48 protein-coding genes and 4 tRNA genes (1 of these 52 only partly in view) are annotated in these 56,669 nt (G+C 58.7%); 22 read left to right on the forward strand and 30 right to left on the reverse strand.

What is annotated here, in order from left to right; translation table 11 throughout:
* Both rsuA and yihA read right to left on the reverse strand, forming a co-directional pair.
* Positions 1-122, reverse strand: the 5' end (the start) of a protein-coding gene (rsuA, locus tag Q0753_RS12345; RefSeq protein ID WP_298721350.1) for a 16S rRNA pseudouridine(516) synthase RsuA. The gene continues 565 nt to the left of window position 1, outside the view; the window shows 122 of its 687 coding nt (coding positions 1-122); the start codon lies at positions 120-122; its stop codon lies beyond the left edge, outside the window.
* Complete coding sequence (gene yihA / locus Q0753_RS12350; protein ID WP_298721353.1) at positions 122-775, reverse strand: ribosome biogenesis GTP-binding protein YihA/YsxC; 654 nt, start codon at positions 773-775, stop codon at positions 122-124. Before yihA ends, rsuA begins: the two co-directional genes overlap by 1 nt.
* A gap of 143 nt (positions 776-918) precedes the next feature.
* Between yihA and Q0753_RS12355 the strand changes: the two genes are divergently transcribed.
* The 5 genes from Q0753_RS12355 to hemN are packed head-to-tail and all read left to right on the forward strand — an operon-like array spanning position 919 to position 4,672.
* Positions 919-1,536, forward strand: a complete 618-nt coding sequence (locus Q0753_RS12355) for a c-type cytochrome (RefSeq protein ID WP_298721356.1) — start codon at positions 919-921, stop codon at positions 1,534-1,536.
* A gap of 48 nt (positions 1,537-1,584) precedes the next feature.
* On the forward strand, positions 1,585-2,247 hold the full coding sequence (locus tag Q0753_RS12360; RefSeq protein ID WP_298721359.1) for a class I SAM-dependent methyltransferase: 663 nt from the start codon (positions 1,585-1,587) through the stop codon (positions 2,245-2,247).
* On the forward strand, positions 2,244-2,834 hold the full coding sequence (yihI, locus tag Q0753_RS12365; RefSeq protein ID WP_298721362.1) for a Der GTPase-activating protein YihI: 591 nt from the start codon (positions 2,244-2,246) through the stop codon (positions 2,832-2,834). The genes Q0753_RS12360 and yihI overlap by 4 nt, the downstream gene beginning before the upstream one ends.
* Positions 2,835-2,845: 11 nt before the next feature.
* Positions 2,846-3,289 carry a DUF2489 domain-containing protein gene (locus Q0753_RS12370; protein ID WP_344964264.1) on the forward strand — a complete coding sequence of 148 codons (444 nt, stop codon included), beginning with the start codon at positions 2,846-2,848 and terminating at the stop codon, positions 3,287-3,289.
* A 12-nt stretch (positions 3,290-3,301) separates the two neighbouring features.
* Positions 3,302-4,672 carry an oxygen-independent coproporphyrinogen III oxidase gene (hemN, locus tag Q0753_RS12375; RefSeq protein ID WP_298721367.1) on the forward strand — a complete coding sequence of 457 codons (1,371 nt, stop codon included), beginning with the start codon at positions 3,302-3,304 and terminating at the stop codon, positions 4,670-4,672.
* A 342-nt stretch (positions 4,673-5,014) separates the two neighbouring features.
* Here hemN and add read toward each other — a convergent pair whose 3' ends face one another.
* The 3 genes from add to glnL are packed head-to-tail and all read right to left on the reverse strand — an operon-like array spanning position 5,015 to position 8,558.
* Positions 5,015-6,019 carry an adenosine deaminase gene (gene add / locus Q0753_RS12380; RefSeq protein ID WP_298721370.1) on the reverse strand — a complete coding sequence of 335 codons (1,005 nt, stop codon included), beginning with the start codon at positions 6,017-6,019 and terminating at the stop codon, positions 5,015-5,017.
* Between the two features lie 25 nt (positions 6,020-6,044).
* Complete coding sequence (gene glnG, locus Q0753_RS12385) at positions 6,045-7,478, reverse strand: nitrogen regulation protein NR(I) (RefSeq protein WP_298721373.1); 1,434 nt, start codon at positions 7,476-7,478, stop codon at positions 6,045-6,047.
* Positions 7,479-7,487: 9 nt separating this feature from the next.
* Positions 7,488-8,558, reverse strand: coding sequence for a nitrogen regulation protein NR(II) (glnL, locus tag Q0753_RS12390; RefSeq protein ID WP_298721376.1), 1,071 nt, complete (start codon positions 8,556-8,558; stop codon positions 7,488-7,490).
* Between the two features lie 225 nt (positions 8,559-8,783).
* Here glnL and slyA point away from each other — a divergent pair, with 225 nt between their 5' ends.
* Genes slyA through Q0753_RS12405 form a run of 3 tightly spaced genes read left to right on the forward strand, consistent with a single transcriptional unit; the run spans position 8,784 to position 11,332 of the window.
* A complete protein-coding gene (gene slyA / locus Q0753_RS12395) occupies positions 8,784-9,239 on the forward strand; it encodes a transcriptional regulator SlyA (RefSeq protein ID WP_298721380.1) in 456 nt (151 codons plus the stop codon).
* A 16-nt stretch (positions 9,240-9,255) separates the two neighbouring features.
* Positions 9,256-10,305 carry an HlyD family secretion protein gene (locus Q0753_RS12400; RefSeq protein ID WP_298721383.1) on the forward strand — a complete coding sequence of 350 codons (1,050 nt, stop codon included), beginning with the start codon at positions 9,256-9,258 and terminating at the stop codon, positions 10,303-10,305.
* A 10-nt stretch (positions 10,306-10,315) separates the two neighbouring features.
* A complete protein-coding gene (locus Q0753_RS12405) occupies positions 10,316-11,332 on the forward strand; it encodes a DUF2955 domain-containing protein (RefSeq protein WP_298721386.1) in 1,017 nt (338 codons plus the stop codon).
* A 415-nt stretch (positions 11,333-11,747) separates the two neighbouring features.
* Here Q0753_RS12405 and glnA read toward each other — a convergent pair whose 3' ends face one another.
* Positions 11,748-13,157, reverse strand: a complete 1,410-nt coding sequence (gene glnA / locus Q0753_RS12410; protein WP_298721389.1) for a glutamate--ammonia ligase — start codon at positions 13,155-13,157, stop codon at positions 11,748-11,750.
* Between the two features lie 343 nt (positions 13,158-13,500).
* Between glnA and typA the strand changes: the two genes are divergently transcribed.
* From typA to Q0753_RS12435, 5 genes are all read left to right on the forward strand, one after another.
* Positions 13,501-15,327, forward strand: a complete 1,827-nt coding sequence (gene typA / locus Q0753_RS12415) for a translational GTPase TypA (RefSeq protein ID WP_298721393.1) — start codon at positions 13,501-13,503, stop codon at positions 15,325-15,327.
* A 165-nt stretch (positions 15,328-15,492) separates the two neighbouring features.
* On the forward strand, positions 15,493-16,395 hold the full coding sequence (locus tag Q0753_RS12420) for a virulence factor BrkB family protein (RefSeq protein WP_298721396.1): 903 nt from the start codon (positions 15,493-15,495) through the stop codon (positions 16,393-16,395).
* Complete coding sequence (gene pip / locus Q0753_RS12425) at positions 16,395-17,354, forward strand: prolyl aminopeptidase (RefSeq protein ID WP_298721398.1); 960 nt, start codon at positions 16,395-16,397, stop codon at positions 17,352-17,354. The genes Q0753_RS12420 and pip overlap by 1 nt, the downstream gene beginning before the upstream one ends.
* On the forward strand, positions 17,351-17,788 hold the full coding sequence (gene dtd / locus Q0753_RS12430) for a D-aminoacyl-tRNA deacylase (protein WP_298721403.1): 438 nt from the start codon (positions 17,351-17,353) through the stop codon (positions 17,786-17,788). The genes pip and dtd overlap by 4 nt, the downstream gene beginning before the upstream one ends.
* An 85-nt stretch (positions 17,789-17,873) precedes the next feature.
* Positions 17,874-18,764: a bifunctional GNAT family N-acetyltransferase/hotdog fold thioesterase gene (locus Q0753_RS12435; protein WP_298721406.1), complete on the forward strand. Its 891-nt coding sequence runs from the start codon at positions 17,874-17,876 to the stop codon at positions 18,762-18,764.
* A 17-nt stretch (positions 18,765-18,781) separates the two neighbouring features.
* Here Q0753_RS12435 and Q0753_RS12440 read toward each other — a convergent pair whose 3' ends face one another.
* The 9 genes from Q0753_RS12440 to Q0753_RS12480 form a co-directional block, all read right to left on the reverse strand.
* A complete protein-coding gene (locus Q0753_RS12440) occupies positions 18,782-20,815 on the reverse strand; it encodes an AsmA-like C-terminal region-containing protein (RefSeq protein ID WP_298721409.1) in 2,034 nt (677 codons plus the stop codon).
* 651 nt (positions 20,816-21,466) lie between these two features.
* The gene (gene recG / locus Q0753_RS12445) at positions 21,467-23,539 is read right to left on the reverse strand and encodes an ATP-dependent DNA helicase RecG (RefSeq protein ID WP_298721412.1); all 2,073 of its coding nucleotides are present in this window, start codon (positions 23,537-23,539) and stop codon (positions 21,467-21,469) included.
* Between the two features lie 96 nt (positions 23,540-23,635).
* A complete protein-coding gene (gene pssA, locus Q0753_RS12450; protein ID WP_298721415.1) occupies positions 23,636-24,985 on the reverse strand; it encodes a CDP-diacylglycerol--serine O-phosphatidyltransferase in 1,350 nt (449 codons plus the stop codon).
* Positions 24,986-25,312: 327 nt separating this feature from the next.
* Positions 25,313-27,103, reverse strand: a complete 1,791-nt coding sequence (locus Q0753_RS12455) for an aminopeptidase P family protein (protein ID WP_298721418.1) — start codon at positions 27,101-27,103, stop codon at positions 25,313-25,315.
* 242 nt (positions 27,104-27,345) lie between these two features.
* Positions 27,346-28,260, reverse strand: a complete 915-nt coding sequence (locus tag Q0753_RS12460) for a DMT family transporter (RefSeq protein WP_298721421.1) — start codon at positions 28,258-28,260, stop codon at positions 27,346-27,348.
* A 124-nt stretch (positions 28,261-28,384) separates the two neighbouring features.
* The gene (locus Q0753_RS12465) at positions 28,385-28,582 is read right to left on the reverse strand and encodes a hypothetical protein (RefSeq protein ID WP_298721426.1); all 198 of its coding nucleotides are present in this window, start codon (positions 28,580-28,582) and stop codon (positions 28,385-28,387) included.
* A 191-nt stretch (positions 28,583-28,773) separates the two neighbouring features.
* On the reverse strand, positions 28,774-31,851 hold the full coding sequence (locus Q0753_RS12470; RefSeq protein WP_298721429.1) for a multidrug efflux RND transporter permease subunit: 3,078 nt from the start codon (positions 31,849-31,851) through the stop codon (positions 28,774-28,776).
* A gap of 12 nt (positions 31,852-31,863) precedes the next feature.
* Positions 31,864-32,994, reverse strand: coding sequence for an efflux RND transporter periplasmic adaptor subunit (locus Q0753_RS12475; RefSeq protein ID WP_298721433.1), 1,131 nt, complete (start codon positions 32,992-32,994; stop codon positions 31,864-31,866).
* A gap of 28 nt (positions 32,995-33,022) precedes the next feature.
* Positions 33,023-33,589, reverse strand: coding sequence for a TetR/AcrR family transcriptional regulator (locus Q0753_RS12480; RefSeq protein WP_298721436.1), 567 nt, complete (start codon positions 33,587-33,589; stop codon positions 33,023-33,025).
* A 229-nt stretch (positions 33,590-33,818) separates the two neighbouring features.
* Between Q0753_RS12480 and Q0753_RS12485 the strand changes: the two genes are divergently transcribed.
* The 5 genes from Q0753_RS12485 (at position 33,819) to Q0753_RS12505 (ending at position 35,469) form a co-directional block, all read left to right on the forward strand.
* A tRNA-Arg gene (locus Q0753_RS12485) sits at positions 33,819-33,895 on the forward strand.
* A 28-nt stretch (positions 33,896-33,923) separates the two neighbouring features.
* Positions 33,924-33,999: transfer RNA gene (locus Q0753_RS12490), tRNA-His, on the forward strand.
* A gap of 33 nt (positions 34,000-34,032) precedes the next feature.
* Positions 34,033-34,118 (forward strand) — tRNA-Leu (locus Q0753_RS12495).
* 65 nt (positions 34,119-34,183) lie between these two features.
* Positions 34,184-34,260, forward strand: a tRNA-Pro gene (locus Q0753_RS12500).
* 390 nt (positions 34,261-34,650) lie between these two features.
* Positions 34,651-35,469, forward strand: coding sequence for an IclR family transcriptional regulator (locus Q0753_RS12505; RefSeq protein ID WP_298721439.1), 819 nt, complete (start codon positions 34,651-34,653; stop codon positions 35,467-35,469).
* A gap of 390 nt (positions 35,470-35,859) precedes the next feature.
* On the opposite strand, the gene Q0753_RS12510 is transcribed toward Q0753_RS12505, so the two are convergent.
* The 6 genes from Q0753_RS12510 to gcl form a co-directional block, all read right to left on the reverse strand.
* Entirely contained in the window at positions 35,860-37,098 is a 1,239-nt protein-coding gene (locus Q0753_RS12510) for a saccharopine dehydrogenase family protein (RefSeq protein ID WP_298721441.1), read from the reverse strand.
* A gap of 52 nt (positions 37,099-37,150) precedes the next feature.
* The gene (locus tag Q0753_RS12515) at positions 37,151-38,263 is read right to left on the reverse strand and encodes a carboxynorspermidine decarboxylase (protein WP_298721443.1); all 1,113 of its coding nucleotides are present in this window, start codon (positions 38,261-38,263) and stop codon (positions 37,151-37,153) included.
* A 202-nt stretch (positions 38,264-38,465) separates the two neighbouring features.
* Positions 38,466-39,734, reverse strand: coding sequence for a glycerate kinase (locus Q0753_RS12520; RefSeq protein WP_298721446.1), 1,269 nt, complete (start codon positions 39,732-39,734; stop codon positions 38,466-38,468).
* Between the two features lie 180 nt (positions 39,735-39,914).
* Positions 39,915-40,853 carry a 2-hydroxy-3-oxopropionate reductase gene (locus Q0753_RS12525; RefSeq protein ID WP_367179507.1) on the reverse strand — a complete coding sequence of 313 codons (939 nt, stop codon included), beginning with the start codon at positions 40,851-40,853 and terminating at the stop codon, positions 39,915-39,917.
* Between the two features lie 14 nt (positions 40,854-40,867).
* Positions 40,868-41,650 carry a hydroxypyruvate isomerase gene (gene hyi / locus Q0753_RS12530; protein ID WP_298721451.1) on the reverse strand — a complete coding sequence of 261 codons (783 nt, stop codon included), beginning with the start codon at positions 41,648-41,650 and terminating at the stop codon, positions 40,868-40,870.
* Between the two features lie 67 nt (positions 41,651-41,717).
* Positions 41,718-43,493: a glyoxylate carboligase gene (gene gcl / locus Q0753_RS12535; protein WP_298721454.1), complete on the reverse strand. Its 1,776-nt coding sequence runs from the start codon at positions 43,491-43,493 to the stop codon at positions 41,718-41,720.
* 811 nt (positions 43,494-44,304) lie between these two features.
* On the opposite strand from gcl, the gene phaP reads away from it, so the two are divergent.
* Entirely contained in the window at positions 44,305-44,955 is a 651-nt protein-coding gene (gene phaP, locus Q0753_RS12540) for a TIGR01841 family phasin (protein ID WP_298721458.1), read from the forward strand.
* Between the two features lie 49 nt (positions 44,956-45,004).
* Here phaP and phaR read toward each other — a convergent pair whose 3' ends face one another.
* The 8 genes from phaR to Q0753_RS12580 are packed head-to-tail and all read right to left on the reverse strand — an operon-like array spanning position 45,005 to position 51,931.
* Positions 45,005-45,565 carry a polyhydroxyalkanoate synthesis repressor PhaR gene (phaR, locus tag Q0753_RS12545; RefSeq protein WP_298721461.1) on the reverse strand — a complete coding sequence of 187 codons (561 nt, stop codon included), beginning with the start codon at positions 45,563-45,565 and terminating at the stop codon, positions 45,005-45,007.
* 60 nt (positions 45,566-45,625) lie between these two features.
* Positions 45,626-47,035 carry an ATP-binding protein gene (locus Q0753_RS12550; RefSeq protein ID WP_298721463.1) on the reverse strand — a complete coding sequence of 470 codons (1,410 nt, stop codon included), beginning with the start codon at positions 47,033-47,035 and terminating at the stop codon, positions 45,626-45,628.
* Entirely contained in the window at positions 47,035-47,700 is a 666-nt protein-coding gene (locus tag Q0753_RS12555; protein ID WP_298721464.1) for a response regulator, read from the reverse strand. The genes Q0753_RS12550 and Q0753_RS12555 overlap by 1 nt, the downstream gene beginning before the upstream one ends.
* Before the next feature lie 54 nt (positions 47,701-47,754).
* On the reverse strand, positions 47,755-48,366 hold the full coding sequence (locus Q0753_RS12560) for a tetratricopeptide repeat protein (RefSeq protein WP_298721467.1): 612 nt from the start codon (positions 48,364-48,366) through the stop codon (positions 47,755-47,757).
* Positions 48,363-49,172 (reverse strand): SDR family oxidoreductase, encoded by an 810-nt coding sequence (locus Q0753_RS12565; RefSeq protein ID WP_298721469.1) that lies wholly within the window; start codon positions 49,170-49,172, stop codon positions 48,363-48,365. The genes Q0753_RS12560 and Q0753_RS12565 overlap by 4 nt, the downstream gene beginning before the upstream one ends.
* Complete coding sequence (locus Q0753_RS12570) at positions 49,159-49,821, reverse strand: iron-containing redox enzyme family protein (RefSeq protein ID WP_298721472.1); 663 nt, start codon at positions 49,819-49,821, stop codon at positions 49,159-49,161. The genes Q0753_RS12565 and Q0753_RS12570 overlap by 14 nt, the downstream gene beginning before the upstream one ends.
* On the reverse strand, positions 49,818-51,275 hold the full coding sequence (locus Q0753_RS12575; protein WP_298721475.1) for an AMP-binding protein: 1,458 nt from the start codon (positions 51,273-51,275) through the stop codon (positions 49,818-49,820). The genes Q0753_RS12570 and Q0753_RS12575 overlap by 4 nt, the downstream gene beginning before the upstream one ends.
* Positions 51,272-51,931, reverse strand: coding sequence for a thermostable hemolysin (locus Q0753_RS12580; protein WP_298721477.1), 660 nt, complete (start codon positions 51,929-51,931; stop codon positions 51,272-51,274). Before Q0753_RS12580 ends, Q0753_RS12575 begins: the two co-directional genes overlap by 4 nt.
* Positions 51,932-52,104: 173 nt before the next feature.
* On the opposite strand from Q0753_RS12580, the gene Q0753_RS12585 reads away from it, so the two are divergent.
* A complete protein-coding gene (locus Q0753_RS12585; RefSeq protein WP_298721480.1) occupies positions 52,105-52,587 on the forward strand; it encodes a peptidylprolyl isomerase in 483 nt (160 codons plus the stop codon).
* Between the two features lie 580 nt (positions 52,588-53,167).
* Here the strand turns inward: Q0753_RS12585 and Q0753_RS12590 are convergent.
* Positions 53,168-53,623 (reverse strand): aminoacyl-tRNA deacylase, encoded by a 456-nt coding sequence (locus Q0753_RS12590; protein ID WP_298721484.1) that lies wholly within the window; start codon positions 53,621-53,623, stop codon positions 53,168-53,170.
* Between the two features lie 551 nt (positions 53,624-54,174).
* Here Q0753_RS12590 and Q0753_RS12595 point away from each other — a divergent pair.
* On the forward strand, positions 54,175-55,170 hold the full coding sequence (locus tag Q0753_RS12595) for a transposase (protein WP_298721487.1): 996 nt from the start codon (positions 54,175-54,177) through the stop codon (positions 55,168-55,170).
* Between the two features lie 1,047 nt (positions 55,171-56,217).
* Complete coding sequence (locus Q0753_RS12600; RefSeq protein WP_298721490.1) at positions 56,218-56,622, forward strand: hypothetical protein; 405 nt, start codon at positions 56,218-56,220, stop codon at positions 56,620-56,622.
* Positions 56,623-56,669 lie beyond the last annotated feature (47 nt).

Below are 56,669 nucleotides of genomic sequence, written 5' to 3' on the forward strand. Positions count from 1 at the left end.
ATCTGTTGGTCGCTCTTTTTGACCACGATGCCATCGACGGTCACATCACCCCGGTGCAGGGCCTTTTTGGCCACGGAGCGGGTCAGGCCGGTACTTTCGCTCAGAAAGCGATCGAGGCGCATCAGGCGTTCTCACCGTCGGCGCTTGCTGCCGCCGGCTCATCGTCCTGATCCTGCAGCAGCCATTCGCTGAGGATTTCCTTGGCTCTGTCCAGGCCCAGGCCCTTGAGCGAACTGAACGATTCGACTCGAATGTCGCCACCGAACACGGTCACGGCTTCGCGCACTCGCAGCACTTCGGACTTGCGCGGGCCCGGCTTGAGCTTGTCACACTTGGTCAGCAGTGCCAGTACCGGCAGCTTGCTTTCGCTGGCCCATTGCAGCAACTGCTGATCGATGTCCTTGAGCGGATGCCGAATGTCCATCAGCACCACCAGACCCTTGAGGCTTTCGCGGTGTTGCAGGTAGACCGACAGGGCTCGCTGCCATTTCAACTTCATTTCTTCCGGCACCTTGGCATAGCCGTAGCCGGGCAGATCGATCAGCCGCTTGCCTTCGCTCAGCTCGAACACGTTGATCAGCTGGGTACGGCCCGGGGTTTTACTGGTCCGCGCCAGACTTTTCTGCTGCGTTATGGTGTTAAGTGCGGATGATTTACCGGCGTTTGAGCGTCCGGCAAAAGCTATCTCTATGCCGCTGTCTTCCGGCATTTGATTGATATCGGGCGCGCTGGTAATAAAGCGGGCGGTGTTAAAATTTATCTGCTTGTTATTCAATATGAATTCCCCCGGGTTCTGAACCCGCTTTGCTTACTTTTTCGCAAAATCATTGTAGAATGGTGTCGTTTTTTGAATCGCATTGTAACATGCCCTCGCAGGTATGTGATCTGGAAGCTCTTACAACGAGAAGTCGGAACGTCATGAAAAAAATTATTTTCACGCTAGCCTTAACACTCGGAATGGCCGGTGTTGTCCAGGCACAGGGCGATGTCGAAGCAGGTAAAGCCAAATCTGCCACCTGCGTGGCATGCCACGGTGCCGATGGCAACAGCCCGACCGATATGTATCCCAAACTGGCCGGTCAGCATGCCTCTTACCTGGCCAAGCAACTGGCCGAGTTCAAGGCCGCCGCCACCGGTGGTGAAGGCCGTGCCAACGCCATCATGGGCGGCATGTCCATGCCGCTGAGCGAACAGGACATGGCCGATGTGGCTGCCTATTTCGCCAGCCAGGCCGTTACCCCTGTCGCCACGCCGGAAGAGGTGATCGAGCAGGGTGCCGCCCTGTATCAGGGTGGTGACATCGAGCGCGGTATTACCGCCTGTATCGCCTGTCACGGCCCCCGTGGCGAAGGCCTGGAATCGGCCAAGTTCCCGCGGCTGTCTGGTCAGTACCCTGCCTATATTGCGGCTCAGCTGAAGATGTTCCGCAGTGGCGAGCGTGCCAACGACCACAACGGCATGATGCGCGGCGTTGCTGCCAAGCTGACCGATAACGATATCGACGTACTGTCCCAGTACGTAGCGGGTCTGCGTTAATACTATCACTCCGGGGGCCCGGCGCCCCCTGCTTTCTCTGGTTTCCCCATGTCTGCCCTGCTGCACGACCTGAACTGTCCCCTTTGTGACCATATCGAGACGTCTCTGTTCTGGCAGGATGCGCGGCGGCGTTACCATTGCTGTGAGCGGTGCCGACTGATTTTTGTCGACCCCGACAATCGGCTGGATGCGGCAGCGGAGAAGGCAGAATATGATTTGCATGAGAATCGGCCCGATGACATGGGCTATCGGCGTTTTCTGGCGCGAGTGGCCGATCCGCTGATGACCCGCCTGCCGGCAGGCAGCCGAGGGCTCGATTTCGGTTGTGGCCCCGGCCCGGCGCTGGCGGCCATGCTGAGTGAAGCAGGCTTTGCCACCACCACCTATGATCCTTACTATGCACATTATCCGGACCGGTTGCAGCAGCGTTACGACTTTGTCTGCTGCACCGAGGCGATAGAACATTTTTACCGGCCGGGCAGGGAATGGCAGCAGTTGCTGACCCTGCTTCGACCGGGAGGCTGGCTGGCCATCATGACCAAGCTGGCTCGAGACCAGGCGGCCTTTGCCAACTGGCATTACAAACAGGATCCCACCCATGTCAGCTTTTTCAGCCGGGAAACCTTTCTCTGGCTGGCGGCACGGGACGGGCTCGGTATCGAATTCATCGGTGCCGATGTGATACTTCTGCAAATACCGGAGTCTGTATGACACGCATTAAAAAGACCCGTACTCCGGGTCAAATCGGAGCCCGCAAGGAAAGTCGGGAAACTGCCGAGCAGAGCAAGGATCGCAAGCGCAAGGCCAAACGCAAGGGGCTGGCACCCGGCTCCCGGCATAACACCGGCGAGTCCGGCCAGCAGCACGGCGGCAGCAAGACACCTCGGGATCCGCGTCTGGGTTCGAAAAAACCGATAGCCCTGGTGCAGGGGGAAACCACCAAGGTGGCCGATTCCTCCAAGCCTGCCAAGCCGGCCAAGGCCCCCAAACCGGCCAGGGTAACACCGGTTATCGACACCGATGTCGAGGCGCTGACGCCGGAACAGGAACTGGAGCAGCTGGAAAACAACGAGCGGCTCAATACCCTGCTGGATAAAGTGGATGCGGGCGAGAAGCTGGGCAAAAACGATGCCGGCTGGCTGGACCAGACCCTGGCTCGTCATCAGCAGTTGCTGGAAGAACTCGGCCTGCTGGAAGAAGATGAAGAAGAGCCGGCAGAAGGCGACGATCTCTGGACCCGTTTTATGGATGCGGATCTTGATCCTGCGCAATACGAAGACAAGGAAGATAAGTCATGATCTCACCCTGGTTGATTGCCGCCCTCGTGGGCGGCGTCATCATAGTGGGGCTGGCGGTTTATGCGGGTAGATTGCTGGCTCGACTGAAGCTGCAAACCCAGCGCCAGCAGCAGGCCATTACCCGGCGTAACGAGCGTATTCTGGAGAGCATTCGCACCATCGCCATGGCGGTGCGCGAAGATCAATGCAACCTGTCGGAAGGCGCCATTCGGCTGGCCAACCTGCTCAACGCCCTGCAGTTTGCACAGCCAAAGGAATTTGCCGGCGAATACCCGGGCCTCTACGATCTGTATGAACGGGTCAGAGAAATGCCGACCCACGACGCCCGCAAGCAGTACAAGCGCAACGAAATCATGCGTATGGATCTGCAACGAGCCGGTTTCGAACAGGAACTGGAAGCACAAATCAAAATTGAGGTAACGCGGCTGGCCAGCCTGGAACTGCCCGGTCGCTGACCGGGAGAGGTTATGTCAGCACAGATAGAGTGGGATCAGGCCCTGATCGAAAAGTATAACTATTCGGGGCCGCGTTATACTTCTTACCCCACGGCGCTGGAGTTCAATGACGGCTTTGGCATGGCGGAACTCGAAGCCGCCGCCGGCCGTTATCCCGGACGACCGCTGTCGCTCTATGTGCATATCCCCTTCTGCCACAAGCTGTGTTACTACTGTGGCTGCAACAAGGTCATCACCCGTCACCAGGACAAGGCCGACATCTACCTTGATTATCTGGAGCGGGAAGTTGCGCGTCTGGCACCGCTGTTTGTCGATCGCACCGTAACCCAGTTGCACTGGGGCGGCGGCACCCCCACCTTTTTGACCGAACCCCAGATCCGTCGTCTGAACGGCCTGCTGCGCCGGCACTTTCGCTTTGCCGAACAGGGCGAATTCAGCATCGAGATCGATCCGCGCCGCATCGAGCTGAGCCTGCTGGATGTGCTGAAAGAGGAAGGTTTCAACCGTATCAGCCTGGGCGTGCAGGACTTCAACAAAGACGTGCAGCGGGTGGTCAACCGGGAGCAGGATAACGACTTCATCAAGGCGCTGGTCAGCCGGGCCGCCGAGCTGGGCTTCGGCTCCACCAATCTGGATCTGATCTACGGCCTGCCGCTGCAGACCCCGGAAAGCTTTCACCATACCCTGGAACAGGTGGTGGCGATGAAGCCGGCCCGTCTGTCGGTGTTCAATTATGCTCACCTGCCGAGCCGTTTCTCTGCCCAGCGCAAGCTGAAAGATGAGGATATGCCGGCCCCGGCGAAGAAGCTGGCGATGTTGCAGGACAGCATCGCCTATCTGACCGGCCAGGGTTATCAGTTTATCGGCATGGATCACTTTGCGCTGCCGGACGACAGCCTGGCGGTGGCCCAGCGGGAAGGCGAGCTGCACCGCAATTTTCAGGGTTATACCACCCAGGGTGACTGCGATTTACTGGGGCTGGGGGTGTCGGCCATCAGCATGATTGGTGATGCCTACTCCCAGAATCACAAGGATCTGAAGCTGTATTACGGCCAGCTGGACGAATTGGGCCACGCCCAGACCGTCGGCTATGCCCTGAACGAAGACGACTGTCTGCGCCGGGATCTGATCAAGACGTTGATCTGCAACTTCGAGCTGGAATTCGCGCCGCTGGAGCGGCAGTACGGCATTGGTTTTGCCGACTATTTCGCCGAGGATCTCAAGCTGCTGCAGACCTTCATCGACGATGGTCTGGTGACCTTGAGCGACGACGCCATCAAGGTTGCGGCCAAGGGCCAGCTGCTGATCCGCAATATCTGCATGTGTTTCGACGTGCACCTGCGCCGCCAGGCGCGGATGCAACAGTTCTCGCGGGTTATTTAAGCGAAGCGCTACGACGCAATCGAAGCTGCATGTTCGTTGTCACATATCGGACAAAGGGCCCGCTCCGCCGACACGCCATGAACCCATCCGTGGGAGCTCTCTGTTTCATCCCTGAAACAGAAGGTCGGCGGAGCAGATCCCTTTGTCCTCCTTTGAGCCGCGCGTTGTCAGATGGTACTCCCAACAAACAGCTCCGGTTCATGGAGGAGGCTGCAGGGATTGCCTTAGCCGACCGTCACATGACAGGGATGTCATGTGCTGAGCGCTACATGGACGTACTTGAAGCGTGTCGGAAGAGGCAACCCTGGTGCCTCTTGTTCACAGAGCCACCGAGGGGATGGGTTACTCCCTTGCGGCGCTGGCCAGCAGCAGGGCGGCTTTTTCTTCGGCGCTGATAAAGGCCATGGCCAGGGCGTTTTCCTGACACCGGCGGGTCTGCACCGGCGTCAGGCCGGTGGCCAGCGCGGCATCGGTATATTCATGACGCAGCTCTATGCCCTGTACCGCCGGGTCGTCGGTATTCAGACAAACTGACAGGCCTTTTTCCAGAAAGCGGTGAATGGGATGGCTGCTCAGCTCGGTGACCGTGCTGGTCTGCAGGTTGGAGGTCAGACAGGTTTCGATACCGATGCGTTGCTTGGCCAGATAGTCGAGCAGGGATTCGTCCTGTACCGCTTTTACCCCGTGGCCGATGCGCTCGGCACCCAGCTCCCGAATGGCCTGCCAGACGCTGTTACTGCCCGCCGCTTCACCGGCGTGCACCGTGATATGCAGACCGGCGTCGCGCACCCGTCGAAAGTGCTCTTCGAACAGCCCGCCGGGAAACCCCAACTCGTCACCGGCCAGATCCATGGCGATGAGTTTGTCCTTGTGGGCCAGACAGGCGGCCAGCTCTCGTTCGCAGGCCTGTTGGCCGAAGGTGCGACTCATGATGCCGATCAGCTTGACCGGTACGCCGAAGTCGCGGCTGCCGGCGGCCACCCCGTCGATCACCGCTTCCACCACGCCCTCGGGGTCGAGGTGGTGGCTCATCGCCATGTAGCCGGGGCTGAAGCGCAGCTCGGCATAGTCGATGCCGGCGCGTTGCAGATCCTCGACGTTTTCATAGGCGACCCGACGGCAGGCATCGTAACTGCCCAGCACCCTGACGCCCCAGTCCAGTTTGGCGAGAAACGACATCAGATCCGGTGCATTATCCCTTACCTGCACATGAGGGCGCAGCCCCGCCAGGGTGGTGGCGGGCAGCGCCATGTCAAAGCGCTGGCCCAGTTCCAGTATGGTGGCGGGACGGATATTGCCATCCAGATGACGGTGCAGGTCGAGCAGGGGCAGACTGGGATCTATCATGGCATTTCCTCGTGGTGTGGAGCCGTTAGTCTTTATCCTCGGCCAAATGGTCTTCACCATGCAACTCTTTCAGCTTGCGGGTCAGGGTATTGCGACCCCAGCCGAGCAGACGGGCGGCGTCCTGTTTGTGACCCTGAGTATGGGTCAGGGCACAGTCGAGCAGGATGCGTTCGAAGTCGGGCAGGGCATGAGCCAGCAGATGTTGATGACCCAGGGCCAGTTCTTGCCGGGCCCAGTCCTGCAGCGCCTGACGCCAGTCTTGCGTGGCGCCGCTTTTGTCTTTCTCCCGTTCCTTTTGCATCAGCTCGGGTGGCAGATCGGAGACCAGCACCTCCTGACCCGACGCCATCACCGTCAGCCAGCGGCAGACGTTTTCCAGCTGGCGTACGTTACCGGGCCAGGGTAGTGATTGCAGGCAGGCCTGAGCGTCCGGATGCAGGCCCTTGGCCTCCACACTCAGCTCTTTGGCCGCCCGGGCCAGAAAGTGACGGGCCAGCTTGGGAATGTCTTCCCGTCGGTCTTTCAGCGCCGGCATATGGACGCGAATGACGTTGAGCCGGTGGAACAAGTCTTCGCGAAAGTCGCCATCGTCCACCTTCAGCTCCAGATCCTGATGAGTGGCGGCGATGATGCGTACGTCCACCTTGATCGGCTGATGGCCGCCGACCCGGTAAAACTGGCCGTCGGACAATACCCGCAGCAGCCGGGTCTGAATATCCAGCGGCATGTCGCCGATTTCATCGAGAAAGAGGGTGCCGCCATTGGCCTGTTCGAAGCGGCCCTGGCGAATGCTGTTGGCCCCGGTGAAGGCGCCTTTTTCATGGCCGAACAGCTCCGATTCAATCAGATCCTTGGGAATGGCCGCCATGTTCAGGGCAATAAAGGGGCTGCTGGCGCGAGGGCTGTGCTTGTGCAGCGCGTGCGCCACCAGTTCCTTGCCGGTGCCGCTCTGGCCGTTGATCAGCACCGAAATGGAAGAGCGGGCCAGACGGCCGATGGCGCGAAATACCTCCTGCATGGCCGGGGCTTCGCCGATGATTTCCGGCGCATTGACGCTTTCCTGCTCGGCGACCCGGCCCTTGGACTTGCTCTCCCGCAGGTGGGCCATGGCCCGCTGCACCAGGGTGACCGCCTCGTCGATATCGAAGGGTTTGGGCAGATATTCGAAGGCACCGTGACGATAGGCGCTGACCGCACTGTCCAGATCCGAGTGGGCGGTCATGATGATCACCGGCAGCTGGGGCACCTGTTCGTGAATGGCACCCAGCAGGGTCAGGCCATCCATGCCGCCCATGCGAATGTCGGACACCACCACGCTGGGCTGGCTGCGGGTCAGGGCCGCCAGCACGCTTTCGCCGTCGGCAAAGCTCTGGCAGTCGAAGCCGGCCTGGCTCAGGGCACGTTCCAGCACCCAGCGAATCGAGCTGTCGTCATCGACTATCCATACTTGTTCGGTCATAAGGCTCTCCTAGCGGCGTAATGGCAGATAGATAATAAATTCGGTGCGTCCGGGGCGACTTTGGGTCTCTATGCGGCCCTGGTGCTGGTGGATCAGATCCTGCGCGATAGACAGCCCCAGCCCGGTGCCGCCGTCGCGTCCGGTCACCATGGGGTAGAACAGGGTGTCGCGCAGGGGCTCGGGAATGCCGGGGCCGTCGTCGATAATGCGAATCTCCGCCGCCAGCCGGTAGCGGCGACCTTGCAGCATCACCTGAAAGGCGGTGCGGGTTCTGATCTGAATGTGCCCCTGCTCGCCCAGCGCCTCGGCGGCGTTGCGTACTATGTTGAGCAGGGCCTGCTGCAGTTGCTCCGGATCCATCTCGAAGTCGGGAATGCTGGGATCGTAATCCCGGTCCAGGCTGATGCCGGGCGGTATTTCCATCGCCACCAGCCGGCGCACCTGCTCCAGTACCGAATGCAGATTGGTGATTTGCCGCCGGCCGGGTCGTTGAGGACCCAGCAGTCGGTCCACCAGATTACGCAGCCGGTCCGCCTGGGCGATGATCAGCTGGGTAAATTCTTTCAGCTCTTCCCGGGGCAGCTCTCGCTCCAGCAGCTGGGCCGCCCCGCGCAGGCCACCCAGGGGGTTCTTTATTTCGTGGGCCAGGCCGCGCACCAGCTCCCGCGCCGCCTGTTGCTGGGTGCGCTGCTGCAGCTCCTGGCTGATTTTTTTCTGCTGATCGATCAGCCGAAGTTCGATCAACGCCCGAGTCTGTGTCCGCGGTGATGAGGAGCCGGACCAGGGCAGAGGAGTGACGCTGACTTCAACCCAGCGCGGCACGCCGTCGATCATCAGCTGCACCTCGCTGTCGGTAAAGCCCTGCTCGCGGTCGATGCAGTGCCTGATACGGGCGGTATCCAGCGAAATATCTTCGTCCGCCAGATTGAGCGGCATCGCCTGCAGCCGGCGCTTGCTCAGGGGCAGCAACTGCTCGGCGGCGGTATTGGCAAACAGCACCTGCAGCTCGGCATCCACCACCAGCACCGCCGTGAGCAGGTTATCGATAATCGCTTGTACGTCTGGCTGGGATTCCGGCACCTTGTTGTCCTCTCGTCTGCATTTGCACCACCATGGTGCATGCATTCTAACCCGAATTCGGCGCCCTTGCCGCTCGAGGGCAGGGTGGCTCTGTATGCCCCGTACTGGTGCCGCTACTGGTAGCGTAAGAATGCAAGAAACCTGCCGATTTGCCAGAACGGACCAGGGAGCTGGCTGATGCAGTCCGTGAATTTGAATAATATCGTTAGCAAGAGCATAATTAGCATGCTAACTAACTCGGAGGTGGCGATGAAAACCCTGGGAATGTCTCTGGCCTGTCTGGTTCGGCAGTGGCGCTGGCTCAACGATGAGCGGCTCAAGCCGCTGGGGCTGACCCAAAGCCGCTGGATCACCCTGACACATCTAAAATACGAAGATGGTATTCAACAGCATCAGCTGGCGCGCCGGGTCGGGGTGGAAAGTCCGTCGCTGGTACGCACCCTGGACGGGCTGGAACAGCTGGGGCTGGTGGAGCGTCGGCCCTGTGCCGATGATCGCCGTGGCAAGAGGGTGCATCTGACGCCGGCGGTGCGCCCGCTGATGGATGAGATGGACGCGGTGCTGGATCAGACCCGCCAGCAGGTACTGGCGGGCCTGAGTGAACAGGAAATCAAGGAATTCAATCGCATGGTGGAGCACATCAACCGGAACCTCAACGGTATCTGTGGTCACAAAGAATAACGCAACCGAGGTCATCATGACGCCAGAACAGAGTTTCAGCCGCTGGATAAAAGTGGCCCTGAGCGCCTTTTTTCTGCTTTTTATTTATTTCGTCATCGCCGACAACTACATGCCGATGACACCGGAAGCCCGCATTCAGCGCTATGTGGTGCCGGTCTCGGCCCGGGTGTCCGGCCAGGTCAGCCGGGTGCATGTCACCAACAATCAGCGAGTCGATCCGGGGCAGCTGCTGTTCGAACTGGACGACAGCGATTATCAACTGGCGGTCAGGCGGGCCGAGCTGGCGCAGCGTCAGGCAAAAGTGGCACAAGACAGGGCGCAGTCCGGTCTGGCGGAAGTGAAGGCCGAAACCCACCAGGCCGGGCTGCAGCTGCAGGAACAGGAGCGGGAGGCGGCGCGAATCGCCCGACTGCACCGTCAGGGTCATATGTCGCAGCAACAGCTGGAACAGGCCAACACCGGCACCAGCCTGGCGCGTGATGCCCTCGCCGTGGCCGAGGCCCGCCGGCAGGAAGTCGAGCAGGCGCTGACGGCGGCGGGTCTTGCCGTCGAGCAGGCCGAGGTGGCCCTGCGTCAGGCTCGGCTCGAGCTGGCGCGTACCCGGGTGTATGCGGAAAGTCGCGGCCGCATCGGCAACCTGCAGTTGCGCCAGGGTCAGCATGCGGCGGCCGGCCAGCCGCTGATGGCGCTGATTTCCGATCAGGCCTGGGTGAGTGCGGACTTGCGTGAAAAAAGCCTGCGCCATGTGCAGAGCGGCACCCCGGTCGATGTCATCTTCGATGCCTTGCCGGGGCAAATATTTTCCGGCCACGTTACCAGTATCGACAGCGGCGTCAGGGAAGGTCAGCAGGCGGCCGACGGGCTACTGGCCCAGCCGGTCAATTCCGATCGCTGGGTGCGGGACGCCCAGCGCCTGCGCACCCACATTGCACTGGATGACACCTGGCCGCCGCTGGCCACCGGCGCCAAGGCCACGGTGCAGCTGTATCCGGTCGACAACCCGGTGCTGAACGGCCTGGCCGCCATGCAGGCGCGGCTGGTCAGCCTGCTGCGTTACCTGTACTGAGGAGACAAGCATGGAACTGACCCCGGATCGGCTGCGCGTTTGTCTGCGTATCGCCTTTGGCAGTGCCGCCGGTATGCTGATCGCCAAGATGATGAACTGGAACTTCGGGGTTTTCTTCACCGTCTACCCCATGCTGTTACTGGGCATGGTGCCGGTGCTGAACCGCTTCGTCAGCCTGCAGTTCATCGGCTCGTCGCTGCTGACCTCGCTCGAGATCATGGTGCTGCCCGGCCTGCTGAATCATTGGCCGCCGGCCTTTACGGTGGTGGTATTCTGCCTGTTTCTGGGCCGGTTTCTGTTGATGGCCCGAGGCCCCATGCTGCTGTTTGGCGCCTCGGGTTGCGTTAGCCTCAGCATCATGCTGCACTTTTCCAGCTACCGGCAGTTCGATCTGGCCGACATGGCGATGAGCAATATCACCGCCTCGCTGTTATCGGTGGCACTGGCCTATATCGCCTATGCGCTGCTGCCCAATCGCGAGCCGCCGGTGGCGCGGGCGCTGCCCGCCAAAAGCGATAATATCATCCGTCATCAGGCGCTGCTGGGCGCCATAGTGGCGACCCTCAGTTTCACGGTGTTTCAGACGGTCGATCTGGTGGACTCGCTCTCGGCCCAGGTGGCGACGGTGCTGGTGCTGTTTCCCATGAGTTTTGTCGGGGCGGTGCAGTCGGGTCGTCAGCGTTGCATGGGCACCCTGCTCGGCTGTGCGCTGGGGTTGCTGACCCAGCTGTTTTTATACAGCTATTATCACAACCTGCTGTTGCTGACGCTGTCATTCTGGCTGTGCGCCATGGTATTTGCGCGCTGGCATGTGAAGGAAGGCATGCCGGGGGTGGGCTTTGCCGGCCTCACCACGGTGGGCATTCTGTTCGGCCAGTATGTGTCACCGGAGCATGATCTGGTGTACAGCGCCCTGTATCGGATGAGTTCGATGACCATCGCCATTCTGCTGACCCTGTGCTGTGTGTATCTGGTGCACAAGGTGCTCAACCTGTTTCCTTCTACCCGACATGAGATTCTGGGGTAATCTTGCGTGAGGGGTGAGGAGTGAGGAGTGAGGAGTGAGGAGTACGTCAGAGGCCAGGAGGGCAAAGGGCCCGCTCCGCCGACTCGCCGTAAATCCCTCCCTGGAGGCTCAGCCGCGCCATCCATGGCGGTCAGATGGTCGGCTGAGCAGATCCCTTTGTCCTCCTGGTTGTATCGGAGTCTCCTGTTGCAGCTCCCACAGGCAATTCCGGAGTGTCGATCTTTTGTAGGCGCCAATTTATTCGGCGCAAACCCGCAGGCGAGTAGAAACCTGCAAGCCTAACGCAGATCCCATGCTCGCAATGGTTTGTCTTTGCTCCTCACCCCTAACCCCTCACAATTTATATACAAAAAAAGGCCCGGTTTCCCGGGCCTTTCAATTTCCAGCTTATAGCTGACAGCTTACCGCTTAAAGCTTAAACGGAATAGTACAGGTCGTATTCCAGCGGGTGCGTCGCCATGTTGATGGTTTCGGTTTCAACACGCTTGTACTTGATGTAGGCGTCGATGAACTCGTCGCTGAATACACCACCGCGGGTCAGGAACTCGCGATCCTGGTTCAGGTTGTCCAGTGCGTTGTCCAGAGACACGGCGACAGTCGGGATCTCGGCGGCTTCTTCGGCCGGCAGATCGTACAAGTCCTTGTCCATGGCATCGCCCGGGTGGATCTTGTTCTGAATACCGTCCAGGCCGGCCATCAGCAGCGCGGCGAAGCACAGGTACGGGTTGGCAGCCGGATCCGGGAAGCGGGTCTCGATACGACGAGCCTTGGGCGAGCCAACCAGCGGGATACGGATAGAGGCAGAACGGTTACGAGCCGAGTAGGCCAGCATGACCGGCGCTTCAAAGCCGGGTACCAGACGCTTGTAGGAGTTGGTGGCCGGGTTGGTGATGGCGTTCAGGGCGCGGGCGTGCTTGATGATACCGCCGATGTAGAACAGGGCAGTTTCAGACAGGCCACCGTACAGGTCGCCGGCGAACAGGTTTTCACCGTTCTTGGCCAGAGACTGGTGTACGTGCATACCGGAACCGTTATCACCTACCAGCGGCTTGGGCATGAAGGTAGCGGTCTTGTTGAAGGCATGCGCCACGTTGTGAACCACATACTTGTAGATCTGAATTTCATCGGCCTTCAGGGTCAGGGTGTTGAACTTGCAGGCAATTTCGTTCTGGCCGGCCGTCGCCACCTCGTGGTGGTGAGCTTCAACCACCAGGCCCATCTCTTCCATCACCAGACACATGGCGGAACGGATGTCGTGGGAGGAGTCGATCGGGGCAACCGGGAAGTAGCCGCCCTTAACGCCGGGACGGTGACCCTTGTTGCCTTCGGCATATTCGCTGCCGGAGTTCCACTTGGCTTCTGAATCATCAATCTTGAAGAAGCTGCCGGCCATGTCGGTATGGAAGCGCACGTCGTCAAACATGAAGAATTCGGGCTCGGGACCGATCAGCACGGTGTCGGCGATGCCGGTAGACACCAGGTATTCTTCGGCGCGGCGGGCGATGGAGCGCGGGTCACGGTCATAGCCCTGCATGGTGCCCGGCTCGAGCACGTCACAGCGAATATTCATGGTCGCGTCTTCGGTGAAAGGGTCCATCACCGCAGAAGCCGGATCGGGCATCAGTACCATGTCGGATTCGTGAATGGTCTTCCATGCGGTCATGGAAGAGCCATCGAACATCTTGCCTTCTTCAAAGAAGTCGTCGTTTATCTGATTGACCGGAATGCTGATATGCTGCTCTTTACCCTTGATATCGGTAAAGCGCAGATCGATGAATTTGACATCGTGTTCCTTGATCATGTCCATTACGTTTTCTACTGACATGGATTTCGACCTCCAAAAATAATCATCCTAGGGTTTGATGAACAAATTCATCAATTGCCATCGCTACAGATAAATACAAAGCGAAAACTGTGCCAGTTTGCCAAATGCTTGTCACACTGGTGTTTATCCTGATGTAAGAGAACCAATGGCCGTTTTGATGCACTAAGTTGGTGCATTAGTGGATCCTTTTGGTGCAGTAAGGCGCCGGCGCCGATCATCATGGTGCATTAAAAGCCCCTTGGGAAGTTGTCGAGCAGTAATTTTCAATTCTGCTAGGCAGATCCGAGGTGGGCGAGTAAAATGACGACGATTTTTTATCCACCCCCGGTATTTTGAGGCAGGAATGTTAGATAACTTACGTAATATCGCAATCATCGCGCACGTCGACCATGGTAAAACCACCCTGGTAGACAAGCTTCTGCAGCAGTCCGGCACGCTGGAAAGCCGTGGCGAAGCAGAAGAGCGAGTCATGGACTCCAATGACATAGAGCGGGAGCGCGGCATTACCATTCTTGCCAAGAACACCGCTATTCGCTGGACCGCTCCCGACGAGCAGGCATACCGCATCAACATCGTGGACACCCCGGGACACGCCGATTTCGGTGGTGAAGTGGAACGTGTTATGTCTATGGTTGACTCGGTACTGCTGCTGGTTGATGCGCAGGAAGGTCCCATGCCGCAGACTCGCTTCGTGACCCAGAAGGCATTTGCCCAGGGCCTGAAGCCCATCGTGGTCATCAACAAGGTCGACAAGCCGGGCGCGCGTCCCGACTGGGTACTGGATCAGGTTTTTGACCTGTTCGATAACCTGGGTGCAACCGACGACCAGCTCGACTTCCAGGTCATTTATGCCTCCGGCATCAACGGCTGGGCCTCTCTGGATGTGGATGCGCCAGAACCGGACATGACCGCGCTGTTCCAGACCATCGTCGACCAGGTTCCGGTACCCGATGCCGATCTGGACGGTCCGCTGCAGATGCAGATCTCCCAGCTGGATTACTCCTCCTACGTAGGTGTTATCGGCATCGGCCGCATCAAGCGCGGTACCGTTCGCGTCAACCAGCAGGTCACCGTAATCGGTGCCGATGGTCAGACTCGTAACGGTAAAGTGGGCATGGTCATGGGCTATCTTGGCCTGCTGCGCACCGAAGCCACCGAAGGTAACGCCGGTGACATCGTGGCTGTTACCGGCCTGGGCGAGCTGAAAATCTCCGATACCATCTGTGCGCAAGGTTCAGTCGAAGCACTGCCGCCGCTGTCTGTTGACGAGCCGACCGTGACCATGACCTTCCAGGTCAACAACTCGCCGTTCGCCGGCCTCGATGGCAAGTACGTGACCTCACGTAACATCATGGAGCGTCTGACGTCCGAGCTGGTGCACAACGTGGCACTGCGTGTTGAACAGGGCGCCGATCCGGACAAGTTCCGCGTATCCGGCCGTGGTGAACTGCACCTGGGCATCCTGATCGAAAACATGCGTCGTGAAGGCTACGAGCTGGCGGTATCTCGTCCGGAAGTTATTCTGAAAACAGAAAACGGCGTCAAGATGGAACCTTTCGAGAACCTGACCGTCGACGTGGAAGAAGAGCACCAGGGCTCCATCATGGAGAAGCTGGGTGAGCGTAAAGCCGAAATGACCGACATGGTGCCGGATGGCAAGGGCCGTGTGCGTATCGACTTTATCGTTCCCGCCCGTGGCTTGATCGGTTTCCAGACCGAATTCATGACCCTGACTTCAGGCTCCGGCCTGATGAACCACAGCTTCGACCACTACGGTCCGCATAAAGGCGGCACCATCGGTGCTCGTACCAACGGCGTACTGATTTCCAACGCCAAGGGCAAGGCTTCTGCCTACTCGCTGTTCAATATTCAGGAACGCGGCCGTCTGTTTATCGATCACGCCACCGAAGTATACGAAGGCATGGTCATCGGTATTCACAGCCGTGCCAACGACCTGACCGTTAACTGCATTAAAGGCAAGCAGCTGACCAACGTTCGTGCGTCCGGTACCGATGAAGCGCTGACCCTGGTCACGCCGATCAAGATGACCCTGGAGCAGTCACTGGAATTCATCGGTGACGACGAGCTGGTTGAAGTGACGCCGAACCACCTGCGTATTCGCAAGCGTGCTCTGACCGAGAACGAACGTAAGCGTGCCGGTCGCGATTAATTCCGACTTGCTGAGCTAACGATAAAGGGCGCCTGAGGGCGCCCTTTTTATTGCTGCGCCGGCGAGGTATTTTGGAAAGGGGGATCGCGGTGATGATATCCGACTGGCACTGTGCCTGATTAATTTGCCACAATGGAAATCCATTGGTAGCAAAATGAGGTTGTTATGAGTCAGGTTGTCGCGCAAGTCAGGCATCGACTGCACTTTATTCGAGAACATGGCTCGAGTTTCGGCATCTTTCTGCTGAAACGGATACAACAGGACCGGTTGAAGGTGACCGCCGGTTATCTGGCCTATATCACCCTGCTGTCGCTGGTGCCCATGCTGGCAGTGGTGTTCGCCATGATGTCGGCCTTTCCCATGTTTGCCGAGTTGCGGGATACCATTCAGACCTTCGTGTTCAGCAACTTCGTGCCTGCCGCCGGGGAGGTGGTGCAGGACAGTATTCAGGGCTTTATCGATAACGCGTCCAAAACTACCGCCGTCGGCGTGGCGGCGTTGGCGGTCACCGCCATGCTGCTGATCTCTGCCATCGACGAGAATTTCAACCACATCTGGCGGGTGACCCAGAAGCGACGCTGGTCGGTGGCCTTTGCCACCTACTGGATGATCCTGACTCTGGGCCCGATTCTGGCCGGTGCCAGCCTGGCACTGACCTCCTACATTACCTCGTTGCGGGTGTTCCAGGCCGATACCATTCTGGGGATGGGGGCATTGCTGCTGGGGCTGTTGCCCTTTTTGCTGTCGACCCTGATGTTCGTGGTGTTCTACATGGTGGTGCCCAATATGCGGGTGCGCTTCAGTCATGCCATCTGCGGGGCCCTGGTGGCGGCCTTGCTGTTCGAGCTGGCCAAGCGTGCCTTCGCTTTTTATATCACCGAGTTTCCTTCCTACGAGGCGATTTACGGCGCCCTGGCCGCCATTCCCATTCTCTTTGTCTGGATCTATCTGAGCTGGATGATTGCCCTGCTGGGCGCCGAGTTGACCGCCGGCCTCGGTGACTACGAGCGGCGACAGCGGCTAAGCTTTGAGGATGATGATCCCGATTCGCCCGAGGACCTTGATTGATGAGAACCCTGTACCCGAGCATTGGCGCCTACCGCCAGCAGTGGTTATCGGTGTCGCCGCGACATCGACTCTATGTGGAAGAAAGCGGTAACCCGCTGGGTATTCCGGTGGTGCTGGTGCACGGCGGGCCCGGTGCCGGCACCGGCGGTGAACACCGGCGCTTTTTCGATCCCGAGAGTTATCGCATCATCTTGTTCGACCAGCGGGGTGCGGGTCAGTCCGAGCCTCATGCAGAGCTTGCCGATAATCATACTCAGGCATTGATCGCCGATATGGAGCAGATTCGCGAGGCGCTGAACATTGATGCCTGGCTGGTTTTCGGTGGCTCCTGGGGCTCGACCCTGGCCCTGTGCTACGCCATCGAGTATCCCGGGCGAGTAAAGGGTCTGGTATTGCGCGGTCTCTTTCTGGGCCGGCAGCAGGACTTGCACTGGCTCTATCAACCCGATGGCGGTGCCGCCCAGTTGTTTCCCGATTATTATCGCGATTTTCTGGCGCCGCTCGAAGGAGATACGCGCCACCTGTTACGTCATTACTACCGGCTGCTGACCAGCAACAACGAACTGGCCCGGCTCAATGCAGCCCGGGCCTGGGCCATCTGGGAGGGGCGTATTTCGACCCTGTTGCCGAGGGTGGATGCCGAGACCCATTACGGCGAGGCGCATGCCGCCCTGGCGCTGGCGCGCATTGAATGTCACTATTTTATAAATAACTGTTTTATAGAAGAAAACTACATCATCAAGCACCTCGAACGGGTGCGAAAAATACCCGCCGTACTGATCCATGGCCGTTATGATGCCATCTGCAAGCCGGGTGGCGCCGTCACCCTGACGGAACACTGGCCCGAATTAATACTGCAAATCGTACCGGGAGCCGGACATTCCGCCTTTGAACCGGGTATTATAGATGCCTTGGTGAAAGCCACCGATCAGATGGCGAAGGAGTTGGCGCAGTCATGATAGCCCTGATTCAGAGAGTGAGTTCGGCGTCGGTCAGTATCGCCGATAACCGGGTGGGGGCTATCGGTCCCGGCCTGCTGGTGCTGTTGGGCGTGGAGCGTGACGACGACCGGGCGCGCGCCGACAAGCTGCTGCACAAGGTGCTTGGTTACCGGGTGTTCGGTGACGAGGCCGGCAGAATGAACCTGAATGTGCGGCAAGCCGGCGGCAGCCTGCTGGTGGTGTCGCAGTTTACCCTGGCTGCCGATACCCACAGCGGCCTGCGGCCCGGTTTTTCTCGCGGCGCGGCACCGGCAGACGCCGAGCGCTGGTACGACTATTTCGTGATGGCGGCGCGGGATCAGGGCATCGCTACCGAGTCGGGGCGCTTCGGTGCCGATATGCAGGTCAGCCTGACCAACGACGGCCCCGTCACCTTCTGGCTGCAGGTTTAAAGCCGACACCCTGAAGTAACCACAAATTGTACTCTGCCGTATCTCGCGGCAATATACCCCCAGATAACCCTAACAGGAGCAGACCATGTATCGTGTGGTCACCCCGCAAACGGAAGCGGAACTTGAAGCCTATTACCAGCTGCGCTGGTTGTTGCTGCGTAAACCCTGGCAACAGCCCAGAGGCTCGGAACGGGACGAATTCGACGAATATGCCCACCATCGCATGATGGTGGACAACAACGGCAACCTGGTGGCCGTGGGGCGCCTTTATGTCAGCGGTGACGAGGCCCAGATCCGCTTTATGGCGGTGGTGCCCGACTGCCGCGATCATGGCCTGGGTACCCGCATGGTGCAGGCGCTGGAGCAGGTGGCCCGCCAGCAGGGGGTACGCCGACTGGTGATGAACGCCCGGGAAGAGGCGGTGGCGTTTTACGGTCGCTGCGGCTTTACCGTGGTGGGTGAAGGCCCCATCAGCTTCGGCAAGATTCCCCATCGGCAGATGATCAAGGCGCTGACCTCGATTCATCAGATTCGGCATTGTCCCGAGCTGTGCGACGAGCTGCAGCGCCAGTGGCACCGACGCATTCCCATCACCGAGAAGATGGGTATCAGGATCATTCAGTACACCGGCAGCCGCTTCAAGACCAAGGGCAACCTGACCGCCAACCTCAATATGCACGAATCGATGTTTGCCGGCAGCATTTACAGCCAGTGCGTGCTGACCGGCTGGGGCCTGATCTGGATGCAGATGCAGGAATTCGGCCTGAGCGGCGACATAGTGCAGGGCAGTGGCGACATCAAATATCTGACCCCGGTATGGGACGAGCCCACCGCCGAGGTACAGGGGCGGCTGCGGGAACAGCTGATGCCGCTGCAGTCCGGCGAACGGGTACGCATAGAGCTGAACGTGACCCTGTATAGCGGCGAACAAAAAGCCGCCAGCTTCACCGGCCGCTACGTGATATTGCCGCACTAATCCCTGATCCCCAGTCCCTAATCCCTGTTCTTGAGCTTGCGGACCGCTTCAGTGAGGCGGCCGGGCAGGCCGGCTGCAGGGTAGGGTATGGAACCCTGGTACCAGGGCTGGCAGGGGGTATTCAGCTCCGGCTGGTGCAGTCGCAGCCGCGGAGCGCGCCAGCTGTCTTCGAGCCGAATGGCCAGCTCCCGGCAGCGCTGGGCGTTGACCGCGCCCAGCTCCAGTTGCCAGCGTCCGGCGAAGTCCAGCGCCCCGCGCAGGGCCAGCAGGTGACGTACGCTTTGCACCGCGCTGCCGTCCAGTTGCCAGCGTCCCTGTTTGACCGGGCCTTTCAGCTCGGCCCGGTAGATAAAGCCGTCGCTTTGCTCCAGATCCAGCGCCGCCAATACCGGGTCGACCCGGGTCGGGCGGCCATAGTCTTCGCCCAGCCGGCGTTTCAGCCAGTCGTCCAGCCCCAGTTTTTCGATGAAGATATCGCTGCCATCCAGCGCCAGTGAGCCTTGCCAACTGGCGGGCTCGCGCAGCGTGCCGGCAAGATCGGCGTCGATATTCACTTGACCGGAAAAGGCGCGCTCGGCCTGCAGCCAGTGGCTTAACCGCCGTAGTTCCAGTTCTTTCCCTTCCAGCCGAATTCGGCCCTGATGGGGCGGATAGAGACCTATGCTGCCATCGAGGCTGACACGACCGTCGAGGGCATCGGTGCTCAGTTTGTCCAGCAACAGCCGGGTATCATCGAGCCGGGCATTGAAATGACCATGGCGGGCAATCAGGCTGTCGTAGGCCATTTCGCTCCAGCTACCTTCCAGCCGGGCCTGGGCGGTGAGCGGGCGCCATTGGGCACCAGACCAGGCCAGATCGGCGATAAACAACTCCCCCCCCAGCAGTGACAGCGGCAGTGCGGGATCCAGTGACAGCAGCTCGCCCTGATTAAGGTTGAGCTTGTGAATGCGTACATCCGGAACCGGCCAGTACAGATCCGACTGCCAGTTCAGCTTGTTGCCCTGCAGTTGCAGGTTATCGATGTCCAGTCGGCCCTGCTGCGGATACCAGCGCAGCTCGGAGTCGAAGGCACCCTGATAGGCCTTGCCCCTGAGGGTCAGCCCCAGTCGCTCCCGGCTGCTCGACAGCTGGCCCTGATGCTCGTCCAGCCGCAGCCAGTCCAGCACCGCCTCTTCGGCCTGCCAGCTGCCGCTGGCCTCGGGCAGGTTGCCGCCTTGCCATTCGAGATAGCGAAGCTCACCGTCGATACCGTTGGCGGTCAGGGTCGGGCTGGTGATGCTGACGTTCTCGAGCCGGGCGCGGTTGAGCAGCAGGGTCCAGTCATTATCGAGTTGGGGTAGTTGCTCGAACTGCAGTTTGTTATGGCTGAATTGCGGCTCGTTCAGGGTCAGTTCCCGTGCCGGCAAATTCAGGCTCAGGGCCGAGTCGAACAGGCCGTCGAACAGGCGGCTTTGCACCCGGTCCAGCATCAGTTGTTGCTGGCTGATACGCCCGGACAGGTTGATGCGGGACATGTCCACCGCGGGATGAGTCAACTGACGCAGTTGGCCGCTGATCTCGAGATCAGACCACCATTGCCATGCGCCCTGGCGCCTTGGCTGCCACTGGCTCAGGGTGAGATCGGCGCCACCGGCCTGCCAGTCATTCCAGCTCAGGCTCAGGTTTTTGGTGTTCAATTCGTCGATGGTGATGTTGGCCAGATTGTCCGGCAGCACCAGCTCGGTGGCGTTATCCAGTTGCAGCTTGCCGTCGATAACATCGAGGGTGGCGATGCGGGTCTGACCCGACAACGGTGATAATGTCGCCAATTGTAGATACAGCTGACGGGCGCTGAACCAGTCGCCCAGGCGTACGTCTTCCGCCAGCAGGGTATAGGGATGCAGGGGGTTGAATTCCAGGCGCCCTATGGTGAGATCCAGCTCGGTGTGTTCGTTGAGCCAGCCCAGTACCGGTTTTTTCAGCCGGTTGGCATCAAATACACTCAGCAGCAGCCAGCCGGCCAGTAACAGTACCAGCATTGACACCAGCAGATATTTGGCCAGCTTCTTCATGGTGTATCCCTTTAAAATCCGATACTTGTATCATACATAGCTTGAACAGGGGCGGAAATAGCACAATGGATGGTGAGGCGGGCGTCCCCCTTATACCCATCGCATTAAACACTCGATCTTTTTGATGGTCATACCAATCTCGGACAAAGGGCCCGCTCCGCCGACCCGCTCGAGCACATCCTTGTGGCGCTCAGCACATGACATCCGACCGCCATGGAGGGCGGGAGTGCCAGCATTGCAGGAGCTTTTGCTGGCCTTGTCATGTGATGGTCGGTGGAGCAAATCCCTTCGTCCTTCTTGATGCTACAGAGTCGCCTGTTGGCGCCGTCTTCAGACCACTCGATGTTCGAGAAGAGGCAGCAGAGATCGCCTCCCACGACCGTGAAATGCCATGGCCGGAAAATGCTCCTGCCGTCCCTGGCGGTCAGATGGCATTTTCGCGCCCCCAGGGGGCGAGCTTGTCTCGCCGTGACGAGCGGTTGCAGCCTAACCGAGCATCCAGTGAATGTTCGCAATAGGCTGCAACTGTGAGTGTCATTTACCAGTGGCGTGTCGAGGGAGGCGGCTGTGTTGCCTCTGGTACCGCAAGCCTCAATATGATCAGATACTTAATGGAGTTGGCATTACTCCCTACTCATTACGCCTCATATTTTAAACCTTGCCGTAGTGATCCCTTTGCCCCAGCCAGCGCCGAATCAGCGGCTCTACCACCGTCGGGTGGCGGTCGGCCAGATAGCGCGCCAGGCGCTGTACCTCGGGCAACAAGGCCTGATCGCGTACCAGATCGGCAATTTTAAGATCCGCCAGCCCGGTCTGGCGGGTGCCGAGCAGCTCGCCCGGGCCGCGAATTTCCAGATCCTTCTGGGCGATGATAAAGCCGTCGTTGGTGTCGCGCAGTACGCCCAGACGCTGGCCGGCGGTCTTGGTCAACGGGGCGTGATAAAGCAGCACGCAGTGCGAGGCTACGGCACCCCGGCCGACCCGGCCGCGCAGCTGATGCAACTGGGCCAGGCCCAGGCGTTCCGGGTTTTCGATGATCATCAATGAGGCATTGGGTACGTCTACTCCCACTTCAATCACGGTGGTGGCGACCAAAAGGTCGAGTTTGCCATCCTTGAAGTCGGCCATCACCGCCTGTTTTTCTGCCGCCTTCATGCGACCGTGTACCAGGCCGACCTTCAGCTCCGGCAGTTGCGCGGTCAGCTCGGCGGCGGCATCTTCCGCCGCCTGGCATTCCAGTAACTCGGATTCATCGATCAGGGTGCAGACCCAGTAGGCCTGGCGCCCCTGCTCCCGACACACCTCCCGCACCCGGGCGACGATGTCGTCGCGACGGGTGTCGGGCATGGCGACCGTGGTCACCGGGGTGCGGCCGGGCGGTAATTCGTCGATGATGGAGGTGTCCAGATCCGCATAGGCGGTCATCGCCAGGGTGCGGGGAATGGGGGTGGCGGTCATGATCAGCTGGTGCGGGTAAAACTCACCCTGACTGCCTTTTTCACGCAGAGCCAGCCGCTGGTGCACACCGAAGCGGTGTTGTTCATCGATGATCACCAGCTCCAGGGCGTTGAATTGCACCTGTTCCTGAAACAGCGCATGGGTGCCGACGATCATGCCCAGCTCGCCATTGGCCAGCCGTTCCAGCTGCTCGGTCCGGGCCTTGCCCTTGATCTTGCCAGCCAGCCAGCCAACCTGAATGCCGAGTGGCGCCAGCCAGGCGGCGAAGTTGTTGGCATGCTGCTCGGCCAGCAGCTCGGTGGGGGCCATCAAGGCCACCTGGCCCTGGTTGCCGATCACCTGCAGTGCCGCCAGCGCCGCCACCAGGGTTTTGCCGGAGCCGACGTCGCCCTGTACCAGCCGCATCATGGGCACGTCTTTCTGCAGATCTTCGCCGATTTCGGCCACCACCCGCTGCTGGGCACCGGTGGGCGAGAAGGGCAGCCGGGCCAGAAAGTCGTCAATCAGCCGGCGGGGATAAGACAAGCCCCGGGCCCGATGAGACTGGCTCTGCTCGCGCACCTTGAGCACCGACAGGTTGTGGGCCAGCAGCTCTTCCATCACCAGTCGTTGCTGGGCCGGGTGTGTGCCTTGCTCCAGCTCGAACAGGGCCACGGTGGCGGGTGGCCGGTGCAGCAGGCGCAGGGCATCGTTGAGGCCCAGCTGGTGGTGATAGAGGCCCTCGGGCAGCCATTCCTGCAGCGGTTGCTGATCCAGCAGCGCCAGTGCCTGATCGGTGAGCTGGCGCAGGCTTATCTGGCGCAGCCCTTCGGTGGTGCCGTACACCGGGGTCAGGTTGGCTTCGGCGGCCACCGGCTGCTCGTCCTGCTGCAGGCTGTATTCCGGATGGATAATCTCCAGGCCGTGATGGCCGGGCCTGATTTCGCCGAAGGCGCGCAGCCGGGTACCGGCGGTGAGGTGGTTTTTCTGGGCGGCGGCAAAGTTGAAAAAGCGCAGGGTCAGGGTACCGCTGTGGTCACGCATGCGGCAAACCAGCATGCGTTTGCGGCCGTAACTGATGTTGTTGTCGACGATTTCGCCGATCACGGCCACATGCATGCCGGGCATCAGCCCGGCGATGGGGCAGACCCGAGTGCGGTCTTCGTAGCGCAGCGGCAGGTGAAACAGCAGATCCTGCACCGTTTCCAGACCCAGCCGGTGCAGTTTTTCCAACATCTTGTCGCCCACGCCCTTGAGCTGACTGAGGGACATCTTGTCCAGATTCATAACGGCCCCACCCTGTAAATATATACAGAGAATAGCAAAGCCGGGATTAAAAGGGGACTGGGGACTGGCCAGTCCCGAATCCCTAATCCCGGAGTTTTACAGCAGGCGCTTGAGCAGCACATTGGCGCGGGTACGTTGAACCCGCTTCAGCAGTCTCTGTACCGGGGCGGGATAATCCGCCAGCTCCTCGATTTCCGTGAAGTGCGCCAGGCGTTGGCAATGTTTGAGGATATTGGCTTTTTCTGCCTCGAACTCGGCCTGTAACAGCCGCTGCGGATCCTGCAGCAGCAGGCCGTTTTCCAGATCCAGCCCCCAGGCGCGGGGGTTGAGATTATTGCCGGTAATCATCGCCAGATCATCATCCACGAACAACCCCTTGAGATGATAGGAGTTGCGGTCGTGATGCCACAGCATGATGTTGAGCTTGCCCTGATAGATATAGGTCTGATGGGCGCGGGCAAAACGGCGCAAATTGGTTTCGTACAGATAAGGCAGGCCGCCGATGGTGCGAAACGGCTGATCCGGTGGAATATAAAAATCGTTGGCGGTCTTGTCGCCGATCACCAGGGTGACTTCAATCCCTTTTTTCAGCAGGCCGCGAATGTCCTTGGCCAGGGGCTTGGGCAGGTTGAAGTAGGGGGTGCAGATAAACAGCTTTTCTCGCGGGCTGCGCAGCAGGTTACGAATCGCCCGGTTGAGCCGGTTGCCGAGTTTGCCCAGGCCCGCCAGTGGCGTAACGGCCACCTGGCCCGCCCCGGGGGGCATGGACGTGAATTCGTAGCGGGTGCGCTTCATCTGTGGTTTGAACTGGCGAATGGCATGGCGCAGCTGGCGGGCGTTGGGAATGGGTTCTGCCGTCAGCAAGGGCACCGCCGGGTTATCGGCAAACAACCGGTTCATGTAATCGACCATGGTGTCCGCCAGCCGGGCATCGGTAAACTGGTGATAACGGTCGAAGCGATAGCGATCCTGTTGATGCAGATAAATATCGTTGAGGCTGGCGCCGGAATACAGCAGGGTATCGTCGAACACGAAGCCTTTGAGATGCAGCACGCCCAGGATTTCACGACCCTTGACCGGCACCCCGTAAATGGCGATGGGGTCGGCATAACGGGCGGCAAATTCCTGATACATCCGGTGGTTCCCACCCTGGCCCTGGTGGCCAATCAGGCCACGCTGGGCCCGGTGAAAGTCGACGAACAGGCGAATATCCAGCGCGGGGCGAGCCTGCTTGGCCTCATGGAGGGCGGTCAGAATTTCACGGCCGGCCTCGTCATCCTGCAGATAGAGTGCCGCCAGATAGATGCGGGTATGGGCGGTAGCGATCAGTTCCAGCAACCGCTGCTTGAAGCTGCGAGCGGAGTGCAGTGTCTGCACCTGGTCGGCATTGACCGCCAGCGTAGGCAGTCGTTCCAGCAAGGCGCGATAATCGTTGGCTAGTGGCATAGATGGACCCGGTTAATAAGACTGCGGTGCAAGATCGGTTTCGCACGACAAGATTCGGAGCAGTTTACCGAATTTAGGGGAAAGGCAGCAAATTAGTGCGGCGTATGTCGTACGTTCGTAATACGAAGCATCAGTAGGGTTACCTTCGCCGACACGCTTCAAGCCCATCCATGGGGCGCTCGGCAAATGCCGTCGACTGCCAGGGATGGCAGGAATGCCGAAAATGCAGGAGCAATTTTTCGGCCCTGGCATTTGACGGTCGGCTACGGCAATCCCTGCTGCTACTTCTAGTAGCCCCTAATCCCTAATCCCTAATCCCCAGGCGTCTTACAAGGGTCGGGTGGCCTGCTCCAGCCAGGCCAGATCATCGCCGCTCAGTTGCGGGCTGACTCGCTCCCATACCGTCTTGTGGTAGTGGTTCAGCCACTGCACATGTTTGGCTTCGAGCCAGTTCACATCGAGCAGCCGGGTATCGAAGGGCACCAGGGTCAGGGTTTCGAGCTCGAACACCGGAATGTCGCCGTCGGTGTCGGCGGGCTGCACCACCTGCAGGTTTTCGCAGCGAATGCCAAAACCGTCTTCGCGATAATAACCGGGCTCGTTGGAGACGATCATGCCGGTGGTCAGCGGTACCGTGCTGCCCTTGGGCGAAATGCGCTGCGGCCCTTCGTGCACGCTGAGATAATGGCCCACGCCGTGGCCGGTGCCGTGGTCGAAGTTATAGCCCTGTTGCCACAGCGGCATGCGGGCCAGGGCGTCCAGCTGCAGGCCGCCGGTACCGGCAGGAAAGCGGGCGCAGGCCAGGTCGATATGGCCGCGCAGCACCAGAGTAAACAGTTTGCGCATCTCGTCGGTAGGCTGACCCACGGCGACGGTACGGGTGATGTCGGTGGTGCCGTCCAGATACTGGCCGCCGGAGTCCACCAGGTAGATGGCATCTTGCCCCAGGGCACGCGGGGTGCCGTTGTCGTGGTGGTAATGACACATGGCGGCATTGGGGCCCAGCGCCGAGATGGTGTTGAAGCTCGGCTCTACAAACTCGGGGTTTTGCCGACGAAAGGCCGCCAGCCGGTCGGCCAGGGTGCCTTCGTCTTCCTGCTCGGGATTTGGTTGCTGCAGTCGGCGATCCAGCCAGGCCAGAAAACGGCTGACGGCGGCACCATCGCGCAGGTGGGCGGCGCGGCTGCCGTTCACTTCTACCGGATTCTTGCAGGCCTTGGGCAGCATGCAGGGATCGTCGGCCAGCACCAGCTTGGCACCGGCCTGGCTCAGCACCAGGGCGCTCCAGGCGTTGGCGGTGTGCGGATCGAGTTGTACCCGGGCGCCTTGTTTGCCTAGCGTCTTCAGTGCGGCTTCCAGCTCGCCGACCGGGGCCAGGGCCACGTCCTGACCGCAGTGGCCGGCCAGATCCAGATCTTCGAATTTGGTCGTATCGGCAAACAGTTGTACGGCGCCGTTTCGATGCAACAGGGCAAAGCTCAGCACCACCGGCAAACAGTCGATATCCCGGCCGCGAATGTTCAGCAGCCAGTTGATGGGCTCGGCCTGGGTCAGCAGTTGGGCGTCGATATTGCCGGTAGCCAGGGTGTCGGCGATGCGGCTGCGTTTGGCTTCGCTGTGCTGACCGCTGTATTCCTGACTGAGCAACAAGGCCGGGTGGCTGGCAGGCACCGGTCTGTCGTGCCAGTGCTGATCAATCAGATTTTCCGTGAACGGCACCAGGGTGATGTTGCTGGCGGCCAGCCGGGTTTCGGCCCTCTGGTGCCAGTGATGACTGTGCAGGCGAGGATCGAACCCCACCCTGCTGCCGAGGGGCAATTCTGCGAGCAGCCAGTCCAGATAAGGTTCGCTAATCAGGTGATGATATTCAAACAGCGCCGGGTCGCACTGATGACGCACCTGCACCGTATAACGACCATCCACAAACACCGCCGCCTTGTCGGCCAGCACCACGGCGGCGCCGGCAGAGCCGTTGAAACCGCTGATCCAGTCCAGCCGCTCGGCATAGGGGGGTATGTATTCACCCAGGTGCTCGTCGTCGTGGGGCACGATAAAGGCGTGCAGACCCTGTGATGTCATGCTGTTGCGCACGGCGTTGAGGCGAGAGGCATGGGTCATGGTGTCTCCTTAGCGAGAAGTAAGCCGTTGCTTGATGAGCTGGATTCCCGGTGCGCCTCAAAGCGTACCAGCACCTGGGGCGTCCAGTTGCATCAGCGCCTCGCGCACCGGCCCGGCTGACATTCAGCTCCTGGGCCAGGGTTTTGTAAGGCGTTCGGCTCATCTGGCATCGTATACGGTTTGCGATGAAGTCACTCTACTCTGCCTTGATTCGGTTGGCAAACGGGGCCGTTTGGCCGGGATCAGGATGTTTCTGATCCCTGTTGCCGGTGCCGTTTGGATTTGCTCTTCAATTGCTGAATCAGCAGCGCCGCCACTATCATCGACAGCCCGACCAGAGTGGCGGGGTAGATTTCTTCGCCCACCAGAAAACGCAGCAGCAACAGCGAAGCGAAGGGCGAAATGAAAATCAGGTTGGAGATGCGGGCGGTGTTTTCGGCATAACGCATGGCCAGCAGCCACATCACGAAGGCGAAGCCCATTTCGAACAGCCCCACATAGATGGCACCCACCCAGCCCTGCCAGGCGGTAAGATTAAAATCGGACCACAAGGCCGTGGCCAGCACGATGATCGGCAGCGCCAGCACAAAACTCAGGGTCAGCGCCACCAGGGGATCGTCCTGGTTGCGGGCGCTTAAAATCCAGTAACCGGCCCAGAGCAGGGTGGAAAACAGCGCCAGTGCGACCCCGAGCGGATCTTCGAAGTTGAGGCTGAGCAGGTCGCCCCTGGTGGCGATCACCATGGCGCCGAGGTAGCCAAGCACTATGGCTATCCCGTCCTGTTTGCGAATCTTCTGCCCGAGAAAGGGCACTGCCAGCAGGGTCAGGGTGATAGCCCAGGTGTAATTGAGCGTTTGTGCCTGCTGGGCGGGCAGCCGGTCATAGGCCTGAAACAGCACCAGATAATAGAGCGCCGGATTGATTGCTCCCAGCAGCAGATAATAGCCGGGGCGGGCGCGAAAATAGCGTGCCAGATAGGTCAGCTTGCCCTGCCACGCCAGCATGCCGAGCAGCAGCAGCAAGGAACTGACGGTAGCCACCAGCAATAGCTGGGCCGGAGAAAAGTAACCGAGTGACAGCTTGAAGGCGGTGGCGACGGTAGACCAGCAGGCCACGGCACCCAGCCCGAACAGATAGGCTTTTTTCTGATCTTTCATATTGTTATCAACTGTTTGTTATTCACTGTTACCCACACATGCAGAGAAGGGAACAGGGAACGAGGGCAGAAAGCGGGCCAGTGTAGGAAGCCGGGGGACAAGGAGCAAGGGGCGGGCGTCACGGTTATTCCAATTCCTCGAAGGGACGGCGTTTTTCTTCCTCCAGTGTGAGTTCCTCCAGAATTCGGACCCGTTCGCGCAGTTGCCGGTTTTCCGCTTCCAGCGCCTGTAATCTATCGTCGAGCTCGCTCTGAGTCCGGCCCTGGTTGACCAGCAGCAATACCAGACCGATGGCCAGCCCCAACAACAGTATCCACAGCATGATGCTCTCCCTGTGTTAACGATTAGCTACGTTCCTACAGCATGGCGCAAAAAACCGAAATGACTGATCAAGCGCCGGTGTCTGCGTAATGGATGCCCGCCTTCGCGAGCATGACGGAGGAAACCCGTTCCGCAAAGAAAAAGGGCTGCACGAGGCAGCCCTTTGATTCACTTCATTACTTTGAAACGGGATTAATGATTACCCAGTGCCTTGGGCGCCTGGTCTTCATCAAACTCCGGCAGCGGCTTGTGATGTGATGCGATGAAGGTGTAGATCACCGGCAGCACGAACAGGGTAAACAGGGTACCTATGCTCAGGCCGGAGACGATGACGATACCCATGCCGAAGCGGGAAACGGCACCGGCACCCACCGCAAACAGCAGCGGTATCAAACCGGCGACCATGGCGGCGGTGGTCATCAGAATGGCGCGCAGACGAATGCGGGCGGCCACCCGAATGGCGTCGGTACGGTTCAGTCCCCGGTGCAGCTGTTCTTCCTTGGCCACCTCACACATCAGAATGCCGTGCTTGGTGATGATGCCGACCAGGGTGATCAACCCCACCTGGGTATAGATGTTCATGGTTGCCAGCCCCCAAGCCAGCGCGATCAGGGCGCCGGAAATGGCCAGCGGCACCGAGACCATGATCACCAGCGGATCGCGCACGCTCTCGAACTGGGACGCCAGCACCAGGAAGATGATGAACAGCGCCAGCAGAAAGGTCATGTACAGGGCGTTACCCTCGGTCACGAACTGACGAGCGGCACCCAGGTAGTCATGGTTGTAGCCGTTGGGCAGCTCGGCGCTTACGCTCTGCTCCAGAAAGCCGATGGCATCGCCCATCGACACACCCGGCGTCAGTACGGCACCGATGGTGGCCGAATTCAGCTGGTTGTAGTGGGGCAGGGAGCGAGGCTGAGCTTCCATGGTGATGGACACCAGGTTGGCCAGCGGCACCATGTCACCGTTGTGGGCGCGCACATAGTAGTCCTTGATGGAGTCCGGATTGAGCCGGTTTGAACGGATGACCTGAGGGATCACCTCGTAGCTGCGGCCGTCCAGATCCACCCGGTTGACATAGCCGTCACTCATCATGGTCGACAGGGTCATGGCGATGTCCTGCATGGTGACGCCATAGGCGCCGGCCTTGTCCCGGTTGACCTTGATGTTCATGGTGCCCGAGTCAAACGCCAGATCCAGCTCGCTGTAAACGAACAGCGGGCTCTGGCTGACCTTGCCCAGCGCCTCGGCGGCCACATCATAGAGGCTTTCAAAGCTGTTGGGGGTGGTCAGCACATACTGTACCGGCAGACCGCTGGAAGCACCGGGCAGCTCGGGAAAGCCGAAGGCACTGATGGCGACTGCCGGAATGGCCTGCAGCGGCGGCGTAACCCGCTCGATCACCGTTTTCTGGCTGTCGCGCTGACTCCAGGGTTTGAGTACGGCCACGGCCAGACCCTGGTTGGCATTGGGTACGCCGGCAATGGTCAGGGAGGTGGCGAGGCCGTCTTCCTTGTTGAGCACTTCCACCGCCTTGCGCATGTTGTTCTCGATGTAATCGAGGTTGGCGGAGTTGGGTGCCTTGGCCATCATCAGGAAGGCGCCCTTGTCTTCACTCGGTGCCAGCTCGCTGGGAATAAAGCTGAACAACACCGGCATGGAGCCGAACACCAGTACCGCGAAGGCAATCACCACCGGGCGCCTGGCCAGCACCGCATCCAGCATGCGGGCATAGCCGGCGGTGAGCTTGTCCAGGGTGTTTTCCACCCCGCGCTCGAAGCGGTTGGGGTTGGTGTGGGCTTTAAGCAACTTGGAGCACATCATCGGCGACAGGGTCAGTGCCACTATGCCGGAGATGAACACGGCGCCGGCCAGGGTCAGGGCGAATTCCTTGAACAGGGAGCCGGTAATGCCGCTCATCAGCGCGATGGGTGCATATACCGCCGCCAGGGTGATGGTCATGGTAATGACCGGCACGGCAATTTCCCGGGTACCGATAATGGCGGCCCGGTAGGGTGACTCGCCGGCCTTGATATGCCGGTCGACGTTTTCCACCACTACGATGGCGTCATCCACCACCAGACCGATGGCCAGCACCATGGCCAGCAGCGTCATCAGGTTGATACTGAAGCCGAAAAAGCTCATCAGAATGGCCACCCCGATCAGCGACAGCGGAATCGTGATGATGGGGATCAGCACCGCCCGCAGCGAGCCGAGGAACAGGGTGATCACGATGATAACGATCAGCGAGGCTTCGAGTATGGTCTTGATCACCTCACTGATGGACTCGTTGATGGCGTCGGTGGCGTCGTACAACAGTTTCATCTTGATGGTGTCGGGCATGTTGCGTTCGAGGCTGGGCAGCATCTCACGCACATTGTCCGCCACGCTCAGCGGATTGGCGGACGGGGTCGGATCCACCCCGATAATCACCGCCGACTCGCCGTCGGCCAGGGCGCGTACCACGTCGTGGCTTTTTTCCAGCGATACCTGGGCGATATCGCGCAGTCTTACCACGGCGTCGTCACGGGTGGCGACCACCAGCGTCTCGAGTTCTTCGGCATTCTCGATCTGGGTGTTGATGTCGCTGTTGTACAGCATGAAATAGCCGGTGGCCTGGCCGGCGGCGGCCTGGAAGTTGTTGGCCTGCAGTACCGACAGCACCTCGGGGGCGGTCAGCTGATGGGCGGCCATGCGCAGCGGATCCAGCCAGATGCGCAGCGCGAACTTGGCGCCACCGAACAGGTTGATCTTGGCCACCCCGTCTACCGAATAGAACTGGGGTCGTATCACCCGCTCCAGATAGTCGTTGATCTGGGGCGCGTTCAGCTCCTCACTGCTGAAGGAGATGTACATGATGGAGGTGGAGGCCCCCGTGGTCATCTCCAGGCTGGGATCTTCCGCTTCCCGTGGCAGTTGGGAGCGCACCGAGTTGACCCGCGCCAGTATGTCCGACAATGCGGCGTTGGAGTCGGTGTTCAGCTTCATCTGCACCGTGATTTTGGAGCTGCCGTTGCTGCTGCTGGAGCTCATGAAATCGATGTTGTCGGCCTGGGCGATGGCCTGTTCCAGCGGCTGGGTAATAAAGCCCTGAATCAGATCGGCGCTGGCACCGAAATAGCCGGTGCTGACGGTGATGACGGTGTTGGTCATCTCGGGGTATTCACGCACCTGCATTTTCTGCAGGGCCTGCAGCCCCAGCAGCACGATCAGCAGGCTGATCGAGATGGCCAGTACCGGCCGTTTGATAAAAATATCGGTAAAACGCATCGAATTCTCCGCTTACAGCTGGGGGGCTGATTCAGGCGTGGCCAGCGCATCGTCTTCTACCGGCTTCACATGGCTGCCGTTGGACAGGCGCACCTGACCCGAGGTCACTATGGTCTCGCCGGGTTCCAGGCCTTTGGTCACGCGGGCAAATTCGGCTTCCCGTTCGGCGACTTCCACCACCCGTTGCCGGGCGACCTGCACGGTTTCACCCGCTTCGTTACCTTCGGCCTGCTGTTCTTCCACTACATAGACGGTCTGGCCGTAGAGGGTGAAGTTGATGGCGTGCTGGGGTACCAGGAGCTGATCTTTCAGTGTGGGCAGCCGTACATCCAGCTTGGCAAACATGCCGGAGCGCAGTTTGCCCTCTTTATTGGGAATGCTGGCCTGTACCTGCACCACGCCCGACTCCGGATTAACCTGGGGTTCGATGGCGGTGATTTCGCCTTCGAACGGCGTCTCCGGGTAGGCATCGACAAAGATATTCAGCGCCTGACCCACGGCAATGTCGGCGATGCGAGTCTGGGGAATGGTAAAACGAATACGGAACTGGCTGATGTCTTCCAGCCGGGCAATATCGGTACCGGCATTCAGATACTGCCCCAGAAAGGCATTGCGGATGCCCATGACGCCGTCGAACGGCGCGCGAATGGTGCGCCGTGCTATGACCGCCTTGAGCGAGTCAACCTGACCCTGCAGTTCCCGATAGTTGGCCTCGGCTTCATCCAGCTGACCCTTGGAGACGGAGCCACGGGCAAACAGCTGGCGCATCCGTTCCAGGTTGGCCTTCACCGCGGGCAGGCGCCCCTGGGTACTGCGCAGGTTGGCTTTTTCCACATCGGCGTCCAGTTCCAGCAAAATATCGCCGGTGCTGACCTGCTGGCCGGACTCGAAGTGAATGACGCGCACTATGCCCGCCGCCTCGTTACTGACATTGATGCCCTGAATCGGTTCGATAAAACCGATGGCGGCAATACGAGGGGTCCAGTCGGTGGGGCTGACTTCAGCTACCGTGACCGGAAAGCTGGGTACCGGCATGTTGGCGAAGTATTCCCCCATCATTTTTTGCTTGAACAGATTAAAGCCGATGACGCTGCCGAAAATGACAACCACCAGCAATAACATGGACAGTGTCCATTTTTTCATCAGGTTACTCCCGCAAATTTGTTATTGATTAACGTTTAAGAATGGCATTCCAGCTGGCATCGAGCAGCTGCTGATAAAGATAATCATCGAGCTCGATACAGCCCTTGGTGCATTTCTGCGACAGCAGCATCAGGTTTTCGAGTGCCAGAAAGCCAAGCAGCTCGGCTGGCATATCCCGAAATAACCCGGCATCGCGGCCATGTTCAAAAAATTCGAAAACCGGTTTGAAGTAACGCTCGCTCATCTGACGTTCCTCTTCCCGGTCAAACAGGGGAGAAGCTTCATACTGGATGCGGTAACAGAGACTGTCCGGATTGGCCTGCAGGTAGTGCAGGGTGTTGAGCCACAGCTGCCGAAACTGAGCATGGCTCGGCTCGGTGGTGTTGACGTTGTGCAGAATGGTGGCCGACACCTCGAGCAGTCGCTCTTCATGCACACAGCGCAGCAGGGTTTCTTTATCGGCAAAATAACGATAGATGGTACCGGTAGCGACGTTAGCCTGTTTGGCTACCAGTTGCATCGACATGCCCTGGAAGCCACAGTGAGCAATCAGGGTTTCTGCCGCAGCTAAAATACGTTCACGTTTGTCTGGCATGAGGCGACGGCTCTTTACAGTATGAGATGACTAATGAATGAACGTTCATTCATTTCGTGAATTCTAGGTCTTTTCATCTATAAGTCAATCGCCCACCGGGGCGCATAAGCTCAGCCTAGCCAAAAAAAACAGCACACTGCCGACAAAAGCACCATTCGGTGGCTTATTGTGAAAAAGTGCTGGACAAGAAAGAGGGTGGGTCTTAGTATTCGCGTCGTCCGAATGTAGAGCGCCCGTAGCTCAGCTGGATAGAGCGCTGCCCTCCGGAGGCAGAGGTCACAGGTTCGAATCCTGTCGGGCGCGCCATCTGGTATTGGACGAAGTATTGAAAATGGTGACCGTAGCTCAGTTGGTAGAGTCCCGGATTGTGATTCCGGTTGTCGCGGGTTCGAGCCCCGTCGGTCACCCCAGTTTCAGGCCAAGGTCTGGAAGCAGTAGAAAATGCGAGGGTGGCGGAATTGGTAGACGCGCTAGCTTCAGGTGTTAGTGTCCTATGGATGTGGGGGTTCAAGTCCCCCCCTTCGCACCACTGCTTCAATAGGTTGTAATTGTTCTTAAAATAAGTACAATGCACAGAGTTGAAAAGTAAGACTTCGGCGTTTAGCGCAGCTTGGTAGCGCATCTGGTTTGGGACCAGAGGGTCGCAGGTTCGAATCCTGCAACGCCGACCAATTCGAAAAGCCAGCTCATGTAGCTGGCTTTTTTCTGTCTGAAATTCACGAAGTATCTTAGCGCAGCTTGGTAGCGCATCTCGTGTCTTGGGAATAAGCGGACCAGAGAGTGTGTTTTCGCAGGTTCGAATCCTGCAACGCCGACCAATTCGAAAAGCCAGCTCTTGTAGCTGGCTTTTTTACGTCTGAATATTGTGAGGGGTGAGGAGTAAATCGTGAGGGGTAAACACGCACCTCGCAAACCTGGATGTTTTACTCTCACCCCTCACCCCTCACCCCTCACCCCTCACCCCTCACCCCTCACCCCTCACTGCTTTCAAACACAAACAGGACTTGGCGGCCGAATAACCATACAATGGCAGCCAAGTATCTGTAGATCATGGTTTATTCATGGCCGAAGAAGTAAAAAACAAAAAACCGAAAACCACCAAGTCGGGCAGTGCCACTCAGGTGCAGTCCCTTTCTCGCGCCCTGTTGCTGCTTGAGCGCCTGGCGGCATCCGACATGGGCATGTCGCTGACCGAAGTGGCCGCCAGCCTGGGTCTGGCGCCTTCTACGGCTCACCGCCTGCTCAACAGCCTGCGTAGTCACGACTTTGTCGATGTGGATGAAACCCAGGGCCTGTGGAGCATAGGCGTTAATGCCTTTTCCATCGGCAACGCCTACCTCAAGAAGCGCGATGTGATTGCCCAGTCCCGGCCCTTCATGAAGCGGCTGGTGGCCGAAACCGGCGAAACCTCCAATCTGGCGATACTGGAGCAGGACAGGGTCGTTTATGTTGGGCAGGTGGAATCCCCCCAGACCATGCGCATGGTGGTGTCATTGGGTAGCAGCTCACCGCTGCACGCCTCCGGCGTGGGCAAGGCCCTGCTGTCGGTGATACCGTCGAAAGAAGCGATGGCGCTGATCCGGCAAACCGAGCTGACTGCCTTTACCGAGCATACCATTACCCGTTATGAGCAGTTCGAGCAGGAGCTGGGCCGGATTCATCAACAGGGTTATTCGCTGGATGATGAAGAGCAGTTCGAGGGCCTGCGCTGCATCGCCGCCAATATCTATAACGAATACGGTGAAGCGGTGGCCGCCATCTCCATTTCCGGCCCGGCGGTACGGGTGAAGCGCGAGCGCTTGCCTCAGCTCAGCACCCTGGTGATGGATGCGGCGCGGGAAGTCACTCATGCCATCGGTGGGAAACCGCCCAAAGCCTAGCGGGCGTGTAGCCGGTGCAATTTTTACCGCTTGTTTTACCGAGGCTCTCCGTCGGCCAAAGCGCACGGCTTCTCCGGCACGCCGTAAACCCTCCCTGGGGGCTCCGCTGCGCCATCCATGGCGCAGAGGGCTCGGCGAAGCAGACGCCCTTTGCCCTCCTGCCAGGCTATCGAGTTGGCTGACAGTGTCAGGCAGGCGACACCGAAACTTCACGAAGTAGCATTGGGAATTGCCGTAGCCGACCGTCAAATGCCATGGATGGCATTTGCCGAGCGTCCCATGGATGGGCTTGAAGCGTGTCGGCGGAGCGCAACCGCGCTGCTGCTTCGAGTTGCTAACAAAAAAGGCCAGTCCGGTGGACTGGCCTTTTTGCTCATCAGGCGGCTGGGTTTAGAAGCTCAGCGGGCGATCGCCCTGTTCGTCCTTGATGCGGGTCGGCAGACCCATTTCGTTGAGCAGGTTGATGAAGGGGCGGTGCGGCAGTTCTTCCACGTTGGCCATCTTCTTCACATCCCATTCGCCGGTGGCGATCAGAATGGCGGCTGCTACCGGCGGTACACCGGCGGTGTAGGAAATGCCCTGGCTGCCCACTTCGGCATAGGCGTCGGCGTGGTCGGCCACGTTGTAGATGAACACTTCCTTATCCTTGCCGTCTTTCTTGCCCTTGACCACATCGCCGATGCAGGTCTTGCCGGTGTAATCCGGGGCCAGCGAGGAAGGATCGGGCAGCACGGCCTTGACCACCTTCAGCGGTACCACGTCCAGGCCCTCGGCGGTTTTCACCGGTTGCTCGGACAGCAGGCCCAGATTCTTCAGCACGGTAAAGACATTGATGTAGTGCTCGCCAAAGCCCATCCAGAAACGCACATTGGGTACGCCCAGGTTCTGGGACAGGGAATGCACTTCATCGTGACCGGTCATGTAGCTGGTCTGGCTGCCTACCACCGGCAGATCGTCGGTGCGCTTCACTTCGAACATCTGGTTCTGCACCCACTCGCTGTTCTGCCAGGACCATACTCGGCCGGTGAACTCGCGGAAGTTGATTTCCGGGTCGAAGTTGGTGGCAAAGTAGCGGCCGTGGCTGCCGGCGTTGATGTCGATGATGTCGATGGAATCTACGCTGTCGAAGTACTCGTTGAATGCCGCCGCCGCATAGGCGTTGACCACACCCGGATCGAAACCGGCACCCAGAATGGCGGTAATGCCGTTGTCGGCACACAGCTGCTTGCGCTTCCACTCGTAGTTGGCGTACCAGGGCGGCGTTTCGCAGATCTTGGCCGGATCTTCGTGAATCGCGGTGTCCAGATAGGCGGCGCCGGTCTCGATACAGGCCTGCAGCACCGACATATTGATGAAAGCCGATCCGACATTGATCACCAGTTGCGACTGTGTTTTGTCAATCAACGCCTTGGTGGCTTCGATATCGAGCGCATCCAATGCGTGGGCTTGCAATTCACCGGCAACCTTGAGGCTGCCCTTTTCCCGCACGCTGTCGACGATTTGCTGACATTTCTCGACAGTACGCGAGGCGATATGGATGTTACCCAGAACATCGTTATGCTGCGCACATTTGTGGGCAACAACCTGGGATACACCACCGGCACCAATAATCAGAACGTTTTTCTTCATTTTCTTCCTCTGGAGCCTCCTTGGAAAGGCTTAGTTGGGGTTACTCCATGCCTCAGGAGAGGCTGTTCACAAAGTCGTCGAACGTAAACTCCTTGACCGTGGTCACGGTACCATCGAGTTCACGAACGGCAATGGCGGGCATCTTGACGCCATTGAACCAGTTTTTCTTGACCATGGTATAGCCGGCGGCGTCGATAAAGGACAGACGGTCACCGACCTTGAGCTCGCGCTCGAATTTGAATTCGCCGAAAATATCGCCGGCCAGGCAGGACTTGCCGCACACCATGTATTCTAGCTCACCCTCGTTGGGCGCCATTTTGGCCGACTCGCGATAGATCAGCAGGTCGAGCATGTGGGCTTCGATGGAGCTGTCCACTATGGCCAGTTGCTTGCCGTTATAGAGGGTGTCGAGCACCGTCACCTCGAGCGAGGTACTCATGGTGATGGAGGCTTCGCCGGGCTCCAGGAAAACCTGTACCCCGTAACGCTCGGCAAACGCCTTGAGTCGGGCGCAGAACTGGTCCAGCGGATAGTCGTCACCAGTAAAGTGAATACCGCCGCCCAGGCTGACCCAGTTGATTTGCGGTTGTTCCAGCAGGCTGCCGAACTTGTCTTCGATTTCGCACAGCATTTGGTCGAACAGGGCAAAGTCGCTGTTCTCGCAGTTGTTGTGAATCATGAAGCCGGAGATTCGGTCGATGACGGTGGCGACTTTGTCCGCATCCCATTCGCCCAGACGGCTGAAGGGACGGGAGGGGTCGGCAATCAGAAACTCCGAGCTGGATACGCCGGGGTTGAGGCGCAGGCCGCGCACATGGCGGGCGGAGGCGTCGCTGAAGCGCTCGAGCTGACCGACAGAGTTGAAAATAACCTTGTCGGAGTGAGCCAGTACTTCCTCAATTTCATCATCGGCGTAGGCCACGCTGTAGGCGTGGGTTTCACCGCCAAACTTGAGTTTGCCGAGTTTGACTTCGTTGAGGGAGGACGAGGTGGTGCCGTCCATGTATTGGCTCATCAGATCGAAGACCGACCAGGTGGCAAAACATTTTAGAGCCAGCAGCGCCTTGGCGCCGGAGTGTTCGCGCACATAGGCGATCTTCTCCATGTTGCGCAGCAGCTTGCTTTTGTCGATGAGATAGTACGGCGTCTTGATCACCTGAGTCATACCCTCTTGCTCGGTTTAACCGCCCGGCCGCAGCTCGGGAAATTTAAAGCGCGTGATTATAGTAGAAAGGGGGGGAGGCTTCGAGCAAAAAGTGTGTTTTGTATCGGCAACGTTTGTCGAGTGTGAACCAGCCCGATTCAAAAAGCGAGGCCAGCACGGTGGCTGGCCTCGAATATGAAATGTCTTGCTCGGTGCTGTCGTCTTACTTCGGCAACACCAGAATGGCGCGGAAGTCGTTGACGTTGGTGCGGGTCGGGCCGGTTTCTACCAGCGCATCGAGCTGAGAGAAGAAGGCGTAGCTGTCGTTGTTGGCCAGGTACTCTTCGGCTTTCAGTCCGGCCGCTTCCGCCCGGGCGAACAGCTCGGGCGTGATCATGGCGCCGGCGTTGTCTTCCACACCGTCGATGCCGTCGGTGTCGGCCGCCAGGGCGTAAATGCCGGCCCGACCTTTCAGTTCGTTGAACAGGCTCAGGGTGAATTCGCTGTTGCGTCCGCCGCGGCCGTTACCCTTGATGGTGACCGTGGTTTCACCGCCGGACAAAATCACGCAGGGCGCCGGAATCGGCTGGCCACACTTCTGAATCTGCTTGGCGATGGCGGCATGTACCTTGGCCACCTCGCGTGACTCACCTTCGATGCAGTCACCCAGTACCAGCGGCGTGATGTTCAGCTCGCGGGCCTTGGCGGCCGCGGCGTCCAGTGCATCCTGCGGGGTGGCAATCATGTGGAACTCGGCCTTGCTCAGGCGTACGTCGCCGGGCTTGACGGTTTCGGACTCCGGGTTCTGCAACCAGCTGCGCACATGCTCGCCCACGTCGATGCCGTAGCTGTCGAGAATGGCCTGAGCCTGGGCCGAAGTGGTCGGATCCGCCACGGTGGGGCCGGAGGCAATCACGGTCGGCTCGTCGCCGGGCACGTCGGAGATGCCGAGGGCAATCAGGCGGGCCGGGTAGGTGGCGGCGGCCAGGCGGCCACCCTTGATGCCGGACAGGTGCTTGCGCACGCAGTTCATTTCATCGATGGCGGCACCGGACTTGAGCAGCGCCTTGTTGATGGACTGCTTGTCGGACAGGGTCAGACCCGGTGCCGGCAGACTCAGCAACGAAGAACCGCCGCCGGACAGCAGGCAGATCACCAGATCGTCTTCGCCGAGAGCGGAAACCAGCTCCAGCATGCGACGACCCACGCGCTCACCGGCATCATCCGGTACCGGGTGAGCGGCTTCGATGATTTCGATACGCTCGCACGGCGCACCGTGGTCGTAGCGGGTGACCACCATACCGGACAGTTCACCTTCCCAGATGGCATCCAGTTCGGCGGCCATGGAGGCGGCAGCCTTGCCGGCACCGATGACAACGGCTTTTTGACGAGTATCCTTGGGCAGGTATTCGGCCAGGTTACCCTTGGGCAGGGCGGCCGCAACGGCGCTGTCGAATAACTGCTGTAACAACTCCTTGGGGTGGATATCCATTGCAATACTCCTGAAAAAACGGCTGTCGTTATTTTACGCTGATAAAAGAGGTGGGGCAGCACAATCGGCAATCAAGAACTAACACAAAGCCCCCTGAGTGAAAGTCTGCGCTTGCCGATGCCTGCCCCGATTCAGACCGATTCGCGACCGAAGCCTAAAGGTCGCGAATCGGTAACAGGCTTATTCGCCCCGGATGTTGTGGTTGGCCAGGTGCTCCAGCGCTTTAACCATGCCGGAGTGATCCCAACCAGCACCGCCCAGAGCGTTACAGGTATTGAACAGTTCCTGAGCGCCGGCGGTGTTGGGCAGAGAAACACCCAGTTCGCGAGCACCGGTCAGAGCCAGGTTTAAATCTTTCTGGTGCAGGGCAATACGGAAGCCCGGGTCAAAGGTACCCTTGACCATACGCTCGCCGTGTACTTCCAGGATCTTGGAAGAAGCGAAACCGCCCATCAGTGCTTCACGCACCTTGGCAGGATCGGCACCGGCCTTGGAAGCGAATACCAGCGCTTCGGCAACGGCTTCGATGTTCAGCGCTACGATGATCTGGTTGGCCACCTTGGTGGTTTGACCGTCGCCGTTACCACCGACCAGGGTGATGTTCTTGCCCATGGCGTCGAACAGCGGCTTGACCTTGTCGAACACGGACTGCTCGCCACCAACCATGATGGTCAGCGCGGCGTTGATGGCACCTACTTCACCACCGGATACCGGAGCGTCCAGGTAGTCGGCGCCGGTTTCGTTAACGCGCTTGGCGATTTCTTTGGTGGCGATCGGAGAGATGGAAGACATGTCGATCACGATCTTGCCGGCGGTCAGGCTTTCGGCAACGCCGTTGGCACCGAACAGTACATCTTCAACCTGAGGCGTGTTAGGCACCATGGTGATGATGACTTCTGCTTCCTGAGCAACGGCTGACGGAGTGGCCAGCGCAATGCCGTTTTCACCCAGCAGATCGGCCGGAGCCTTGTTGTAATGCTCGGAGAAATACAGGGTGTGACCCGCTTTTTGCAGGTTCTGAGCCATGGGCTTGCCCATGATACCGGTACCGATAAAACCAATTTTCATGTTCTTTTCCTCTTGTCTTGCGGCGCCGGCACTACCGACGCCAGGAGAAATCAGATGTTCGAGACTCAGACTACGCCGTGGGTCTTCAGCCAGCCCAGACCTTCTTCGGTGGTAGTGGCCGGCTTGTACTCGGCGCCTACCCAACCCTGGTAACCCGCTTTGTCCAGGAATGCGAAGATGTTGTGGTAGTTCAGTTCACCGGTGCCCGGCTCGTGACGGCCCGGGTTATCAGCCAGCTGAATGTGGTTGATGATGCCCAGGTTCTTCTCGATGGTCGGGATGATGTCCCCTTCCATGATCTGCATGTGGTAGATGTCATACTGGAAAGCCAGGTTGTCGGAACCCACTTTCTCGATGATATCCAGCGCCTGCTGCGTGTTGTTCAGGAAGAAACCGGGAATGTCACGGGTGTTGATCGCTTCGGCAATCAGCTTGATGCCCGCGGCTTCCAGCTTGTCGGCAGCAAACTTCAGGTTGGCCACGAAGGTCGCTTCCGCTTCTTCGTAAGACACACCGGCAGGCTGAATACCGGCCAGGCAGTTAATCTGGGTGTTGCCCAGTACCTTGGCGTATGCAATGGCCTTGTCTACGCCAGCCTGGAATTCTTCTACCCGATCCGGGTGACAGGCGATACCGCGCTCACCACCGTTCCAGTCACCGGCAGGCAGGTTGAACAGCACCTGAGTCAGGCTGTTGGCGTCCAGTTTGGCCTTGATCTCTTCGGCAGAGAAGTCATAGGGAAACAGGTATTCAACACCCTGGAAGCCGGCTTTGGCGGCGGCGTCGAAACGATCCAGAAAGTCGACTTCGGTAAACAGCATCGACAGGTTGGCAGCTAATTTCGGCATTGCGATGTCCTTTGTTCAGTTGGGGGCAAGAACAAGCCCGGTCGCGCGACCGGGCTTCATGTCACTATCAGTCGAGCAGAGAGATAGCAGTCGGGGCGTCAAGGCCTTTTTCTGCCAGTGCTTCAAACTCGTTGACGGCGTCGATTTCAACGCCCATAGAGACGTTGGTAACGCGCTCGAGGATAACTTCAACCACTACCGGTACAGAGAACTCGGCCATCAGCTTCTTGGCTTGTTCCAGGGCAGGAGCGATTTCTTCCGGCTTGAATACGCGGATGGCTTTACAGCCCAGGCCTTCAACCACTTTCACGTGGTCAACGCCGTACTCGCCCAGCTCGGGAGAGTTGATGTTTTCGAACGACAGCTGAACACAGAAGTCCATGTCGAAGCCGCGCTGTGCCTGACGGATCAACCCTAAGTAGGAGTTGTTTACCAGTACGTGGATGTACGGCAGTTTGAATTGGGCGCCAACGGCCAGTTCTTCGATCATGAACTGGAAGTCGTAGTCACCGGAAATGGCTACTACGTTGCGAGACTTGTCTGCAGCGCACACACCCAGAGCGGCAGGAATAGTCCAACCCAGAGGGCCGGCCTGACCACAGTTGATCCAGTTACGTGCGCTATACACGTGCAGGAACTGGGCAGCAGCGATTTGAGACAAACCGATGGTGGATACATAGGTAGTATCGCGGCCAAAGACCTTGTTCATTTCCTGGTATACGCGCTGTGGTTTAACCGGCACGTTGTCGAAGTTGGTCTTACGCTGCATGGTGCGCTTGCGTTCCTGACACTCGGCAACCCAGGCAGAGCGATCTTTCAGCTTGCCAGCCGCTTTCCACTCTTTGGCTACTTCGATGAACAGCTCCAGAGCGGCGCCGGCGTCGGATACGATACCCAGATCCGGGCAGAATACGCGACCAATCTGAGTCGGCTCGATGTCTACGTGGACGAACTTGCGGCCCTTGGTGTAAACATCGACAGAACCGGTGTGGCGGTTGGCGAAACGGTTACCCAGACCCAGTACGAAATCGGATGCCAGCATGTTGGCGTTACCGTAGCGGTGTGAAGTCTGCAGACCACACATACCGGCCATCAGCTCGTGATCGTCGGGAATGGTGCCCCAGCCCATCAGAGTCGGGATTACCGGCACGTTAACCAGTTCGGCAAACTCGGTCAGCATGGCATCGGCGTTGGCGTTGATAACACCACCACCGGAAACCAGCAGCGGCTTGTCTGCTTCGTTCAGCATGGTCAGCGCTTTTTCGATCTGAATGCGGTTTGCAGCCGGCTTGTAAGCAGTCATCGACTGGTAGGCTTCGGCATCGAATTCGATTTCGGCCATCTGCACGTCGAACGGCATGTCGATCAGCACGGGACCCGGACGACCGGAGCGCATGATGTGGAACGCCTGCTGGAAAGTACCGATCAGCTGAGCCGGCTCCAGTACGGTGATGGCCCACTTGGTGACCGGCTTGGCGATAGACTCGATGTCTACGGCCTGGAAGTCTTCTTTGTGCATGCGAGCACGCGGCGCCTGGCCGGTGATGCACAGAATGGGAATGGAATCAGCCATGGCCGAGTACAGACCGGTGATCATGTCGGTACCGGCAGGGCCGGAAGTACCGATACACAGACCGATGTTACCCGGGTTGGCACGGGTATAGCCTTCGGCCATGTGAGACGCGCCTTCAACGTGGCGGGCCAGTACGTGCTCGATGGTACCCAGGCCACGCAGTGCTGCGTAGAAGGGGTTGATCGCGGCGCCGGGAACGCCAAAGGCTTTAGTTACACCTTCCAGCTCAAGGATTTTGGCGACTGCCTCGATTGCTTTCATTTTAGCCATAATCGGTATCCATTCATCTGAGGTGCTCTCGGCACCGTTGTTGGTTGTCCTGATATTCGGCACGCAGTTTCGCTTGGTGGGGCGATTAACAACCACGTAACCCTTAGCTTGATGATACAAAAAAAACTGTGACGATCAACATGTTTTTGGAAATCATTTTTACAATACGGAAATTGTTAAAACGAATCAGCCTGTTATCGCACCTGACTATTTTGTCGTTATTTTTTGTTTTTAAAGGAGTTTATTGCTGCACTACCGACGTGGGAACGGATGTTCCGGGTGTGGCTGGGTGAGCGCAGAAGCCGGGAGCGAAGCTACCACCGGCGCACGGATGGTAACAATAATATTACCAAACAAACATTTGGTACAGGTTTGATTACAATTGTGTGAACAATTAACCCGTTTTTTATATAAATGACGCCCCGTAAATCTTGTGCAATGCCGCAAGATACGTTGAGTGCGAGCCTTCTTAGTCTAGTTCGCTTTTGGCTGCTTGTGCGGGTCAGGCGCCGGTAGTTGATGTTGACCTGAGGCTGGGCCGCAACATGACGGGAAGAGGAGAGCCGTGGGAGTAGGGCGATAGCCGAACTACTGTCATGCTGCGGTCATCTGTCACTGCGATGCTTTGCTGCAGGCACTGGACTTGACCGAGTACGAATTTGAATTGTGCGGCGCACAAAAAAGATCTTGTAAACGGCTTTTGTGCAGTGCAGTATTAGTGGTGTGCGCCGAAGCCAAGAAAGTGGAGTGATGATGTTTTTCTTGCTGGCGTACCGGGCCTAGAGCCATTCCATTCTTCAGGAGATAAAAAATGTCATTGTTCGATTTTGATAAACTGCAAAACATCCAGCAAACCAACCTGAACCTGGTACAGGGTCTGACCAACAACCTGTTCGCCAGCGCCACCAAGCTGGGCAAGCTGCAGCAGGATTCACTGACCGAGCTGGGTGCCGCTCAGTTTGACTATGCCGGCAAGCTGCTGGCCGTGCGTGACATCAAGGATTTGTGCGAGCTGCAAAGCGCCTTCTTCAGCCCGACCGCCGTGCTGGATCGTCAACTGTCTTTCAACCGTGAAGTGCTGGCCGTGCTGACCGATACCCAGCAGAAAGTAGGCGAGTTTACCGAGCAGCAAATTGCCGCCGGTAGCGAGCAGCTGAATCAGGCGATTGATCAGCTGGCAGGCCATGCTCCCGCCGGTACCGAATCTGCCGTTACCGCGCTGAAGACCGCGGTAACCAGTGCCAACGAAGCCTATGATCAGGCCCAAAAAGCGGCCAAGAATGCCAGCGACATCGCCGACAAGGCCGTCAAGCAGGCTGCCGAGCAATCGGAGAAAGCGGTTCGTCAGGTTGCTGAAAACGCCGAAAAAGGCATCAGTGCCGCCACCAATGCTGCTGCGCAGCACGCCAGCAACGCTAACAGCAATGCAAAAACCGCACGTGGTTCAGCCAAGGCTAACTGATTAACAATAACGACAAATAACAGCGGTTAGTTCGTTCAGACGATAAGGATTACTCCTTATCGTCTTTTTTTTCGTCTTTATTATCCGCGTTCCCGGTATCGTCGTTCGTGTTGTCGCTTTTGTTATCGGGCTGGTTGAAGCCGCCGAAAAGGCCGAACATGTTCTGGGTGTTGAGGTAGAGGTTGCGTGACTGCTCCACATACTGGCGCATCATGTCCTGCATCATCGGCGCCTGGCTGTGCATGAACTGGGTCCAGGCCTGGGAAGACTGGGCGCCGGTCTGGGTCTGAATGTCGATCACCGACTGAATGCTTTCTTCCAGATAGCTGCCCAGCACCCCCTGAAAAGGGCCGTAGAAACGGATGATGTTCTTCAGCATGTCGCTGGAAAATATCGGGTCGCCGTCGCTTTCCGCTTCCTGAATGATCTGCAGCAGAATGCTGCGGGTAATGTCGTCGCCACTTTTGGCGTCCACTACCTGAAAGGGTTCTTCTTCCTGTACCAGTCGACGAATATCGACCAGGGTGACGTGGCTGCTGGTGTGGCTGTCATACAGGCGGCGGTTGGGGTACTTCTTGATGATGCGGATACTGTCCTGCGATTTTGACATGCGACACTGCTTCTCGGCGGATAGGTTTGACTGGCAGTGTATCCGAATCGCCCACAGCGCTCAATTTGATGGCGGCGCCGGCAGATACACCCGGGCCCGCAAGCCACCGGCGGGCGCCCGATCCAGCTCGATTTTGGCCCGGTGCAATGCCGCCGCCCGCCGCACTATGGCCAGCCCCAGCCCGGCACCGTCACCCTGTTGCGGGTTGCCGCGAAAAAAACGCTCCCACACCCGCGGCAACTGCTGCTCGTCGAGACCGGGCCCGTTATCGCTAATGGTTACCAGATATTGCTCCGGCAGCCGTTCCAGGCTCACTTCAATCACGCCCCCGTTCGGGGTGTAGCGAATGGCGTTGTCGATCAGGTTGCCGAACAGCAAACCCAGCAGCACCGGCTGGCCGTGAAAGGGCGCCTCGATGTCGGCCGACAGACCGAGTTGCTGCTGTTTTTCCAGCGCCAGCGGGGCCAGCTCGGCCAGGGTATCGCGTAACAGGTGCTGCAGGGCCAGCGGCGTTTGTTCGGCGGCCTGCTGGTTGTCGAGCCGGGCCTGGGTCAGCAACTGCTGTATCAGGCGGTCGCTGCGGGCCAGTGCTTTCAGCGCCTTGTGCAGTGAGCCTTGCTGCAGTTGCGGCGAGTCGGCGGCCAGGGCATTTTCGATATGAATGCGCAGCACCGCCAGCGGGGTTTTCAGCTCGTGGGCCGCCTCGCTGGTAAACTGCTTTTCCCGCGCCAGGGTGTCGGCCAGGGCCAGCATCAGCCGGTTCAGCTCGCCGGTCAGCGGGGTCAGCTCCACTACCTTGTCGGCGGTGGTCAACGGGCTCAGGTTGGCCGGGTGGCGCTGGCCGATGGCGCGGGTCAGCTGTTGCAGCGGGCGCAGGCCGCGCGCCACCAGCAGCCACAGCAGCCACAGCAACAGCGGCAGGGTGAGCAGCGGCGGCAAGATGGCGCGCAGCGCCAGCTTGCTGGCCAGCTCGCCGCGCACATCGTCCCGTTCGGCCACAATCAGCCAGCGGTCGGTATCCAGGTCGTGCAGGGTAAAGATACGCCAGTGATGGTCGCCATAGGCAATGGTGGCAAAGCCGGGGGCGGGGCGGGTAATGGGGTTGTTTGGTGCCGACGGCGAGCGCAGCAGCAGATGCCCGCCGGCATCCAGCAACTGAAAGTACAGCTTGCCTTCGTATTCATGGCCGAGGGCGGTGGCTTCCTCGTCCTGCTCTTCTGCGGGAGTGGCGGGTGTCTGACCGTCGTGCCAGTCTTCATAAACGGTGCCGGCCGGCGGCAGCGTTTCGGCATGCAGCAGATAATCACTCAGCAGGCGGTCGGTAATGCGGGCCGACTGGGCCAGGCGGGCATCGAACAGCTCTTCCAGCTCGTGACTGGCATCCAGATAGCCAACCAATGACGCCAGCCCCAGGCTGACGCTCACCACCAGCAGCACCCCGGCGAGCAGAAAACGACGAATGGAGCGCATCAGGTTGCCAGCCGTTCGACGATATAGCCGACGCCGCGAATATTGCGGATCAAATCCGGATAGAATTTTCTGCGCAGATGGTGAATATGCACCTCTACCGCATTGCCGCCGGCGGTTTGCTCCCAGCCGTACAGCCGCTGTTCCAGCTGTTCCTTGCTGAACACCCGGCCGGCATTGAACACCAGCTCCTGCAACAGCTTGTATTCATGGGGGGTGAGCTTGACCGGCTCGCCCCGGTAGCTCGCCTGGTGAGAGTCGGGGCACAGCTCTATGTCACCGTGCTGCACCCGCGCTTGAGCCTGCCCCTGGCTGCGGCGCACCAGGGCGCGCAGCCGGGCATTGAGTTCCTGCAGGGCGAAGGGTTTGACCAGATAATCATCGGCGCCGCCGTCCAGCCCGCGTACCCGGTCGTTAAGGTCGTCGCGGGCGGTGAGGATCAGCACCGGCACCCGGTTCCCGGCCTTGCGCAGGCGCAGCAGCAACTGCTGGCCGTCGATATCGGGCAGGTTGAGATCCAGGATCAGGGCGGCAAACTCCTCGTTCTTGAGCGCGTCCAGCGTCGGCAGGCCACGGGTCAGCCAGTCGACGGTATAGCCGCTGCCGCGCAGGGCATCGACCAGGCCATCGCCCAGCATCAAATCATCTTCTACCAGCAGTACGCGCATCAAGACTCCCTGTCGACCGGTGATGTGGTTTGAGTATCAACCCGGCCAGCTACGTTATAGGCTCTCAAGGCGCTGTTCAATCTCTTTGCGTCGACCCATATCGGCCAGTTCCCGACCGGGGCGCGGAGCGGCTTGCAGCGCCTTGTTCAGGTACGTCTTCGCCTCGCCGGCCTTGCCCTGCTGCAACAGAAAATCGCCGTAGAAAAAGTTGGGGTCTATGCCATCGGGGTTCACCACCAGCGCCTTGCGCAGCAACTGTTCGGCCTGATCGTCGTCACCAAAGCCGACCGGCCAGCCCGGTACCTGATAATAGAGCGAGCCCAGGCTGGTATAGGCCGAGCCGTCCAGCGCCTTGTCATCCTGCTGCAGTGCCCGCTCCAGCCGGCTTTTGGCATCCTTCACCAGCTTGAGTGCGCCCAGCCCGCCCCTGGCGCCGGCCCAGGTGCTTTTGACGATGGCCGACCAAATCAGCAGATCGGTGCGCTGGGGGTTGGCGGAGCTGGCCAGATCCGCCTTGATGCTGAGCGCGGCCAGACAGTCTTCGCGCCGATCGTCCACCAGCTGATACTGACAGTGTGCCCACTGTTGCTGAATGGGCTCGAGCCGGTCGGCGGCCTGCGCCAGAGGGGTAGCCAGCAGCAGACTGAATAAAATGACTTTTTTCATGATTTTGCTTCCTTGTCACAGTGGTGTTCGGCGTAGCGGGCAATCACGGCGGTTTGTTTGGCCAGACCCCGGTCCAGCAGGCCGGGGAACAGGGCGTTCACCCGCACCAGCAGCCATTCGGGCCAGCCCAGCCAGCGTTGCCGCTGTTCTTTTTGCAGTGCCATCATCGCCTGGGCCGCCACCCGCTCGGGGCTGTCGGTGTGGTTACTCAGGGCCTGATTCATGTCGTATACCCGGTTTGAATTGAGGGTGGTGCGGGTCGCGCGAGGGGCAAAGTAGAGCACCTTGATGCGGCTGTCGGCCAGCTCCCGGCCCAGCGCCTCGCTAAAGCCGCGCAGGCCGAATTTGCCGGCGCAGTACACGCTGTAACCGGGATAACCGATACCGCCAAAGGCCGAGCCGATGTTCATCACCAGGCCCGGGCGTCGCAGCCAGGGCAGTAGCTCGCGGGTCAGCAGAATGGGCGCGGTCAGGTTCAGCGCCAGCTGGTCGCTTATCTGCTGCTGGCCCTGATCTTCCAGCCAGGCAAAATGACTGGTGCCGGCGTTGTTGATCAACACATCCAGACCACCGGCCTTCTGCACCGCCTGCAGCAGGGCAGGCCTGTGATCTACCCGCAGCAGGTCGGCGGCCACTATGCGGTGCCGGCCCGGATCGGGCAGGCTGGTCAGCAGCCGGTCGAGACGAGTGCGATCCCGGCCCTGCAGCAACAGCCGGGCACCGGCGGCGGCCAGCTCTTGTGCCAGCGCCGCGCCAATGCCCCCACTGGCACCGGTCAGTAGTACGGTTTTATCACGCAGATCCATCACCGACCTCCAGCGCGCGCAGCATGTCGCCATACAGGCGGTATACGATGCGGGCGGCATGAATGATGGCCGCCTGATCGGCCGGCTCGCTGACCTTGTTCATCAAACTTTCGAAGAAGCGCAGGTGTTCCTGATCCAGGGCGCCGTGCGAGCTGAGGTAGCTCATGGCCTGTTCCGGCAAGTGCAGCCCCCGTTGCAGTTGTTCGGCCACGGTCAGCGCTATGGCCACGCTGGTGCCTTCCAGCACCTGCACCATGCCGAACAGCGCCATGGGGTTGCCGCGATCGATCTGGTGGTAGAGAAAGGCCACCATCAACTCGATATCGGCGCCGGGCCGGCCGTGGCGCACCGCCTCGGCATCGGCACCACAGGCGTTAATGTCGTTGAGTATCCATTCCTGATGGCCAACTTCCTCTGCTATGTATTCCACCAGCGCCTCGCGCACCCATTCGTGGCTGGCGGGCAGGCGGGCACCACAGGCCATTAGCAGCGGCACCGTATGACGAACATGATGGTAGGCCTGGGTAAGAAAGGCGACGTAGCTGTTGAGGGCAATGTCGCCGCGCTGGCAGGCGGCAATGATGGGGGCGCTGAGCAGGTATTCCCGTTCGGTGGCGGTGCTGTGCTGCAGCTGTAGGTAAAAGCTCATGCGGATACTCCCGTGAGGTGTTGAATTTGAGTGGCAAAGGCCTGGCGGATCAGCTCGCGTCGGGGGCGACCATTGGCGGTAAGCAGGCCGGTGGCGGCCAATGACGGCTCCGGCACCAGCCAGTGATGAATGCGGGCGTAATCGGGCAGGCGGTTATTGAGTTCGGCAATTTGTTCGGTCAGCGCCGCTTCCTGCCCGGGTACCGGCTGCACCAGCGCCACGTTGGCGGGCAGGGCGTCACCCATCATCACCAGCCGGGCGATGGCAGAGCAGCCCTGGGCTTCTGACTCGACCCATTCCGGCGAAAAATTGCGGCCAAAGGCGGTGATCTGCACGTTTTTCTTGCGCCCTGTGATGTGCAGAAAGCCGTCGGCGTCGAGCCGGCCGAGATCACCGGTGGCGATCTCCGCGGTGAGGTTGCTGGCGGTCGCCGCGCCGCCAAGATAGCCGAGCATGGTGGCACCGCTGACGCAGATTTCACCGTCGTCGGCGATGCGCACCTTGAGATGAGGCAGCGGGCGACCCACGGTACCCGGCCGGTTGGCGGCGGGAGTGTTAAGCGCCACCACAGAGCCGCATTCCGACAGGCCGTAACCTTCGTGCGCCGGAATACCCATGGCCGATGCCTGTTGCAGCAATGCGGGGGCCACCTTGCCGCCGCCCACCGCCACCAGCCGCAGCGAGTGGGCCAGCTCGGGCTGGTGATGACAGATCGCCAGCAGCAATCGCAGCAGCTCGGGCACCAGCACCAGGCTGTGGGGCTGCCAGCGTGCCAGCGCGGCGGCCAGCCGGGCCGGGTCCAGCTGACTGGAGCCGGTGAACCCTACTTCGGCCAGGCCGGGCAGACAGGCGTTGGCGCCCAGTAACAGCGGCACATACAAACCGGCCAGATTCTCCAGCAGGGTAGCCAGCGGCAGCAGTGTCATGTGCCGTTCAACCCGGCTGGAAGCCACACTCTGCGCCAGCGCCTGAGCGGTAGTGACCTGTTGCTCAAGGCTCAGGCAAACGCCCTTGGGCTGACCGGTGGTGCCCGAGGTATAGGTGATTTTGGCGGTGCCGGCGGGCAGCTGCGGCACCACGGCCGGCTGGTGTTGCCAGCAGGGCAGGCCGGGCAGCAGGGTGCTTAGTTGCCAGCCCTCGACGGCGGGGCCGACCAGGGTATCGGCCCCGCTGCTTTCCAGCAGCCAGCGGCGCTGCTCGGCGCTGAAGAAGCCGGGCACCGGAATCACCACTATGCCGGCCAGGGCGCAGGACAGGTCGAGCAAGGCCCAGTCGATGCCGTTATCCAGTTGCAGTGCCAGCCGTTGTACTCCGGCCTGCGACAAGTGTTGTGCCTGTTGCTGCAGCGCGGGCCAGAGATCGCCGTAATGCAGTTGACGATCGGGTTCGCTCAGGGCCAGGGTGTGCGGATGCGTTTGTGCCAGCTCGGCCAGCCGTTGAAACAGCGAATTCATTGCCAGGCCCTTGCATCGGCGGCGCCGTGCAGTGAAGGCGTGGGCGCGAGCAGCGGCAGCAGCAGGCTGTTGGCCGACAGAATATTGCGCCCTTCGGCCAGCCGGCCGGCCAGCCGGCCGGCCATGACCATGGGCTGATGCTGGTAATAGTCGCCCCAGTGGTCGGCATGATCACCCACCCGTGCCGGCGAGGCCGCCGCCAGGGTGATCGGGTTCAGTTGCAGGCGGCGCAGGCTGTTGCGCAACTTGCGGGTGCCGGTAAACATCACCCACTCCATGTGTTGCTGATACAGCAGCTGGCACATGGCGGCGAACATCAGCCGGCCATTGCCGGGGGCGCTGGTGGCCAGGTTGCCGATTTCGGCGATGCTATCTCGACGGGGGGCTTCATCCTGCATGGCGGCCAGCTGTTGCTCTGCCGGCAGGTCAAGGTACTGTTCCAGATACAGGGGGCCGGTGGCGGCCAGTTGCAGGCCACAGGCGGCCACCAGGGTATCGTCGGCCCGGTACAGGCCAATCAGCAACGGCAGAAAATGTGGAATGCGGGCGCGGAATTCGCGCAGATAAGCGTCGCCGATAAACGCTTGCAGGGCAGTAACCTGATCGGGCGTGGTGGCGATCTGCATGGTATAGGGTGGGCGAATTTCGATACTCATAACGGCCTCCTCTGGACGTTATGAGAAAGCTTAACGGGGCAATCTTAAGCCAGACTTAAGCGCTGCGAAATGCAGCAAAAAAAGGCAGTGCTTGAATGTGTTGGGCCGGTATCTGCTATCATGCGCGCCACTTATTTTTTGATACTGTTTTTTCAACACAGGCGGGATAACCGATGCAAGTTGCAGACAACACCGTAGTACAGTTCAACTACACCCTGAAAAGTGAAGACGGCCAGGTGCTGGACACCAACGTCGGCAACACGCCGCTGGCCTACCTGCATGGCCATAACGGCATGATGGAAGGCCTGGAAAATGCGCTGACCGGTAAAGAAGAAGGCGAAAGCTTCAGCGTTACCCTGACCCCGGAAGAAGGTTACGGCGAGCGCAAAGACGACATGATTCAGCGCGTACCGGTCAAGCATCTGCACGGTGCCAAGAAGTGGAAAGCGGGCATGATGGCCACAGTGCACACCGAGCAGGGCGAGCGCCAGGTAACGGTAGCCAAGGTCGGCAAGTTTATGGCCGACGTGGACATGAACCACCCCTTGGCCGGTTTGACGCTGAATTTTGATCTGGAAGTGGTCAGCGTACGTGCCGCCACCGAAGAAGAGCTGGAGCACGGCCACGCCCACGGTGAAGGTGGTCACCACCACTAAAACCAATCCCACTAAACAAATGATCTATTTCATTTTTGTATAAAAGTCGAGCAAAGGGCCCGCTCCGCCGACTCGCCGTGAATCCCTCCCTGGAGGCTCAGCCGCGCCATCCGTGGCGCGGATGGTCGGCTGAGCAGATCCCTTTGCTCTCCTTGATGCACCGGCGTTGCCTGTTAGCGCCGTCTACAGACAACTCGATGCTCGAGAAGAGGCAACAGAGATCGACTACCACGACCGTGAAATGCCATGGCTGGAAAATGCTCCTGCCATTCCAGCATTCCCGCCCTCCATGGCGGTCAGACAGCATTTCCGAGCCCTCAGGGGGCGAGCTTGTCTCGCCGTGACGAACGGTTGCAGCCTGACCGAACATCCAGTGAATGTTCGCAGTAGGCTGCAACGGTGAGTGTCATTTACCTATGGCGTGTCGTGGGAGGCGACTGTGTTGCCTTTGATCCCGGGGTTAAAATGATCAGATGTTTATTCAAATTGGTATAAAACCAGCTTTAAGCCGTAAGAAAAAGACTCAATAAAAAGGCCGAGCTGTTGCTCGGCCTTTTTATTGAGGCGGTACACGCCTGGGTTAGCCGGTAAACTGTTTGGGTTTAACCAGCCTCAGATAGTCTTTCATGGGCAGGCTGAACAGCTCGCGGTAACTGCCGGCACTGAAGACGATTTCTGCCTGGCGTGCGAGCTCGGTGTCTATATATACCGGAATGGAGTACAGGTTGCCGAAGGGGGGCAGGGCACCGACTTCGCAGTCGGGAAACTTCTCGCGAAAGTCGTTTTCATGCAGAAAGGCGACTTCCTGTGCCGACAGGGATCGGGCCAGGCTGTCGGTATGGACTCTCTTGGGGGCGGGCACCACTATCATGGCCATCTGACCATCCAGCGTCATCATCACCACCTTGGCCATCACCCTGCCCGGCACATGGGCGGCCTCGGCCACATCCTGAGCGGTAAAGGCCGGCGAGTGGGTAATGACCCGGTATTTGACCCCCTCTTGATCCAGGTACTGCTGCAATCGTTGGGCAGGCATAACAAGTCCTCCTCGACAAATACGGAACATCGGTTGAAGTATAGGTTATGGGAGGGCGCCGGAAGTGTGCCGACGGTGAAGGTGCTCACCAGCACTAAGCCTTGAACTCCGTGTATTAAAGAGACAGCAGAGCCGAGCAGAGCCGCCCCCACCGACACGCTACAAGTACATCTTTGTAAGCTCACACATGCCATCTGACCGCCAGGGATGGCGGGAATGCCAACATTGCAGGAGCTTTTGTTAGCCATGGCATGTGATGGTCGGCTGAGGTTATCCCAGTCGCCACTCTCATCCGTAGGGAGTTGTCGGTGAGGTCGAAAAACTAAAGGCCGAGCTAATGCTCGGTCTTTTAGTGGCAACTTGTATCTCTCAATGATGGATGGTTAGCTACCAGATCATCATACTGAAACCAGTGAGCCTGGGTGGCAGCTGAGCATTCAATGCTGCTTTGTAGATGAGGCCCTGGTTTCAACTTCTCAATCAAACTAAATGGTATCCAAGCCCCCTGAACATACGTAGGTGAGGCTGCATGTACAAGGGAAGCAATAGAGATGTACTCGCATATTGGTATTGATGTCAGCAAGGATAAACTCGATATCGGCTGGCTGCGCGATGTGGCCAACAACAAGGTAAAGACCAAAGTCTTCAAGCATCAAAAACAAAGCCTGGAGAAGCTTGCTGCCTGGCTGCTCAAGAACACGCAGACGGAGCCTCAGAACATCCTCATCACTCTGGAAGCCACCGGGGTGTATCACGAGAACCTGGTTTACTTCCTGCATGAGCAGGGCTTTAAGGTGTTCATCGCCAATCCAGGTAAGGCCAAAAAGTACGCCGACGCCATTGGCTTGGTACATAAAACCGATAAATCAGACGCCATCATGCTGGCCCATTATGGCATGGCTCAGACGTACTCCGGCAGCCTCACCTTATGGCAGCCAGAATCGCCTGAAGCCCGTCAACTCAAAGGATTGTTGCGGCGTCTGGATGCATTGGAAAAAGACCACCAGCGCGAACTGAACCGCCTGGAGGCCTGTGAGCAGGTCGATACCTCGCCTCGGGTACTCAGATCCATCCATGACATGCTGGCGACACTTCAACAGGAAATCGCCGCGCTGGAGCAGGAAATCGACGACCACATCGATCGCCATCCACCTTTGCGTAAGAACCGCAAACTGCTCAACAGCATCAAGGGCGTGGGACCAGTGGTCTCACGGGAAATGACCTGCCTGTTCGCAGCCAAAGTATTTCGCAATGCCAAGCAAGTGGCGGCCTATCTCGGGCTGATCCCGAAACAGGTAGAGTCCGGCAACTTCAGGGGACACACCAAGCTGAGCAAAACGGGGCCAGCGAGGATCAGGGCGAAGCTGTACATGGCAACCGTGGCGGCGGGCACTCATAATCCGGACATCAAGAATCAAAAACGTCGCTTGCTGGGCAACGGCAAAAACAAGATGCAGGCACTGGGCGCCGCGATGCGCAAGCTGGTGCAGGTTTGTTACGGTGTCATCAAACATCAACAAGAATATCAGCCTCAAGTTGCTATCTAAATAACGACTTGAGGCCGGTTGTGAGAGATGGTATCTACAACCTGCTTACTGTCAGATACTCCTGATTGCGCAACTTTCCTCAGTGGAGGTGAATGCTTGCCTTCGGTAAAAAACGCTTGAGTCGGGAGATATGGGCAAAAAGCAAGAATTGCCCTTTAGAAATCCCAAAGTGATTATAAAACGTTCGTGATCTTGCCCTGGCTTACAGCCTCTTGCCGCTGGCTGTATGCCTTTTTGCTGTATCATTTATGTAACTGGCTCACGAATAATTTACTCAATAAAATGAACAATTTAAGTTTTCAATGAAAAGTGGCGTTAACCAGAAGTTACAACCTGCGCTTCCTTTCCCTTCCCGCCAATAAAACTACACAATACAAATCAACACGATATGACTTATGGCATGGATTCTGCTCCAATTTAAACAGCCATCCGAAAAGTAGCTTATCAACTCGCGGAGGGGTTGATTTTTTCTTGGATAAGGAGGAAGCATCATGTACTTATGACATGACTGTAAACTGAGTAAAATTAGGGTGACTCAGCTATCTCTTTCAATCGTCGACGCTTGCAACCCGGTTATGACATTTAGGATGCCTGCTTCGGGGGGGGGGGGGGGGAGGCAGGGCTAACGCATGAGTTTTGTTATATCTTTTTAAATCAATGCCTTGTAAAAATATTTTCGCGCTGCATTATTTTTTAAGTATTTGATTATAAAGAAGGTTATAACCTTCATGCGTTTGCCCTGGGGGGGGAGGTAACCTAGAGCCTGTAGTCCCCGAAAACAATGCCTCAAACTACAAGTGCGTATGTATAAGATGCGGTCACCCTGTTTGTTATAAAACCGCGTTTCGGCTCTGATTTTATCAGTAATGCGATTTAAACTAAACGATGCTTAATGGTAGCAAGGCTTAATTTTTATTACGTTTATAATCTTGTTCCATAATAAATAAACTTGGTTGGGAGTAGTCTAAAGTTTAAATGAGTTTTTAGCTTTTAGGTTTAGGTGTTATTTAAAATCCGTAGTTAAGAGTTAACAAGGAGTGCTGGAGTATGAGAAAACTAAAAATTAATAGTGTTAGCCTGTTAGGTGTGATGTTGATCATTTTATTTTCAACCAACACATACTCTGCAAAAACTAGCACTGGAGATAAAGCATCAAAAAACTTAGGTGACTTAACTTGTACTTTATCCCAAATACCCAGGTATAATGGGAGTGATTGGGACTGTGATTCAGGTTTAAGTGTAATAGAGGAGAAAAACCTTGATTTTCGGGTTTCTGGTTTGGAAGGTAATGTGGTCAACCAAGGTGCTGATATAGCCGATAATATTATTCGTATCGATACATTAGAAAATCCACCAGTTGTACTCCGGCCTGGCGTAAACCTAGCTGGAACCACATTCCATTTGAATAATGAGGACTGGAATCTTAGAGATCCCCTCATTTTAATTACTTAAATAATCCCGAAGATCCGCTTGTATAAACGATGTTGTGACAGGTAGTA

The sequence above is a fragment of the uncultured Oceanisphaera sp. genome, assembly GCF_947495715.1.
GTDB lineage: Bacteria > Pseudomonadota > Gammaproteobacteria > Enterobacterales > Aeromonadaceae > Oceanimonas > Oceanimonas sediminis.

Bases quoted from the DNA above. Each gene is read 5' to 3' on its own strand.
- gcl (WP_298721454.1), bottom strand. From the start codon at position 43,493: ATGGCTAAAATGAAAGCAATCGAGGCAGTCGCCAAAATCCTTGAGCTG.
- Q0753_RS12480 (WP_298721436.1), bottom strand. From the start codon at position 33,589: ATGCCAGACAAACGTGAACGTATTTTAGCTGCGGCAGAAACCCTGATT.
- Q0753_RS12420 (WP_298721396.1), top strand. From the start codon at position 15,493: ATGAGTCAGGTTGTCGCGCAAGTCAGGCATCGACTGCACTTTATTCGA.
- Q0753_RS12505 (WP_298721439.1), top strand. From the start codon at position 34,651: ATGGCCGAAGAAGTAAAAAACAAAAAACCGAAAACCACCAAGTCGGGC.
- Q0753_RS12560 (WP_298721467.1), bottom strand. From the start codon at position 48,366: ATGAAAAAAGTCATTTTATTCAGTCTGCTGCTGGCTACCCCTCTGGCG.
- phaR (WP_298721461.1), bottom strand. From the start codon at position 45,565: ATGTCAAAATCGCAGGACAGTATCCGCATCATCAAGAAGTACCCCAAC.
- Q0753_RS12515 (WP_298721443.1), bottom strand. From the start codon at position 38,263: ATGACTCAGGTGATCAAGACGCCGTACTATCTCATCGACAAAAGCAAG.
- Q0753_RS12405 (WP_298721386.1), top strand. From the start codon at position 10,316: ATGGAACTGACCCCGGATCGGCTGCGCGTTTGTCTGCGTATCGCCTTT.
- hemN (WP_298721367.1), top strand. From the start codon at position 3,302: ATGTCAGCACAGATAGAGTGGGATCAGGCCCTGATCGAAAAGTATAAC.
- glnG (WP_298721373.1), bottom strand. From the start codon at position 7,478: ATGACCGAACAAGTATGGATAGTCGATGACGACAGCTCGATTCGCTGG.
- Q0753_RS12460 (WP_298721421.1), bottom strand. From the start codon at position 28,260: ATGAAAGATCAGAAAAAAGCCTATCTGTTCGGGCTGGGTGCCGTGGCC.
- Q0753_RS12580 (WP_298721477.1), bottom strand. From the start codon at position 51,931: ATGAGTATCGAAATTCGCCCACCCTATACCATGCAGATCGCCACCACG.
- Q0753_RS12520 (WP_298721446.1), bottom strand. From the start codon at position 39,734: ATGGATATCCACCCCAAGGAGTTGTTACAGCAGTTATTCGACAGCGCC.
- Q0753_RS12435 (WP_298721406.1), top strand. From the start codon at position 17,874: ATGTATCGTGTGGTCACCCCGCAAACGGAAGCGGAACTTGAAGCCTAT.
- Q0753_RS12585 (WP_298721480.1), top strand. From the start codon at position 52,105: ATGCAAGTTGCAGACAACACCGTAGTACAGTTCAACTACACCCTGAAA.
- Q0753_RS12360 (WP_298721359.1), top strand. From the start codon at position 1,585: ATGTCTGCCCTGCTGCACGACCTGAACTGTCCCCTTTGTGACCATATC.
- Q0753_RS12575 (WP_298721475.1), bottom strand. From the start codon at position 51,275: ATGAATTCGCTGTTTCAACGGCTGGCCGAGCTGGCACAAACGCATCCG.
- Q0753_RS12440 (WP_298721409.1), bottom strand. From the start codon at position 20,815: ATGAAGAAGCTGGCCAAATATCTGCTGGTGTCAATGCTGGTACTGTTA.
- Q0753_RS12550 (WP_298721463.1), bottom strand. From the start codon at position 47,035: ATGCGCTCCATTCGTCGTTTTCTGCTCGCCGGGGTGCTGCTGGTGGTG.
- Q0753_RS12590 (WP_298721484.1), bottom strand. From the start codon at position 53,623: ATGCCTGCCCAACGATTGCAGCAGTACCTGGATCAAGAGGGGGTCAAA.
- Q0753_RS12475 (WP_298721433.1), bottom strand. From the start codon at position 32,994: ATGAAAAAATGGACACTGTCCATGTTATTGCTGGTGGTTGTCATTTTC.
- hyi (WP_298721451.1), bottom strand. From the start codon at position 41,650: ATGCCGAAATTAGCTGCCAACCTGTCGATGCTGTTTACCGAAGTCGAC.
- glnA (WP_298721389.1), bottom strand. From the start codon at position 13,157: ATGTCAGTAGAAAACGTAATGGACATGATCAAGGAACACGATGTCAAA.
- slyA (WP_298721380.1), top strand. From the start codon at position 8,784: ATGCTAACTAACTCGGAGGTGGCGATGAAAACCCTGGGAATGTCTCTG.
- phaP (WP_298721458.1), top strand. From the start codon at position 44,305: ATGTCATTGTTCGATTTTGATAAACTGCAAAACATCCAGCAAACCAAC.
- typA (WP_298721393.1), top strand. From the start codon at position 13,501: ATGTTAGATAACTTACGTAATATCGCAATCATCGCGCACGTCGACCAT.
- dtd (WP_298721403.1), top strand. From the start codon at position 17,351: ATGATAGCCCTGATTCAGAGAGTGAGTTCGGCGTCGGTCAGTATCGCC.
- pssA (WP_298721415.1), bottom strand. From the start codon at position 24,985: ATGCCACTAGCCAACGATTATCGCGCCTTGCTGGAACGACTGCCTACG.
- yihI (WP_298721362.1), top strand. From the start codon at position 2,244: ATGACACGCATTAAAAAGACCCGTACTCCGGGTCAAATCGGAGCCCGC.
- recG (WP_298721412.1), bottom strand. From the start codon at position 23,539: ATGAATCTGGACAAGATGTCCCTCAGTCAGCTCAAGGGCGTGGGCGAC.
- Q0753_RS12570 (WP_298721472.1), bottom strand. From the start codon at position 49,821: ATGAGCTTTTACCTACAGCTGCAGCACAGCACCGCCACCGAACGGGAA.
- pip (WP_298721398.1), top strand. From the start codon at position 16,395: ATGAGAACCCTGTACCCGAGCATTGGCGCCTACCGCCAGCAGTGGTTA.
- Q0753_RS12510 (WP_298721441.1), bottom strand. From the start codon at position 37,098: ATGAAGAAAAACGTTCTGATTATTGGTGCCGGTGGTGTATCCCAGGTT.
- Q0753_RS12465 (WP_298721426.1), bottom strand. From the start codon at position 28,582: ATGCTGTGGATACTGTTGTTGGGGCTGGCCATCGGTCTGGTATTGCTG.
- Q0753_RS12355 (WP_298721356.1), top strand. From the start codon at position 919: ATGAAAAAAATTATTTTCACGCTAGCCTTAACACTCGGAATGGCCGGT.
- Q0753_RS12470 (WP_298721429.1), bottom strand. From the start codon at position 31,851: ATGCGTTTTACCGATATTTTTATCAAACGGCCGGTACTGGCCATCTCG.
- Q0753_RS12555 (WP_298721464.1), bottom strand. From the start codon at position 47,700: ATGCGCGTACTGCTGGTAGAAGATGATTTGATGCTGGGCGATGGCCTG.
- Q0753_RS12565 (WP_298721469.1), bottom strand. From the start codon at position 49,172: ATGGATCTGCGTGATAAAACCGTACTACTGACCGGTGCCAGTGGGGGC.
- Q0753_RS12595 (WP_298721487.1), top strand. From the start codon at position 54,175: ATGTACTCGCATATTGGTATTGATGTCAGCAAGGATAAACTCGATATC.
- Q0753_RS12600 (WP_298721490.1), top strand. From the start codon at position 56,218: ATGAGAAAACTAAAAATTAATAGTGTTAGCCTGTTAGGTGTGATGTTG.
- Q0753_RS12400 (WP_298721383.1), top strand. From the start codon at position 9,256: ATGACGCCAGAACAGAGTTTCAGCCGCTGGATAAAAGTGGCCCTGAGC.
- add (WP_298721370.1), bottom strand. From the start codon at position 6,019: ATGATAGATCCCAGTCTGCCCCTGCTCGACCTGCACCGTCATCTGGAT.
- Q0753_RS12455 (WP_298721418.1), bottom strand. From the start codon at position 27,103: ATGACCCATGCCTCTCGCCTCAACGCCGTGCGCAACAGCATGACATCA.